The 54,669-nt window shown below is 72.9% G+C and carries 56 protein-coding genes (2 of these 56 running past the window's edge); 28 read left to right on the forward strand and 28 right to left on the reverse strand.

The features are described from left to right. A protein-coding gene (locus AC07C1_RS23935) for a cytochrome P450 (RefSeq protein WP_478941985.1) crosses the window boundary here: on the reverse strand, positions 1–357 show its 5' portion. The gene continues 1,173 nt to the left of window position 1, outside the view; the window shows 357 of its 1,530 coding nt (coding positions 1–357); the start codon lies at positions 355–357; its stop codon lies beyond the left edge, outside the window. Positions 358–477: 120 nt separating this feature from the next. Between AC07C1_RS23935 and AC07C1_RS23940 the strand changes: the two genes are divergently transcribed. After that, a complete protein-coding gene (locus AC07C1_RS23940) occupies positions 478–1,083 on the forward strand; it encodes a TetR/AcrR family transcriptional regulator (protein ID WP_478941986.1) in 606 nt (201 codons plus the stop codon). 99 nt (positions 1,084–1,182) lie between these two features. Beyond that, on the forward strand, positions 1,183–1,908 hold the full coding sequence (locus tag AC07C1_RS23945; protein ID WP_478941988.1) for a DUF2470 domain-containing protein: 726 nt from the start codon (positions 1,183–1,185) through the stop codon (positions 1,906–1,908). On the opposite strand, the gene AC07C1_RS23950 is transcribed toward AC07C1_RS23945, so the two are convergent. The 4 genes from AC07C1_RS23950 to AC07C1_RS23965 all read right to left on the reverse strand — a co-directional run bounded on the left by AC07C1_RS23950 (position 1,876) and on the right by AC07C1_RS23965 (position 6,277). Continuing rightward, positions 1,876–3,015 carry a lactonase family protein gene (locus AC07C1_RS23950; RefSeq protein WP_478942099.1) on the reverse strand — a complete coding sequence of 380 codons (1,140 nt, stop codon included), beginning with the start codon at positions 3,013–3,015 and terminating at the stop codon, positions 1,876–1,878. The genes AC07C1_RS23945 and AC07C1_RS23950 overlap by 33 nt on opposite strands. 211 nt (positions 3,016–3,226) lie before the next feature. Continuing rightward, on the reverse strand, positions 3,227–4,315 hold the full coding sequence (locus AC07C1_RS23955; RefSeq protein WP_478941990.1) for a hypothetical protein: 1,089 nt from the start codon (positions 4,313–4,315) through the stop codon (positions 3,227–3,229). Between the two features lie 45 nt (positions 4,316–4,360). After that, the gene (locus AC07C1_RS23960) at positions 4,361–5,614 is read right to left on the reverse strand and encodes an FUSC family protein (protein ID WP_478941991.1); all 1,254 of its coding nucleotides are present in this window, start codon (positions 5,612–5,614) and stop codon (positions 4,361–4,363) included. A gap of 168 nt (positions 5,615–5,782) precedes the next feature. After that, positions 5,783–6,277 (reverse strand): FBP domain-containing protein, encoded by a 495-nt coding sequence (locus tag AC07C1_RS23965; protein WP_478941993.1) that lies wholly within the window; start codon positions 6,275–6,277, stop codon positions 5,783–5,785. Positions 6,278–6,663: 386 nt separating this feature from the next. On the opposite strand from AC07C1_RS23965, the gene AC07C1_RS23970 reads away from it, so the two are divergent. Beyond that, positions 6,664–7,953, forward strand: a complete 1,290-nt coding sequence (locus AC07C1_RS23970) for an ROK family protein (protein ID WP_478941995.1) — start codon at positions 6,664–6,666, stop codon at positions 7,951–7,953. Positions 7,954–8,408: 455 nt separating this feature from the next. Here the strand turns inward: AC07C1_RS23970 and AC07C1_RS23975 are convergent, their stop codons facing one another. Next, a complete protein-coding gene (locus tag AC07C1_RS23975; RefSeq protein ID WP_478941996.1) occupies positions 8,409–8,663 on the reverse strand; it encodes a hypothetical protein in 255 nt (84 codons plus the stop codon). 39 nt (positions 8,664–8,702) lie between these two features. After that, entirely contained in the window at positions 8,703–9,734 is a 1,032-nt protein-coding gene (locus tag AC07C1_RS23980; protein ID WP_478941998.1) for an SDR family oxidoreductase, read from the reverse strand. Positions 9,735–9,925: 191 nt separating this feature from the next. Here AC07C1_RS23980 and AC07C1_RS23985 point away from each other — a divergent pair, with 191 nt between their 5' ends. Beyond that, positions 9,926–10,801: an alpha/beta fold hydrolase gene (locus AC07C1_RS23985; protein ID WP_478942000.1), complete on the forward strand. Its 876-nt coding sequence runs from the start codon at positions 9,926–9,928 to the stop codon at positions 10,799–10,801. 288 nt (positions 10,802–11,089) lie between these two features. Here the strand turns inward: AC07C1_RS23985 and AC07C1_RS23990 are convergent, their stop codons facing one another. Further along, on the reverse strand, positions 11,090–11,746 hold the full coding sequence (locus AC07C1_RS23990; RefSeq protein WP_478942001.1) for an HAD family hydrolase: 657 nt from the start codon (positions 11,744–11,746) through the stop codon (positions 11,090–11,092). A 16-nt stretch (positions 11,747–11,762) separates the two neighbouring features. Then, positions 11,763–12,830 (reverse strand): PHP domain-containing protein, encoded by a 1,068-nt coding sequence (locus AC07C1_RS23995; RefSeq protein ID WP_478942003.1) that lies wholly within the window; start codon positions 12,828–12,830, stop codon positions 11,763–11,765. Positions 12,831–13,005: 175 nt separating this feature from the next. Here AC07C1_RS23995 and AC07C1_RS24000 point away from each other — a divergent pair, with 175 nt between their 5' ends. The 3 genes from AC07C1_RS24000 to AC07C1_RS24010 are packed head-to-tail and all read left to right on the forward strand — an operon-like array spanning position 13,006 to position 15,120. After that, positions 13,006–13,809 (forward strand): SDR family oxidoreductase, encoded by an 804-nt coding sequence (locus AC07C1_RS24000; RefSeq protein ID WP_478942005.1) that lies wholly within the window; start codon positions 13,006–13,008, stop codon positions 13,807–13,809. A gap of 4 nt (positions 13,810–13,813) precedes the next feature. Continuing rightward, a complete protein-coding gene (locus AC07C1_RS24005) occupies positions 13,814–14,839 on the forward strand; it encodes a DNA topoisomerase IB (RefSeq protein WP_478942006.1) in 1,026 nt (341 codons plus the stop codon). Between the two features lie 35 nt (positions 14,840–14,874). Further along, positions 14,875–15,120, forward strand: a complete 246-nt coding sequence (locus tag AC07C1_RS24010) for a hypothetical protein (protein ID WP_478942008.1) — start codon at positions 14,875–14,877, stop codon at positions 15,118–15,120. 9 nt (positions 15,121–15,129) lie between these two features. Here AC07C1_RS24010 and AC07C1_RS24015 read toward each other — a convergent pair whose 3' ends face one another. Both AC07C1_RS24015 and AC07C1_RS24020 read right to left on the reverse strand, forming a co-directional pair. Continuing rightward, the gene (locus AC07C1_RS24015) at positions 15,130–16,362 is read right to left on the reverse strand and encodes an RICIN domain-containing protein (protein ID WP_478942010.1); all 1,233 of its coding nucleotides are present in this window, start codon (positions 16,360–16,362) and stop codon (positions 15,130–15,132) included. A 94-nt stretch (positions 16,363–16,456) separates the two neighbouring features. Then, the gene (locus AC07C1_RS24020) at positions 16,457–17,014 is read right to left on the reverse strand and encodes a VanZ family protein (RefSeq protein ID WP_478942012.1); all 558 of its coding nucleotides are present in this window, start codon (positions 17,012–17,014) and stop codon (positions 16,457–16,459) included. 243 nt (positions 17,015–17,257) lie between these two features. Between AC07C1_RS24020 and AC07C1_RS24025 the strand changes: the two genes are divergently transcribed. The 6 genes from AC07C1_RS24025 to AC07C1_RS24050 are packed head-to-tail and all read left to right on the forward strand — an operon-like array spanning position 17,258 to position 21,044. Beyond that, positions 17,258–17,452, forward strand: coding sequence for a hypothetical protein (locus AC07C1_RS24025; RefSeq protein WP_478942013.1), 195 nt, complete (start codon positions 17,258–17,260; stop codon positions 17,450–17,452). After that, positions 17,449–17,901, forward strand: a complete 453-nt coding sequence (locus AC07C1_RS24030; protein ID WP_478942015.1) for an MrpF/PhaF family protein — start codon at positions 17,449–17,451, stop codon at positions 17,899–17,901. The genes AC07C1_RS24025 and AC07C1_RS24030 overlap by 4 nt, the downstream gene beginning before the upstream one ends. Positions 17,902–17,934: 33 nt before the next feature. Then, positions 17,935–18,195, forward strand: a complete 261-nt coding sequence (locus AC07C1_RS24035; RefSeq protein WP_478942017.1) for a Na(+)/H(+) antiporter subunit B — start codon at positions 17,935–17,937, stop codon at positions 18,193–18,195. Then, positions 18,192–18,929, forward strand: a complete 738-nt coding sequence (locus AC07C1_RS24040) for an MnhB domain-containing protein (RefSeq protein ID WP_478942018.1) — start codon at positions 18,192–18,194, stop codon at positions 18,927–18,929. Before AC07C1_RS24035 ends, AC07C1_RS24040 begins: the two co-directional genes overlap by 4 nt. Positions 18,930–18,939: 10 nt before the next feature. Beyond that, the gene (locus tag AC07C1_RS24045; RefSeq protein WP_478942101.1) at positions 18,940–19,287 is read left to right on the forward strand and encodes a sodium:proton antiporter; all 348 of its coding nucleotides are present in this window, start codon (positions 18,940–18,942) and stop codon (positions 19,285–19,287) included. Further along, on the forward strand, positions 19,287–21,044 hold the full coding sequence (locus AC07C1_RS24050) for a complex I subunit 5 family protein (protein ID WP_478942020.1): 1,758 nt from the start codon (positions 19,287–19,289) through the stop codon (positions 21,042–21,044). The genes AC07C1_RS24045 and AC07C1_RS24050 overlap by 1 nt, the downstream gene beginning before the upstream one ends. Before the next feature lie 51 nt (positions 21,045–21,095). Here the strand turns inward: AC07C1_RS24050 and AC07C1_RS24055 are convergent, their stop codons facing one another. Then, positions 21,096–21,746, reverse strand: a complete 651-nt coding sequence (locus AC07C1_RS24055; protein WP_478942022.1) for a DUF4230 domain-containing protein — start codon at positions 21,744–21,746, stop codon at positions 21,096–21,098. A gap of 179 nt (positions 21,747–21,925) precedes the next feature. Here AC07C1_RS24055 and AC07C1_RS24060 point away from each other — a divergent pair, with 179 nt between their 5' ends. Next, positions 21,926–22,870, forward strand: coding sequence for a ribose-phosphate diphosphokinase (locus AC07C1_RS24060; protein WP_478942024.1), 945 nt, complete (start codon positions 21,926–21,928; stop codon positions 22,868–22,870). A gap of 44 nt (positions 22,871–22,914) precedes the next feature. Here AC07C1_RS24060 and AC07C1_RS24065 read toward each other — a convergent pair whose 3' ends face one another. Continuing rightward, positions 22,915–23,295, reverse strand: coding sequence for an anti-sigma factor antagonist (locus tag AC07C1_RS24065; protein WP_478942026.1), 381 nt, complete (start codon positions 23,293–23,295; stop codon positions 22,915–22,917). Between the two features lie 160 nt (positions 23,296–23,455). Continuing rightward, positions 23,456–24,406 carry an NADP-dependent oxidoreductase gene (locus tag AC07C1_RS24070; protein ID WP_478942028.1) on the reverse strand — a complete coding sequence of 317 codons (951 nt, stop codon included), beginning with the start codon at positions 24,404–24,406 and terminating at the stop codon, positions 23,456–23,458. A gap of 71 nt (positions 24,407–24,477) precedes the next feature. On the opposite strand from AC07C1_RS24070, the gene AC07C1_RS24075 reads away from it, so the two are divergent. Continuing rightward, entirely contained in the window at positions 24,478–25,446 is a 969-nt protein-coding gene (locus AC07C1_RS24075) for a GlxA family transcriptional regulator (RefSeq protein WP_478942030.1), read from the forward strand. A 48-nt stretch (positions 25,447–25,494) separates the two neighbouring features. On the opposite strand, the gene AC07C1_RS24080 is transcribed toward AC07C1_RS24075, so the two are convergent. After that, positions 25,495–27,120 carry an amidohydrolase gene (locus AC07C1_RS24080; protein WP_478942032.1) on the reverse strand — a complete coding sequence of 542 codons (1,626 nt, stop codon included), beginning with the start codon at positions 27,118–27,120 and terminating at the stop codon, positions 25,495–25,497. A 260-nt stretch (positions 27,121–27,380) separates the two neighbouring features. Here AC07C1_RS24080 and AC07C1_RS24085 point away from each other — a divergent pair, with 260 nt between their 5' ends. Together AC07C1_RS24085 and AC07C1_RS24090 are read left to right on the forward strand one after the other, a co-directional pair. Next, positions 27,381–27,845 carry a pyridoxamine 5'-phosphate oxidase family protein gene (locus AC07C1_RS24085; protein WP_478942034.1) on the forward strand — a complete coding sequence of 155 codons (465 nt, stop codon included), beginning with the start codon at positions 27,381–27,383 and terminating at the stop codon, positions 27,843–27,845. A 52-nt stretch (positions 27,846–27,897) separates the two neighbouring features. Continuing rightward, positions 27,898–28,290, forward strand: a complete 393-nt coding sequence (locus tag AC07C1_RS24090) for a VOC family protein (RefSeq protein WP_478942036.1) — start codon at positions 27,898–27,900, stop codon at positions 28,288–28,290. A gap of 92 nt (positions 28,291–28,382) precedes the next feature. Here the strand turns inward: AC07C1_RS24090 and AC07C1_RS24095 are convergent, their stop codons facing one another. Continuing rightward, positions 28,383–28,685, reverse strand: a complete 303-nt coding sequence (locus AC07C1_RS24095; protein WP_478942038.1) for a DUF4235 domain-containing protein — start codon at positions 28,683–28,685, stop codon at positions 28,383–28,385. 28 nt (positions 28,686–28,713) lie between these two features. After that, on the reverse strand, positions 28,714–29,730 hold the full coding sequence (locus AC07C1_RS24100; RefSeq protein WP_478942040.1) for a glutathione S-transferase family protein: 1,017 nt from the start codon (positions 29,728–29,730) through the stop codon (positions 28,714–28,716). 98 nt (positions 29,731–29,828) lie between these two features. Between AC07C1_RS24100 and AC07C1_RS24105 the strand changes: the two genes are divergently transcribed. After that, positions 29,829–30,926, forward strand: coding sequence for a cation diffusion facilitator family transporter (locus AC07C1_RS24105; RefSeq protein WP_478942042.1), 1,098 nt, complete (start codon positions 29,829–29,831; stop codon positions 30,924–30,926). An 81-nt stretch (positions 30,927–31,007) separates the two neighbouring features. Here the strand turns inward: AC07C1_RS24105 and AC07C1_RS24110 are convergent, their stop codons facing one another. Then, complete coding sequence (locus AC07C1_RS24110) at positions 31,008–31,457, reverse strand: nitroreductase family deazaflavin-dependent oxidoreductase (RefSeq protein WP_478942044.1); 450 nt, start codon at positions 31,455–31,457, stop codon at positions 31,008–31,010. 282 nt (positions 31,458–31,739) lie between these two features. Here AC07C1_RS24110 and AC07C1_RS24115 point away from each other — a divergent pair, with 282 nt between their 5' ends. Further along, on the forward strand, positions 31,740–32,969 hold the full coding sequence (locus AC07C1_RS24115) for a cytochrome P450 (protein ID WP_478942046.1): 1,230 nt from the start codon (positions 31,740–31,742) through the stop codon (positions 32,967–32,969). A 12-nt stretch (positions 32,970–32,981) separates the two neighbouring features. After that, positions 32,982–33,182 (forward strand): ferredoxin, encoded by a 201-nt coding sequence (locus tag AC07C1_RS24120; RefSeq protein WP_478942048.1) that lies wholly within the window; start codon positions 32,982–32,984, stop codon positions 33,180–33,182. Between the two features lie 107 nt (positions 33,183–33,289). On the opposite strand, the gene AC07C1_RS24125 is transcribed toward AC07C1_RS24120, so the two are convergent. Further along, complete coding sequence (locus tag AC07C1_RS24125) at positions 33,290–34,168, reverse strand: endo alpha-1,4 polygalactosaminidase (RefSeq protein WP_478942049.1); 879 nt, start codon at positions 34,166–34,168, stop codon at positions 33,290–33,292. 140 nt (positions 34,169–34,308) lie between these two features. Here AC07C1_RS24125 and AC07C1_RS24130 point away from each other — a divergent pair, with 140 nt between their 5' ends. Next, positions 34,309–35,277: an aldo/keto reductase gene (locus AC07C1_RS24130; RefSeq protein ID WP_478942051.1), complete on the forward strand. Its 969-nt coding sequence runs from the start codon at positions 34,309–34,311 to the stop codon at positions 35,275–35,277. 4 nt (positions 35,278–35,281) lie between these two features. Here the strand turns inward: AC07C1_RS24130 and AC07C1_RS24135 are convergent, their stop codons facing one another. After that, positions 35,282–36,103 carry a phytanoyl-CoA dioxygenase family protein gene (locus AC07C1_RS24135; protein WP_478942053.1) on the reverse strand — a complete coding sequence of 274 codons (822 nt, stop codon included), beginning with the start codon at positions 36,101–36,103 and terminating at the stop codon, positions 35,282–35,284. 70 nt (positions 36,104–36,173) lie between these two features. Between AC07C1_RS24135 and AC07C1_RS24140 the strand changes: the two genes are divergently transcribed. Beyond that, positions 36,174–37,067, forward strand: coding sequence for a helix-turn-helix domain-containing protein (locus AC07C1_RS24140; RefSeq protein ID WP_478942055.1), 894 nt, complete (start codon positions 36,174–36,176; stop codon positions 37,065–37,067). 278 nt (positions 37,068–37,345) lie between these two features. Next, positions 37,346–39,274: a ricin-type beta-trefoil lectin domain protein gene (locus AC07C1_RS24145; RefSeq protein ID WP_478942057.1), complete on the forward strand. Its 1,929-nt coding sequence runs from the start codon at positions 37,346–37,348 to the stop codon at positions 39,272–39,274. A 1-nt stretch (position 39,275) separates the two neighbouring features. On the opposite strand, the gene AC07C1_RS24150 is transcribed toward AC07C1_RS24145, so the two are convergent. The 5 genes from AC07C1_RS24150 to AC07C1_RS24170 all read right to left on the reverse strand — a co-directional run bounded on the left by AC07C1_RS24150 (position 39,276) and on the right by AC07C1_RS24170 (position 44,848). Next, positions 39,276–39,794 (reverse strand): universal stress protein, encoded by a 519-nt coding sequence (locus tag AC07C1_RS24150; RefSeq protein ID WP_478942059.1) that lies wholly within the window; start codon positions 39,792–39,794, stop codon positions 39,276–39,278. Between the two features lie 43 nt (positions 39,795–39,837). After that, positions 39,838–41,091, reverse strand: coding sequence for an arsenic transporter (locus AC07C1_RS24155; RefSeq protein WP_478942061.1), 1,254 nt, complete (start codon positions 41,089–41,091; stop codon positions 39,838–39,840). A gap of 64 nt (positions 41,092–41,155) precedes the next feature. Continuing rightward, entirely contained in the window at positions 41,156–42,397 is a 1,242-nt protein-coding gene (locus AC07C1_RS24160; RefSeq protein WP_478942063.1) for a polysaccharide deacetylase family protein, read from the reverse strand. 196 nt (positions 42,398–42,593) lie between these two features. Further along, on the reverse strand, positions 42,594–43,301 hold the full coding sequence (locus AC07C1_RS24165; RefSeq protein WP_478942065.1) for a DUF4232 domain-containing protein: 708 nt from the start codon (positions 43,299–43,301) through the stop codon (positions 42,594–42,596). Positions 43,302–43,453: 152 nt separating this feature from the next. After that, the gene (locus AC07C1_RS24170) at positions 43,454–44,848 is read right to left on the reverse strand and encodes a serine/threonine-protein kinase (RefSeq protein WP_478942067.1); all 1,395 of its coding nucleotides are present in this window, start codon (positions 44,846–44,848) and stop codon (positions 43,454–43,456) included. Between the two features lie 47 nt (positions 44,849–44,895). Between AC07C1_RS24170 and AC07C1_RS24175 the strand changes: the two genes are divergently transcribed. Beyond that, complete coding sequence (locus AC07C1_RS24175) at positions 44,896–45,444, forward strand: RNA polymerase sigma factor (RefSeq protein WP_478942069.1); 549 nt, start codon at positions 44,896–44,898, stop codon at positions 45,442–45,444. A 29-nt stretch (positions 45,445–45,473) separates the two neighbouring features. Here AC07C1_RS24175 and AC07C1_RS24180 read toward each other — a convergent pair whose 3' ends face one another. Continuing rightward, on the reverse strand, positions 45,474–47,852 hold the full coding sequence (locus AC07C1_RS24180) for a SpoIIE family protein phosphatase (protein WP_478942071.1): 2,379 nt from the start codon (positions 47,850–47,852) through the stop codon (positions 45,474–45,476). A gap of 263 nt (positions 47,853–48,115) precedes the next feature. Between AC07C1_RS24180 and AC07C1_RS24185 the strand changes: the two genes are divergently transcribed. Then, entirely contained in the window at positions 48,116–51,211 is a 3,096-nt protein-coding gene (locus AC07C1_RS24185) for a glycoside hydrolase family 2 TIM barrel-domain containing protein (protein ID WP_478942073.1), read from the forward strand. A gap of 50 nt (positions 51,212–51,261) precedes the next feature. On the opposite strand, the gene AC07C1_RS24190 is transcribed toward AC07C1_RS24185, so the two are convergent. Next, on the reverse strand, positions 51,262–51,984 hold the full coding sequence (locus AC07C1_RS24190; RefSeq protein ID WP_478942075.1) for a 2OG-Fe(II) oxygenase: 723 nt from the start codon (positions 51,982–51,984) through the stop codon (positions 51,262–51,264). Between the two features lie 20 nt (positions 51,985–52,004). Beyond that, complete coding sequence (locus tag AC07C1_RS24195; protein ID WP_478942077.1) at positions 52,005–52,514, reverse strand: methylated-DNA--[protein]-cysteine S-methyltransferase; 510 nt, start codon at positions 52,512–52,514, stop codon at positions 52,005–52,007. Between the two features lie 175 nt (positions 52,515–52,689). Here AC07C1_RS24195 and AC07C1_RS24200 point away from each other — a divergent pair, with 175 nt between their 5' ends. From AC07C1_RS24200 to AC07C1_RS24210, 3 genes are all read left to right on the forward strand, one after another. Next, a complete protein-coding gene (locus tag AC07C1_RS24200) occupies positions 52,690–52,929 on the forward strand; it encodes a hypothetical protein (protein WP_478942078.1) in 240 nt (79 codons plus the stop codon). A 3-nt stretch (positions 52,930–52,932) separates the two neighbouring features. Further along, entirely contained in the window at positions 52,933–53,310 is a 378-nt protein-coding gene (locus AC07C1_RS24205; RefSeq protein ID WP_161291407.1) for a toxin Doc, read from the forward strand. Between the two features lie 492 nt (positions 53,311–53,802). After that, positions 53,803–54,669, forward strand: partial view of an RICIN domain-containing protein gene (locus tag AC07C1_RS24210; RefSeq protein ID WP_478942080.1) — the 5' portion only. Its footprint extends 858 nt past the window's final position; only the first 867 of its 1,725 coding nucleotides appear in the window; it begins with the start codon at positions 53,803–53,805; the stop codon falls past the right edge of the window.

Consider the following 54,669-nt stretch of genomic DNA (forward strand, 5'->3'; position numbering starts at 1 on the left):
CTGCCAGTTCGGCTCGTGGTTGTAGGCGGTGAACAGGCCGTCCCCGGCCACCGGCCGCAGATTGGCGACGCCGAGGCCGACGTGCTTGGCGAACCGGGACTCGTCCGCGAGGTCGGCGACGAGCGGCGCCCCCCACACGAACACGAACTCCTTTCCGAAGGCCCGGCGGCGGAAGACCGGGCCCAGCTCGCGCGCGAAGCGCATCGAGTCCTGCAGCGGCCGGTGCCGGTCGGCCCCGAGCACATCGCCGAGCAGCGGCAACCGGTGCGGGGGATGCGGGATGCGGTGCAGCTCGGGCCAGCCCTGCTCGGCGCTCCGGAAACCCTTCGGCAGTCCGGTCTCCGTCGTCTCCGCCATGACGCGATCTCCCTTGATCCAGCGGACCGTTGAACCCGTGCGCGCGCGTGTTGTACGTGGGTTCAATAACGTGTTTCAGTCTGGTCCGCTTGTTGAACCGGCGTCAAGTAAAGTGACGCCATGCCCGCGAACCAGGGGGAGCGCGCCCGGCGCAGACTCAGCACCGGGGAGCGCCGTGAGCAGCTGCTGTCGGTCGGCGCGAAGCTGTTCTCGGAGAGCCCCTACGACGAGGTGTGGATCGAGCAGGTCGCCGAGATCGCCGGGGTCTCCCGCGGGTTGCTGTACCACTACTTCCCGACCAAGCGGGACTTCTTCGCCGCGGTCGTGGAGCGCGAGAGCGAGCGGATGCTGCGCATGACGGCGGCCGTGCCCGGGGTGCCGGTCCGTGAGCAGCTCACCGCCGGCCTCGACACCTACCTCGGCTATGTCCAGGCCCACGCCCACGGCTTCCGCGCCTTCCATCGTGCCGACGCGGCCGGCGACCAGGCCGTACGCCGCGTCTATCGGCGGGCCCTGGCCGCCCAGGAGCGGCAGATCCTGGCCGCCCTCGCGGCCGACCCCGAGTTCGGCCCGGGCTCCGAGAGCATCCCGCAGGTGCGCCTGGCCGTGCGCGGCTGGCTCGCCTTCACCACGGCCGTGTGCCTGGAGTGGCTGCGCGGGGGCGAGCTGACCCGGGACCAGGTGCGCGACCTGTGTGCCCGCGCGCTGCTGGGTGTCATCGCCTGACCTTCGCCGGTCGAGACCCTCCCTTCGGGTGGCGGGCCTGGTTGGCGCACGCCCCGAACTCCGATAGGTTAGGCAAGGCTTACCTAAGGAGGGTTCGGGATGGGTGACACGCAGGACTGGACGGCCGCACCCGGCGCGGCGGAACGGGCGCGGTCGGTGCTGGCCGCCGCATGGTCGTGCGCGGTGACCGCGGACGGCGTGCGCGAGGAGTACGTCGGCGCGCACACCGTCACCGACGACGGCGAGGTGCGGCTGACGGTGCCCGACGACAGCGCCCTGCTCGTGGCGGCCGTCTGCGCGCCGCGTCAGGAGCCCTCCGCCGCGCTGGAGTTCGCCGACGTGGCCCCCGTCCCGGTGCGAGGCCGCATCCGGGCCCGGCTGTATCTCGCCGGCTGGTTCGCCCCGGCCGGCGGCTCCCTGCTCTTCCGGCCCACCCGGGTCGTGCTGCGGCAGTCCGCCGGGGCCGTGGCCGTCGACCTCGGCGAGTTCACCGCCGCCCGGCCGGACCCCCTCGCGGGTGCCGAGCCCCGGCTGCTCACCCATCTCGCCGACGCCCACCCGGACGCCGTCGAGCGGCTCACCCGCCTGGTGCGGCCGGAGAGCCTGCACGCCGCGACCCGCGTGGCGCCCCTCGCCGTCGACCGGCACGGACTGACCCTGCGCATCGAACGCACCCGCGCCCACGGAGACGTACGGCTGCCCTTCCACGCGCCCGCCGACGACGTCGCCCAGCTCACCGAGCGCATGCACGTCCTGCTGGCACAGGCCGGTGCCGCCGCCTGCCCCCGCGCGCTACAGCGGCAGCGCGCAGACGGCGACGGGTGAGGGGAACGGCTCGCCCGCCGGGCGGAGATCTCCGCTGTCCGTGTCGACATGGAAGACGCCGACCGTTCCGGAGCGCTGGTTCGCCGTGAACAGCAGCCGGCCGTCCGGCGAGAAGGCGATCTGCCGGGGGAAGTCCCCGCCCACCGGCACCGTGCCGAGCAGCCGCAGCCGGGCCCCGTCGGCCTCGACGGCGTACCGCGCCAGGCTGTTGTGACCCCGGTTGGCCAGGAAGGCGTACGCGCCGTTCGCCGTCACCAGGATCTGCGCCGGATAGTTGGTGCCGCCGTCCGAACCCGTCGGCTGCGGTTCCCCGATCGTCAGCCGGCCGGTCCCGGGATCGTAGGCGCAGACGGCGACCGTGTCGTCCACCTCGTTGGCCAGGTAGGCGTACCGGCCGCCCGGATGGAAGGTCAGATGGCGCGGTCCCGCGCCGGGCCGGGCGTGTGCCCGCGCCACCTCCGTGAGCGTGCCCTCGGCCCGGTCGAGGCGGTAGGTGTAGACGGTGTCGGTGCCGAGATCGACGGCGAGGACATGACCGCCGTCCGGGCTGGTGAGGACCTGATGGGCGTGCGGGCCCTGCTGACCGGGGCCGGGCGCCGGGGAGGAGTGGGTGACCAGTCCGGTGCGCTCGCCCAGGGCGCCCGAGGCGTCGATCGGGTGCACGGCGACACTGCCCGATCCGTAGTTGGCGCTGAGCAGCCAGCGCCCGGTGGGATGCACCGACAGGTGGCAGGGCCCCGCGCCGCCCGTGCTCCGGGTGCCGAGGACCCGCCGGTCCGCGAGGCGTACGGCCGTCACGCCGCCGTCCTGCCGCTCGTCCACCGCGTACAGCGTCCGGCCGTCCGGGTGCACAGCGAGGTACGACGGGTCGGGGACCCCGGTGAGCGTGCCCGTACCGGTGATCCGGCCCGTCGCCGGATCGTACGCGGCCAGGCCGATGCCGGTGCCGCCGCCGTCGACGGAGGTGTACGTGCCCACATACAGCGGGCACGGCCGGGACGGCTTGCGCGGCGGTGCGGCGCCCTGCGGCACGCTTTTCGCGGGCGGGGCGTCGGCCGGCGGGGCCGCCGGAGACGGCACCACCACGATGGCCGCCGTGCCCGCCACGGCCCCGACGAACCGGCGCCTGGTCCAGCCTCCCCCCGGCTCTTCTCTCCGCTCGAGCAGGGGGGACCTCCAGCGTGCCGCCCGTGCCTCCGTGTTCATGCCGCACCTCAGGTCGTCGGTTGCCCCGGTCGTGACAGCCACCTTGGCCTGTGACCGCCACCAGGGGCAAGCCGGGCAACGGCCGTTGCGCAGCGTGCAACTCGGATGGGGCCTACCAGTCCCCGTCCTCCACCGGCTTGCCCGGCGCGTCCTTCAGCGGGGTCACCTGGCCGGCCGACGGCGCCTGCCACGGGTCCAGGTCGTCGCCGAGCCAGTCGCCGACCGGCTTGACCGTCTGAAGGGGGTCCGTGGGTGCGAGGTCCTCGGCGTCCGCGTCGTAGTAGTCGTACCAAGGCAGTCCCGCCCGCGTGTAGGCCGCCCGGTCCACCGGGGACGGCGGGGGCGCCTCGCCGGTGATGCGGCGCCACTCCGGGGGCGTGACCAGGTGGACGAAGACCCGCCCGGCGGGTTCCTCGGACCAGTCCCTGAGCGGCCGGTCGTCCTGGTAGACCTCCTGCCGCATCGAGCCGCCGACGCCCAGGCCCATGGCCGCGGCGGGCCGCCGGGGCGCCCCGCCCGGAGCCGGGGGCGGCGGGGCCGAGCCGGGGGCGGCGGCCGCCATCGGCATCGCCGCACCGGGCGCGGCCATCATCTGCGGGGCCGCGCCGTACCCGCCGGTCGCCTGGGTCCACGCCTGCCGGGCCCGCTCCAGCCGCTCCTGCTCCTGGCGCCGCCACTCGGCCAGCACGCCCTCCCTGAGCGGGAACGACTGCAGCTGGACGCCGCCCCACACCTCCTCACCGGTGACCTGCCCCTCCACGGTCGCGCCGAGTCCGAGCGGCACCGCGACGAACTGGCGGACCGTGCCCTTGCCGGAGTTGATGCCGTCCAGCCAGGGCTGGCGGGGCAGCACCACATAGTTCTGCGGGCGCCGCGAGAGCCGGCCGCTCCACGGCTTGCCGGACACCGCGCACACCTTGCCCACCCCCACCTGGAGCGCGGCCGGCTCCGTCGTACCGGTGAAACTCAGCCACATCGCCTCACGGAGATACACCGGCAGCATCACGCCACCGCGCGCCCGCCACTCCTCGGGGACCGTGTCGGCGTAGTCGGCGACCCGCCGGACCGGGAACTCGCCCAGCCCCGGCGGCAGCGGATGCGTGCCCGTCTCGGGCAGCCGCAGGGTGCGGACGAACCGCACCGCCACCCCACCCGGCAGCCGCAGGGTGTTCCCGTCGATCCGTACCGCCGCGCCGGCCATGCGACCGCCCCCTCACATCCCGTGCCGATCCGTTCCGGCACCTTCTCACCGAGAACGCTCGCCGAGCCCCGCGCGGTTCCGCCACAGCTCCTCCTGGACGCCGAGGCGCTCGCGCAACCGGGACATCCGCGGCAGTTTCGCCCGCTGTTCCCGCGAGACCCGGTCCAGCTCCTCCAGCAGGCGGCCGGTGCGGTGCTCGGTGTTCAGCTCGTCGATGATCCGGGTCGTCTCGGTCAGTACCGCGCCCATGAGCTGCCAGTTCGACCAGTCCTTGCGGATCTCCTCCTGCAGCAGCTCGGCCAGCCGGTCGCGGGTGCCGGCCGCCGTGTGCAGCTCGGCGGTGAGCCGGGCCTCGGCCGACTCGGCGTCCTCGCTCAGATGGGTGGTCACCAGGACGGCGAAGCTGACCACCGCGTCGCCGATCTCCGACAGCAGCTGCTCCATGGTCGCCCCGACCCGCGGCGGCAACAGCTCCTCGGACCCCCGGGCCTTCGCCAGGTCCGTGAACGAACGGGCCAGCACCCGCAGGACCACCGTGCAGATCTCCAGGGTGTCCAAGCCGGTGCGCAGCACCACCCGGTGCAGCAGGCCCTCCTTCACCCGCGGATTGAGCCGCAGGCTGTCCTCGGCCTGTCGCAGCGCGGCATCCACCCGGACGATGTCGTGGTCCAGCCGGCGTGCCTCGTGGAGCCGCTCGGCCGCCTGCTGCCAGGGGATCCGGCCCGCCGCCTCCTCGCCCATCCGCAGCATCAACTGGCGTACCCGGCGTGCCAGGTCCTCGATCGACCGGCCCGCCTCGTCCACCCACACCGGTGGCGGAAGCAGCAGGTTGCAGGCCGTCCCGACGACCGCGCCGATCAGGGTCTCCACGATCCGTGCCCACGCGGTGAACCCGACGGTGGTCACCCCGAGCACCAGCATGGCGCTGATCGCCACCTCGGCCACGTACTCGTCGACCCGTACCAGGTGCCCCACGGCCAGCGCGGCCACGATGAGCAGTGCGAGGCTCCACCAGGTCAGCCCCACCAGCACGCTGAAGGCGATGGCGACCAGCACGCCGGCCACCACCGAGTTCACCCGGCGGATGCCGTTGGTGAGCGTGGCGTAGAAGGTCACCTGGACGACCAGCAGAGCGGTCAGGGGTGCGGTCAGGGGGGCTGGTTCCGGACTGAGGCGCAGGGCGATCACATAGGCGACCGTCGCCGCCGCTGCCGACCGCAGCGTCTGGACGACCACCGGCTCCCGGTGTCGCTCCACCAGGCCCAGCAGTCCTGTAGTCCACTTTCGTACGTCATGCATCCCTTGGCCTGTTCCCGTTACCGGGCTGGGTCGAACGTGGCCGATCGAGGACTGTTTCTGTCCGCGAGTGAGCGGAGGCAGGGTGTGACGAGAACGGCCTCGGTGGCCGGAACTGTTCGCCGGACCCCGGCGTGTGCCTGGTGCAGGCCGTCGGGCCCCGGCGCCGCCTCAGACGTACAGCTTGTCGAGGAACGCGGACAGGTTGCCCGTCGTACGGGCGATCTGCTCCGCCGGCGTCAGGCTCTCCTCGAACCGGGCCCCGGACTCCGGCACCTTCCTGCCCCGCACGTACAAGGAACACGCGAGGTCGGTGCACATGTACAAGCCGACCGAGTTCCCCTCACGGCCCGCCGCTCCCGCCTTCCGCGCGGTCATCAGCGACACCCCGCCGCCGGGATGCGTGGTCAGGCACAGCGAGCACATGCTGCGGTGCAGAAACCCCCGCCGGGAAGGCGGGAAACGCAGGGCGATGCCTACGAGGCCGCCGTCCCGTTCGGTGACCAGATAGCTGCGGTCGGGCGCCCCGGGGTCTCGCCAGCCCAGGAAGTCCAGGTCGTCCCAGGGCCGTTCACCGAGGTCGCGCGGCACCGCCAGCCGCTTGGCCTCCCCTTTGGAGCAGTTGACAAAGGAGTCGCGGATGTCCTGCTCGCCAAGCGATCTCATGAGGGGGAGTCCTTCCGGATGCGGTGCCGTGAACTTGTCGAACGCCGTGAACCTAGAGACCCTAGGCTCACGGCTAGCGTAGGTAGCCAAGAGGGGAGTGGGCCAATGGATTTCCGGTGAACCATGTACACGCGGCCGGCTGAGCCGCGGGTGAGGGGGCGCAGTGGGGGACTCGGAGGAGCGGGTCCGGCGGGTCCTGGACCAGCGGTTCCTCACTGGATACCCGGACAGCGGGCCGAGGCGAGGGCCGGGTCGCCTTCGGTCGCTCGTTGCATCGAGGTCCCCCCGCTTAGCTCATAGCATGAACTAAGGGTTGGGAGAATATCGCGCCCGAGTTGTCCGAAGGGGTATGTTGCAGGTCGGGCAGGGTTCGTGAAGGGAGCCACATGGCGGGGCGCAACGGACGCACGGTACGCGACCTGAGACGGGGCAATCGCACGGCGGTGCTGCAGCGGCTCTACTTCGACGGCCCGCTCAGCCGTTTCGAGCTGGGCCCGACGACAGGACTCAGCTCCGGCTCGGTCAGCAACGTGGTCGCCGACCTGATCGCCGACGGCCTGGTCGAGGAGGCCGGCAGCGTCGACTCCGACGGCGGCCGGCCCCGCACCCTGCTGCGCGTCGCCCCGCACAGCGGCCAGATGATAGGCGTCGACGTCGGCGAGACCCGGGTCCGGGTGGAGCTGTTCGACCTTGCCCTCACCGAACTCGCCCGCACGGAACGCCGGTTGACCCCGCAGAGCTACGACGTGGACGTCATCGCCGGCCACATCCGCGACGGCATCGACGAGGTCCTCACCGCCGAGCACGCCGTCCCCGAGCGGCTGCTCGGCGTCGGCGTCGGCGTCCCCGGCATCGTCGAACACAGCTCCGAGCGAGGCGCCGTCGTGCACGGGCAGACCATCGGCTGGGACGCCGTCCCGCTGGAGCGACTGCTCCGCTCCACCTCCCAACTCCCGGACGAGGTGCCGTACTTCATCGACAACGGCGCCAAGACCCTGGGGCAGGCGGAGATGTGGTTCGGCGCGGGACGCGGCGCCCGCAACGCCGTCGTGGTGCTCTTCGGCTCCGGCGTCGGCGCCTGCCTCGTCACCCCCGAGGTGGAGCACGGCCGGGCGGTCGAGTGGGGCCATCTGACGGTCCGGGTCCGCGGGCGCCGCTGCCGCTGCGGTGCGCCCGGCTGCCTGGAGGCCTACGCGGGTGCCGAGTCGCTGCTCGCCCGCTGGCGCGAGGAGGGCGGACGACCGCCGGAGGACACCGACGAGGAGACCGCGCTCACGGCGATGCTCGCCGCCGCCTACCCGCCCGAGGGCACGGCGCCCGATCCGGTCGCGCTGGGCGTCCTGGAGGAGACCGCCGAATATCTGGGCGCCGGCCTGTCCGACCTGATCAACCTCTTCCAGCCGGAGCGGATCCTCATCGGCGGCTGGGCCGGGCTCCAGCTCGGCACCCGCTTCCTGCCCGCCGTACGCCGGCACGCGACGACGTACGCCCTGCGCCACCCCGCGGACAAGGTGACCATCGAACTCGGCCGGCTCGGCCCCGACGCCGTCACCGTCGGCGCCGCAATCCTGCCGCTGGCCGACTTCTTCGCCAGCGGCGGCCGACGGCCCGAACCGGCCGGCGAGGACCGCCTGCCGGCCTGGCGGGCAGCACTCGAGGAGCGGGCCCCACGCTGAGCGCGTCGAACCGTATTCCAGGCTGAGAGTGCCGCAGTGCGCCGAGTCGCGAACAGGCTGGGCGCCCCCGTGTGCCGAGTCGCGATCGTGGACTCAGCGTCACAGCGCGCCGAGTCGCGATCCACGCCGAGCGTCACAGCGCGTCGAGTCGGTCTCCGCGTCGTGCGTCATAGTGCGCCGAGTCGCGATCCAGGCTGGGCGCCCCCATGCGCCGAGTCGCGAGCCCGGCAGCGTCACAGTGCGTCGAGTCGGTGTCCGCGTCGAGCGTCACCGTGCGTCGAGTTGTTGTCCGCGTCGTGCGTCGTGGTGGTTCGAGTCGCGATCCACGCCGAGCGTCACAATGCGCTGAGCCGTTCTCCGGGCCGAGCGCCGCAGCGCATCGCGTCGTCGGCGACCGGCGTTGTGCGTCCAGTCGCTGTCCGCGTCGGCGGGGGTCCGTCTCGAGTGGAGCCGTCTCAGGCCGAGGGCTCCTCCGGTGCCGGATGCTCCGGGTGCACCGTGCCGGAGCGCGGCGCGCCCTGCGGGCCGCTGCCGGCCTCGTCGGTGTCCGGCACCCCGTCCTCGTCCGGCTCGGCGTCGATCGGATGCCCGGGCACCACGTCCCACGGGTCCTCGCCGGGCCCGGCCTGCTGATCGGGCAGGTCCCTCGGCACCGGCCGCTCGTCCTCACCGGTCTCCTGCCCCTGCCCCTGCTGCGGCTGTTCGGCCATGGCGTTCTCCCTCGCCTCCTCGGTTCGCGGTGTGTTGGCTCAGCCGACCTTCCGGCCCCGCATCGGTTCCGTGTCCATCCCGCCGCCCTTCTGCAGGCCGTCCAGGAACTCCCGTAGCACCTCGGTCGCCGACCGCTTCGGCTGCCAGCCCAGCTCGGAGTGCGCCCGGGCGCAGTCCATCAGGGGCAGGCGCAGCACCGCGTCGAACAGGTGCGGGGAGGCCGGGAGCAGATGCAGCCCCCAGGCAGCGGCGATCGCGGAGCGGGCGGCCGCGCGCGGCAGCCGCACCGGGCGGGCGCCGAGCAGTTCGGCGAGCACACCCGCGTCGAGCGGCGGATCCGCGGCCAGGTTGAAGGCGCCCCGGGCGGTGTCCGTGTGCACTGCGAGCCGGTACGCCTCGGCGGCGTCGTCCGTGTGCAGCGCCTGCACCCGCAGCCCCGGGACGTCCGGGAGGAACGGCAGCAGCTCGGGCCGGGCCAGCGGTCCGGGCAGGAAGCGCCCACCGAAGATCCGCCGCTGCTCGCTCGCCGACTCCCATTTGAACAGGAAGGCCGGTCGCATGCGGACCACCCGCACCTCGGGATGGTCGCGCTCGAACACGTCCAGCGTGCGCTCCAGATAGGCCTTCTCCCGGCAGTACGCGGCGTCCGGCCAGCCGTGCGTCGGCCAGGACTCGTCCACCGCCCGCTCCTTCGGCCCCGGCGAGTAGGCGCCCACGGATGAGGCGTGCACCAGCACCGGCACCCGGGCCGCGGCGACCGCCTCGAGCACCCGGATTCCGCCGAGTACGTTGGTGCGCCAGGTGGTGGCCGGATCATGGGTCGGCTGAAAGGCCCAGGCCAGGTGGATCACGGCGTCGGCGCCCTCGAACCGCTCCGCGAGGTTCGCCTGCTCCGAGGCCAGGTCGACCGCGGACCACTCGGTCTTCGGCGGTGACCACTCGGGTGTCCGCCGGGCCAGCCCACGCACCGACTTGATCCGGGGATCCTCCGAGAGCAGGCGCACCACGCTCGTCCCGACATTGCCGGTGGCTCCGGTCACGACCACCCTGCTGCCCGCTGAGCTGCTCACCTTCGGCTCCTTCCGTCCTCGAGGCGGAGGCTGCGACGACCGGCCGGGTACCCGGGGGCCATTCCCGCACACGCGGCATGACGTGAGAGGTAATCGACCGCGCGGGCCGGCGCACGGAAACATCAAGGGCGTCGAACACGGCGGACATCCTGTCCCGCCCGACCTGAGCCGGACCCACCGAGGAGGCCCCCATGCCGCACTTCGAGAGCCCCGTCGACGGCACCCGCCTGCACTACGTCGACCACGGCCCCGCCACCGGGCCGGTCGCCGTCTTCGTCGCCAGCGCCTACCTGGGCCACGAGATGTGGGAGTACCAGATGCTGCCCCTGGCGGAGGCCGGCTACCGCTGTGTCGCCCTGGACCGGCGGGGCCACGGGCGCTCCGACGACGCCTGGTCCGGCTACGATCTCGACGCCCTCGCCGACGACCTGAACGGTCTGCTGGACCACCTCGATCTGCGCGAGGTCACCCTCATCGGACACTCCGTCGGCACCGCCGAGGTGATCCGCTGCCTCACGCGGCACGGCAGCGCACGCGTGGACCGCGTCGCCCTCGTCGCCGGCGTCAGCCCCGGTCTCGTCCGCTCGCCGAACATCCCCGACGGCCTGGACCCGGCGGCCGTCGGTGTCGACGAGGAGTTCTTCCGGCGGGACCGGGCCGCCTGGTTCACCACCTTCGCGGACGACTTCTTCGCCGTGCAGCAGCCCGGCAACGACGTCTCCCCGGCCTATGTCCGCTACATGATCGACCGCTGTCTGGTCGCCACGCCCCGCGCCGCGACCGGCATCCGGGCCGTCGTCGCGGTCCTGGACCTCACCGCCGAGCTGCTGGCGCTGGATCTCCCGGTGCTCGTCGTGCACGGCACCCACGACACCTCCGCGCCCCTGGCCCTCACCGGTGAGCGCCTGGCACGGCTCCTGCCGGACAGCACTCTGAAGGTGTACGAGAACGGCGGCCACGGCCTGTTCGCCACGCACGCGGACCTGCTCACGGCGGACCTGCGGGAGTTTCTCGACGCGGGGCGGACGCGGAGCACCACGCCGGCCGGGGCGGCCGCGAGCCGGTAGGGCCGGTGAGCAGGGGAAGGGTCCATGAAGAGAAGGGGCGGCCGCGAGCCCCAGAAAAAGAGCCCCGGCCGTGACGGGGGAATCACGACCGGGGCGGCCAAGCGGTGGGCACGGATGGCGGTCGCCTCTCGGCGAAAGGCTCCACAGGGCTTCAGCCGAACGATCGTCCCTGTGGGCGGAGGGTGAGGCCCGGGGACACTGTCCCATCCGTACCCACCCCTTGTTCAACGGGCAACCAACCTCTGGTGTTCCGCCCGGGTACATGACCTGCCTCACCCGCGGTGACGCTCACCCCAGCGGGCTCCCGTCGAGCCGGGCGAGCAGGTCGGCGGGGTCGGCGTACACCGCCTCCGCCCCGGCCTGCTCCAGGTCGTCCCGGGGAATCCCGCCGCACAGCAGGCCCACACGGCGCACCCCGGCCTTGCTGCCGGCCTCCATGTCCCACACCGTGTCCCCGACGAAAACCGCCCGCGAGGCCGGGACACCGGCCAGCTCCAGGGCGTGTTCCACGGGCTCCGGGGCGGGCTTGCCCTCCTCGACGTCGTCGGCGCTCGCGGTGCCCGTGATGGCGTCGTCCGCGTCGATCGCCCGGCGCAGCGCGCCCAGCTCCGCACCGCTCGCCGAGGTGGCGAGGACGATCGTCCAGCCGTCCCGGTGCAGCCGCCGCAGCAGTTCCCCGGCCTTCGGCAGGGCCGGGAGCCGGTCGAAGTACTGACCGTAGAGGGCCTTGTGCGCCGCGCTCAGCCCGGCGTCCTGGTCCTTGTCGCGGTCGTCGCCGAGCAGATGCGCGACGAGATCGTCGGATCCCAGGCCGACGGCCCGGTGGACGGCGTGCATGGGAACCTCGTGACCGGCCTGCCGGAAGGCCTCCCACCAGGTCACGACATGCAGGTGGTTGGTGTCGACGAGGGTCCCGTCGACGTCGAAGACGGCGGCACGATCCATCCGGGGGTCCTTTCTCTCACTCGCGGGGCCGGGTACCACGCCCGGCGTCCGCCACGCGTGCCGGCGTACGGCCTTCGCGCGTCCAGTCCAGCAGTTCGTCCGCGGACCACGTCGTCACCACCCGTTCGGCGGGCACCCCGCACTCCTCCGCGCGGGCGCAGCCGAGGATCTGCCAGTCCAGCTGGCCGGGCGCGTGCGCGTCGGTGTCGATCGAGAAGAGCACGCCGGCCGCCACGGCCTCGCGCAGCAGCCGCCGGGGAGGGTCGAGCCGTTCCGGCCGGCTGTTGATCTCCACGGCCGTCCCGGACTCGGCGCACGCGGCGAACACCTCGTCCGCGTCGAACTCCGACTCCGGCCGCCCCCGGCCGGTCACCAGGCGTCCGGTGCAGTGCCCGAGGATGTCGGCGTGCGGATCGCGGACGGCGGCCACCATCCGCCGGGTCATGGACCGGGCGTCCATCCGCAGCTTGGAGTGCACGGACACCACGACCACATCCAGCCGCTCCAGCAGCTCCGGCTCCTGGTCCAGGGAGCCGTCCTCGAGGATGTCGCACTCGATGCCGGTGAGCAGCCGGAACGGGACCCACCGCGTGTTCAGTTCCGCCACCACCGCCAGCTGCTCGCGCAGCCGCTCGGGTGACAGACCGCGGGCCACGGTCAGCCGGGGGGAGTGGTCGGTGAGGACGGTCCACTCATGCCCGAGGCCGGCCGCGGCCCGCCCCATCTCCTCGATCGGGCTGCCCCCGTCGGACCAGTCCGAGTGGGTGTGGCAGTCCCCGCGGATCAGCGCCCGCAACCCGGCCCCGGCACTCTCCGCGCCGGCCGACGTGCCGGCCTCCTCCTCCAGCTTGCGCAGATAACCGGGCACCTCCCCGGCCAGCGCCTCCCGCACCACCTGGGCGGTCTTGGGCCCCACCCCTTTCAGCGACTCCAGCGTCCCCGCCGCCGCGCGCTCGGCGACCTCTCCCTCGGGCAGGCCGGCCAGGGCACGCGAGGCGGTGCGGAAGGCCCGTACCCGATAGGTCGGGGCCAACGCCCGCTCCAGCAGGAAGGCGATCCGGTCAAGGGCGGCGACGGGGTCCATGGGAACCAGGGTTGCATCAGGCGCCCCCGAGGGGCGCGGGGAACGCGCGACCGGCCCCGGACCACCCGCGGCAGTGCGGACGGCCGGTGACCGCGACGACCCGGCCCCCGTTTGCCCACCGCTACCCCGGGTACTGCGTGACTCGTCCATCTGACCCCCCGTGAGGAGGCTCGGCATGTCCACACCAGCCGCGCAGCGAACGGCGTTGATCACCGGCGCGGACAGCGGCATCGGCCGCGCCACCGCCGTACGTCTGGCCGAGGCGGGCCTGGACATCGGCATCACCTGGCACTCCGACGAGAAGGGCGCCGAGGAGACGGCGCGGGAGGTCCGTGACAAAGGCCGCCGCGCCGCCGTCGCCCAGCTCGACCTCACCCGGCTGCCCGAGGCCGCCGACACCGTCGACGAGCTGTGCGAGGCACTCGGCCGCATCGACGTCCTGGTCAACAACGCCGGCACGGGCACCATGACGCCCTACCTCGACCTGACCCTGGCGGACGTCCGCCGGGTCCTCGACGTCGACCTCGTCGGCCCGTTCCTGTGCGGGCAGCGGGCGGCCCGGCACATGATCCGGCAGGGCGACGGCGGCCGGATCGTCAATGTCACCTCCGTCCACGAGCACCAGCCCAGGGTCGGCGCGGCCCCCTACTGCGCGGCCAAGGGCGGGCTCGGCCTGCTCACCCAGGTGATGGCCCTGGAGCTGGCCGAGTACGGCATCACCGTGAACGCCGTCGCGCCGGGCGAGATCGCCACGCCGATGACCGGCCAGGAGGACACCGACGTACACACCGAGTCCCGCCCCGGCGTCCCGCTCGGGCGTCCCGGCGACGCCCGCGAGGTGGCCGCCGTGATCGCCTTCCTGGCGAGCCCGGACGCCTCCTACGTCACCGGCGCCTCCTGGAGCGTCGACGGCGGCATGCTCCGCATGGGCCCGCAGGCCGGCTCCCACCTGACCAGCGACGACTGGCGCCGTCCCTGAACCCATGAGGCTGCGTACCAGTTCCTGCGACGGCCCGGACTACACACGCGTCCGCTGCGGCCGGGGCTTCCGCTACGTCGATGTCACCGGCGAGCCCCTCACCGACCCCGAACAGCTCGCCCGGGTCCGCGCCCTGACCATCCCCCCCGCCTGGCGCGACGTCTGGATCTGCCCCTGGCCCAACGGCCATCTCCAGGCCGTCGGCACGGACGACGCCGGACGCCGTCAGTACCTGTACCACGAGCAGTTCCGGGCGAAGCGGGACAAGGCCAAGCACGAGCACGTACGGCAGGTCGCGCGGGCCCTGCCCGAGCTGCGCGCCAAGGTGGCCGCCGACCTGGCGGGGCGGGGGCTGAGCCGGCCCCGGGTCAGCGCCTGCGCGGTCCGCCTGCTCGACCTCGGCTTCTTCCGCATCGGAAGCGACCGGCACCCCCGCAACAGCGAGACCTACGGGCTGACGACCATGCTCCGCGAACACGTCACCTGCGGCCGCGACGAGATCACGTTCAGCTTTCCGGCCAAGGGCGGCGTCGACATGGTGCGCGCCCTCGTCGACGACCAGGTGCGGACGGTCGCCCGCGCCCTGCTGCGCCGTCCACGCGGTGGCGACCGCTTCCTCGCCTTCCACCAGCACGGCTCCTGGCACGACCTGCACAGCGACGACCTCAACGAGGCGCTGCGCCGGCTGTCCGGCACCGATGTCACCGCCAAGGACTTCCGTACCTGGCATGCCACCGTTCTCGCCGCCGTGGCGGTCGCCGTGGCCGCCGACACAGCCCGCGCCACCGAGGCGGCCCGGCGCCAGCAGATCACCCGTGCCGTCCGGGAGGTCAGCCACTACCTGGGCAACACCCCGGCGGTGTGCCGGGCGTCGTACATCGATCCCACCGTCTTCGAGCTGTTCGAGCAGGACGTGACGATCGCCCCCGCGCTCACCCGGCTGGGCGAACACGGGGACTTCGGGCGTCCGGCCACGCAGGGAGCGGTCGAGGCCGCCGTCCTGGATCTGCTGGACGGCTCCCGCGGATGAGTCGTCCGGCCGGGTTGCGTTCTACGCTGAATTGCATGACCGAACAAGCAGTCCCCCACATGTCCCATCCGCGGGTCCTGGTGCTCGGCGTGTGCCAGGGCCGCCATGGCGAGCCGCCCTTCCGGATCATGGAGATCGACGGTCAGGTGGTGGGGGAGGCCAGGACCGTCACCGACGTGCTGCAGGCGGCCGCCTCCTACGGCATCACCATCCATGATCTGGACGACCCGGACGTGGTCCGCTTCGTGGGCGGCGACAAGTACACGTGGAGGCCGCGCTGAGCCGATGGCTCAGCCGGCCGTCCATTTCTGGTTGGCGCCGCCCGTGCAGGTCCAGAGCTGCAGCCGCGTCCCGTTGGCCGAGTTGTTCCCGGTGACGTCGAGGCACTTGTCGGCCTGCGGATTGACGATGTCGTGCGCCCCGGTGACGGTCCACTTCTGGTTGGGGCCGCCGGTGCAGTCCCACAGATGGACGGCCGAGCCGTCCGCGGTGCCGTTTTCCCTGACGTCCAGGCACTTGCCGAGCGCCCGGAGCGTGCCGTCCGAGCCGACCGTCCAGGCCTGCGCGGCGGAGCCGTTGCAGTCGTAGAGCTGGACCGGGGTGCCGTTCGCGGGATTCGCGCCGGCCACGTCCACGCATTTGCCGGCGAGGCCCCGGACGGGGACCCCGGCCGCGCTGCCGCCGGTCGTCACGGACACCGAGTCGACCACCAACTGCTGCGGGAACCGGGTGGAGCCGTCCGGGTCGCCGGGCCAGTAGCCGCCGACCGCGAGGTTCAGGATGAGGAAGAACGGCTTGTTGAACACCCACGTCTTCCCGCCCAGGTCGGCGGGCGTGCGCCGCTGGTAGACGTTCCCGTCCACCGACCAGGTGATCGAGTCGGGCGCCCAGTCGACGGCGAAGGTGTGGAAGGCGTCGGCGAAGGCCTGGCCGTTCGGCAGCGAGTAGCCGGCGCCTATGCCGCCCGAGCCGGAGTAGCCAGGACCGTGGATGGTGCCGTGCACGGCGGAGGGTTCGAAACCCACGTTCTCCATCACGTCGATCTCGCCCGAGTCCGGCCAGTTGACCGGCGTGCCGAGCATCCAGAACGCCGGCCACATGCCCTGCCCCCGCGGGATCTTCATCCGGGCCTCGACATGGCCGTACTGCGCGGTGAACTTCCCGGCGGTGTTCAGCCGGGCGGAGGTGTACTGGCAGCTGCCGTACCAGCACTGGTAGCCGGCCGGGTTCTCCTTCCGGGCCGTGATCACCAGGTGGCCCTGGCCGTCCAGGGCCGCGTTCTTCGTCCCCGAGGTGTAGTACTGCCGCTCGTGGTTGTTGACGTTGTCACCGGTCTCCAGCGTCCATTTCGAACCGTCGACCGCGGCGCCCGCGGGCCCGTCGAAGCTGTCGGAGAAGGTGGTGACGGCGGCGGCCGCCGGGGCGGTGGTCTGGGCCCGTGCCGGGCCGACGGCGGCGGAGCCGATCAGCGCGGCGGACAGGGCGGCGAGGAGACATCTGCGGAGCAGACGTGGGGAGGCCATGGCTCTCCGTTCGGCGTGGGGGGTGAGATGCCTCTTGATTTAAGAAGTGAGATAAGGGGGCGTCAATACCCTGGTCCGTACCTATTCCTGACGATCAATCAGTCGACGGCCGGCGCACGCGCCGATGCACCCCGCGCCCGAGCCGCCGCCCCAGGAGCAGCCAACCCAGCAGCGCCCCCGTGGTGTTGAGGATGACATCGTCGATGTCGAAGGCCCGCCCGGTGACCAGCGCACCCTGCGCCAGCTCCACCATCAGCATCACGAGCGCCGTGAGCGCCAGCACCCGCAGCACCCCCCGGGCGCGCGGGGCGAGGACCGGCACCAGTACCCCGAACGGCACACCGAGGAGTACGTTCCCGCCGATCTGCTTGACCGTGTCCCGGAACTGCCCCTGCTCGACATAGGCCCACAGGGAACGGCCAGGGTGCAGATTGCTGTGCGTCAGCCGCACCGAGGCGGGGGACGGTTGCAGCGTGATCCGGGCCAGGATCACGGCGAACGCCACCATGAAGGCGAAGGCGACCGTCATCGCCAGCAGCCGGACGGGCAGGGGCAGCGCGTGCCGGGCGGCCGGCGGACTCGTCTCCTCGGCCCGCTCCCGCTTCCTGGGAGCGCGCAAGACGGCGGGCAGGTGCGGGACGGTGCGGGCCATTCGATCCTCCAGTCATGAACTTCCGGGAGTCTCAAGGCGATTACCCGCCCCTCGCCCCGGGATGCCGCCGACCCGGGCGGCCCCGGGCGCGCACCGCCGGTTTCCGTTCACGCTCCCGGGGCACTCCGGATGCGGACCAGCGTGCCGCCGCCCCGCCACGGGCCCGGCGGTGCTTGGATGCCTCGAGCGGCGCAGGGGACGAAGACCCGCACAGGTGTGCAAAGTGGACCGAGGAGGTGGCGGATGACCCGGCGGACGGCCCCGCGCACGGTCCTCCTCGCCGTCGGTGAACTCCTGGCCTGGTGGGCCGGACTGGCGCTGCTCTGGCTGGTGCTCATCACGACGGTCGACACCCTGGAGCGGATCGTCGGCGCGAGCTGTGCCGCCGTGGGCGCGACTCTGGCCCGGGCCGGCCGGCGGGCGGTGACCTGGCGGTGAACGGCTGGATCCTCGCCGCGACCATCGAGCTGGGCGGGGGAGGGGCGGCCACCCTGTGGGGCGTGACCACCGGTCCTGCCGCCCGCCGGGTGATCGCCCAGAACCTGACCACCTCCGTCGTGTGTCCCGCCCTGCTGCTCCTGTCCCAGGGCTACGGCCGCCCGTCCTACGTCGACCTGGCTCTGCTGCTCGCCCTGCTCGGCCCGGTCGGCACCCTCGTCTTCGCCCGGCTCCTGTCCGGCGAGCCGGAGCGTGACCGGCCGAGCGCCTGGGCGCTGACCTGGGCCGCCGCCGGGCTGGGCGCGGTCGTCGTGGTCGCGCTGTGCGTGGCCACCGGGCCGGGCCGGGCGATGCTGAAGCTCCTGGTGATCGGCGCCCTGCTGATCGGCGGCAACGTGATCGCCGCACGGGCGCTGTCGGGCGGCTTCCAGGGGGTGCGCGGTGGCTGACGCGGTACCGGCCGGCTTCGACGGGGGTGCGGCATGGCCGATGCCCTGATCGTCGTCGTCCTGCTGCTGGTGGCCGCCTCCGCCACCGCCGCCGTGGCCCAGCGCGACCCCGCCCGCCAGGCACTCGTGCTGTCCGTGCTCGGGATCGTCCTGGCCGTGCTGTTCACCGTCCTCCAGGCCCCGGACGTCGCCCTGTCCCAGCTGGCCGTCGGCTCCGCGCTGACCCCGCTGCTGATCATGCTGTCGGTCCGCAAGATCAGACGCCGTGGCCGCTCGAAGGAGGGCGAGAAGTGAACCGGCTGCGGCTGTGGCTGCTGGCCGTCGGCGGCGCGGGCCTGGCCGCCCTGCTCGTCGCCGCCTGCCTCGACCTGCCCGACTTCGGCGGCGGGTCGCACCCGTACGGCGAACGGGCCGTCCACGCCTCCCTCGACCGGCACACCGCCAACACGATCGCCTCCGTCAACTTCGACCAGCGCGCCTACGACACCCTCGGCGAGATGAGCATCCTGTTCGCCGCCGTCCTCGGCTGCGTGGTGCTGCTGCGCCAGGCCCGCGACGAGCACCGGTCCCCGCCCGAACCCGCCGACGTGGCCCGGCCGGTGCGCCGCTACGCGCTGATCGTGCTGCCCGTCGCCCTGGTCACCGGCCTGTACGTCATCGCCCACGGCCAGCTCAGCCCCGGTGGCGGATTCCAGGGCGGAGTCGTCGCCGCGACCGCCCTGCACCTGCTCTACCTCGGCGCCGACTACCGGGCGCTGGAACGCGTCCGCCCGCTCGCCGTCTACGTGACCTCCGACGCGCTCGCCGTCTCCTCCTACCTCGTGCTGGGCTTCGCCGGAATCCTCGCCGGCACCGCGTTCCTGTCCAGCACACTGCTGCCGCACGGCACCTTCAACACCCTGGCCTCCGGCGGCGCCGTCCCCCTGCTGAACGCGGCCGTCGGCGTGGAAGTGGCGAGCGCGGTCGTCGTCCTGCTCGCCAACTTCCTCGACCAGGCCGTCGAGATCGAGGAGGAGCAAGGGAGTTGAGAACACCGTGATGCACATCCTTCCCTACCTGATCGCGGCCTACGTCTTCCTGACGGGCTGCTACGGCCTCGCCACCAGCCGCAACCTCATCCACGCCGTCGGCTGCCTCGCGGTCTGCCAGTCCGCCACCTACGTCCTGCTGCTGGCGGTCGGCTACCGCGACGGCGCGACCGCGCCCGTCTTCTCCGACCTCGAGCCCGGCTCCCGGCCGGTGGTCGACCCGGTGGTGCAGGCCCTCACCCTCACCGACATCGTCGTCGGCGCCACCGTCACCGCGCTACTGCTCGCCCTGGTCCTGCAGATCGCCAAGCGGCACGGCACGGTCGACCCCGACCAACTCCGGGAGCTGCGCGGCTGATGCACCATCTGCTCCCGCTGCTTGTCGCGATCCCGCTGCTCGGAGCCGCCCTGCTGGTGGCCACCGGCCGCCGGCTGCCCCGGATCGCCGTCGAGATCACCGGCTTCGTGGTCTCCGGCGGTACGGCCGCCCTCGCGCTCGTGCTGCTGCTGGGCTCCTCACCGCCGATGGTCGAATGGGTCGGCGGCTGGCTGCCCGTCGGCGGCGAGAGCGTCGGCATCGTCGTGGTCGGGGACGGCGCCTCGCTCGGCATGGCCGCGCTGGTCTCGCTGCTGACCCTCGCCGCCCTCGCCTACTCCTGGCGCTACTTCGACGAACCCCCGCAGGGCGGCTCCGGCACGTTCACCGCGCTGATGCTGGTCTTCCAGGGCGCCATGTGCGGATTCGCCATCGCCGGTGACCTGTTCAACGCGTTCGTGTTCTTCGAGCTGATGAGCGTGGTGGCCTACGCCCTGACCGGCTACCGCATCGACGAGGCCAAGGCCGTCCAGGGCGCGCTGACCTTCGGCGTCGTCAACTCCCTCGGCGCGTACGCCATGCTGATGGGCATCGGCCTGCTGTACGCCCGTACCGGCGAACTGGCCATGTCGAAGATCGGGCGCGGACTCGACGCGCACGGCGGACCGGACGCCCTCGTCCTCGCCTCCTTCGTGCTCGTCCTGACCGGCCTGCTGGTGAAGGCGGCCGCGGTGCCCTTCCACTTCTGGCTCCCGGACGCGCACGCCGTCGCCCCCACCCCGGTGTGCATGCTGCTCTCCGGCGTCATGGTCGAACTCGGCGCCTACGGCGCCTGGCGCGTGTACGGCACCGTCTTCGCCGGCCCCGGCGGCATCCCCGCCGCCGACCTGACCCGGGCCCTGGTGACGCTCGGCACCCTCACGGCCGCGATCGGCGCCGTCATGTGCTGGTACCAGCGCCACATCAAACGGCTGCTCGCCTACTCCACCGTCGCCCACACCGGGCTCTTCCTCATCGGCCTCGGCGTCCTCACCCCCGAGGGAGACGACGGAATCGCCCTCTACCTCCTCGGGCACGCCGGCGTGAAGGCCGCGCTGTTCGCCTGCGCCGGCGTGCTGCTCGACCGGTACGGCAGTGTCGACGAGCACGCGCTGCACGGCCGGGCCCGCCCGCTCCACGCCACCGGGGTGATGTTCGCCGTCGGCGCCCTCGGGCTCGCGGGCCTGCCGCCGTTCGGCACCGCGCTCGGCAAGTCGGTCACCGAGGAGGCGGTCGGCGGCCCGCTCACCGCGGTGTACGTGACCGCCTCCGCGATCACCGCGGGCGCCGTCCTGCGGGTCACCGCACGCGTGTTCCTCGGGCTCGGCCCGCGCCCGCAGGACGCCGAGTTCGAGACCAGCGGCTCCGACGAGAAACCCGAGACCGGCGGTCTGCTGCGCCGGATCCCGGACACCATGACGACGGTGCCCGCGGTGCTGCTCGCCGGCGCCCTCGCCGTCGGAGTGGCCCCCGGATTCGGCGATCTGGTGGCCCGCTCGGTCAACGAGGCGGGCTCGGGCGGCGCCCACGCCTCCGTCCACTGGACGCCGCACGGCGTTCTGCTGGGGGTCGCCTCCACCGTGCTGGCCGCGACCCTCGCCGGTCTCGCCGTGACCCGCCCGCGCTGGGTGGCCGCCCCCGACTGGGCCGCGCCCCTGCGCCGCCTGCAGTCCGGCCACGTCGGCGACTACGTGGCCTGGCTGCTGGCCGGCGCCACGGTGCTGGGGGCGCTGGTGCTGCCGGGGGTGCTGGGCGGCTGATCGGGGCCCGGGCCCGCTCAGGGGCGGGTTGATCGGGGCCCCGGTGCCTGCTCAGGGGCCGTAGTCGATGTGCACCTCCTTGAAGCCGAGGGAGCGCAGCAGGCCCTGCAGCATTCCGGTGGTGTTCGTCTCGGCGCGGGCGGTCAGCCCGCTGCTCCTGGCCGCGTCGCCGATGTGCCGGACGGCGAGCTTCTGCACGGCCTGCTCGCTGTTGGGGTTGTCCGAGAACAGATCGCCGAGCCGGTCCAGCAGCCCGCGCTGCTTGGACACGGCGTAGGAGTGGTCGGGGTCGAGGGCCGGCTTGCCGAGCCGCGCGTGCGGCAGCCGGAGCGTGGCGGACGTACGGTCGCCGTTGACCCGCACGTCCCGCTCGCCGAGCCGGCCCAGGTCGACATAGGCGTCCACGGTGCCCGCGCCGACGTACAGGGTACGGGTCCCCCGGATGGCGTCGGGCAGGAACTTCGCGTCCTTGTCCAGGTCCACGACGACCTGGAAGTTGCCCGAAGCCGCGTTGTAACGGCTCATGTCCTGGATGGACTTGAGGAGCGCGGGTCCGGAACGGTCGTGTGTCTCGGTGCCGAACAGGTCCTTGATGCCCGGCAGCACGGCCAGCCGGATCCCGGCGAACAGCACGGCGAGCACCAGGACGAGCGCGGCCACGGCCTTGGCCCAGCCGGGCAGGTGCCTGACGGAAGTCGTCATCGTGACGGTCCTCCTTCCTGCTGTCCGAATGCCCGCCCACCGCCGTGGCAGACCGGTGCGTCGGCCGAATGGGCGTCCATGACGTACATGACCTGATCGCCGCCGGCCCTGGGCCCGGTGGCGGTCTGCCGCCAGTAGCATGACGATCCAGCCGGTGCCGATCATGCGAGGAGCGGATCGTGCGAGACATCGCCGTCTTCAGCGGTAGCGCCCACCCCGACCTGGCCCGCGAGGTCTGCGCGCACCTCGGGGTGCCGCTCAGCCCGACCCGCGTGAGCAGGTTCGCCAACGACTGCCTCGAGGCGCAGCTTCAGGCCAACTGCCGGCAGCGGGACGTCTTCCTGATCCAGCCGCTGGTCAGACCCGTGCAGGAGCACCTGGTGGAGCTGCTGCTGATGTGCGACGCGGCCCGGGGCGCCTCGGCGGCCCGGATCACCGTCGTCATGCCGCACTACTCCTACGCCCGCTCCGACAAGAAGGACGCTCCGCGCATCTCCCTCGGCGGACGGCTGGTCGCCGACCTACTGGTGGCGGCGGGCGCGAGCCGGGTCCTCACCATGACGCTGCACTCCCCGCAGGTGCACGGCTTCTTCTCGGTGCCGGTGGACCACCTGCACGCCCTGCGCGAACTGGCCGCGCACTTCCGGCAGTACGACCTCTCGCACACGACGGTCGTCTCCCCGGACCTCGGCAACGCCAAGGAGGCCGCCGCCTTCGCCCGGCGGATCGGTGCCCGGGTGGCGGCCGGCGCCAAGCAGCGGTACGCGGACGACCGGGTGACCATCAGCAACGTCATCGGCGACGTCACCGGACGGGACGTCATCGTGCTGGACGACGAGATCGCCAAGGGCAGCACCGTCCTTGAACTCCTGGACCGGTTGCGGGAGTCGGAGTCGCGGTCGATCCGGGTGGCCTGCACGCACGGGCTCTTCGCGGCCGGCGCCCTCAAGCGGCTGAGCGAGCAGCCGGACGTCCTGGAGATCGTGTGCACCAACACCGTGCCGATCCCCGCGGACGACCACACCGACAAGCTCCGCGTCCTGTCCATCGCCCCGGCGCTCGCCGAGGCCGTACGGCGGATCCACAACGGTGAGTCCGTCAGCGCCCTGTTCGAGGAGTCGTAGCGCGACGGGCCGGCCAGGTCACCCGGATCGTCACGGGCCCGGTGTCACAGCGTGCCGGACGCGGCCTCGGCCTCGGCCAGGGCCGCGTCCGGTGTCGGGTGCGGCGGCAGCAGCCGGGCGAGGCCGGTCACCCGGAGGACGCGCAGGGTCAGCGGGTGGGTGCACACCAGATGCAGCCGGCCACCGCGCTCCAGGATCCGGGCGCGGGCCCGGTGGAGCAGCCGCAGCCCCGAGCAGTCGAAGAACTCCACCGGCCGCAGATCGATCACGACCCGGGCGCCGGGGCGCTGGGTGATCCGGTCCAGGACGGGGCCGATCTCCGCCGCCGCGGCGATGTCGATCTCGCCCCGGAACTCCAGCACCGTGTAGCCGTGGTGCTCGTGCACCCGTAAATGCCGGGTGCGCGGAACGGGCTCGTCTCGCACGACGGCTTCACCTCCCACCCGCGCCCTGACATCGGTTCCCCGATCGTCAAGTTACCCTCGATGGAAGGAATTTGAGCATGTTCGGTTGACATATGTCTTCGAGGTTGCGGCGTGTCGTGGCACGGGCCGGGTGAACGGCCCGTGCACCGTCCGGATCCGGTCAGTCGACCAGCAGCACCAGCTTGCCCGTCGTGCGCCCGGTGTCGCCCAGCTCGTGCGCCTTCGCGGCGTCGGCCAGCGCGAACGTCCCGGCGATCGTCGCCGTCAGCTTCCCGGACTCCGCCAGCTCGGCCACCGCCCGCATCCCGGCGCGGTCGGCGTCGACCAGCATGCGCACCGCCCGGACGCCGAGCCGCTCGGCCTCCTCGTGGAACTCCTGGGAGCCGACCGGCAGGATCGACACCACGACACCGCCCGGCCGCAGCACCCGCAGGGACCGCACGGAGGTCTCCCCGCCGAGCGTGTCCAGGACGACGTCCACGTCCCGCACCGCCTCGGTGACGTCGGTGGAGCGGTAGTCGATGGGCTCGTCCACGCCGATCTCCCGCAGGAAGTCGTGCTTGCCCGCGCTCGCCGTGCCGATCACGTACGCGCCACGCGCCTTGGCGATCTGCACGGCCACGTGCCCGACCCCACCGGCCGCCGCGTGGATCAGCACCCGCTGTCCGGGCCGCACGTCCGCGTGCTCGGTCAGCGCCTGCCAGGCGGTCAGGGAGACCAGCGGCAGCGCGGCCGCCTGGGTGTGGTCGATCGAGTCCGGCTTGTGCGTGAGGGCACGGACCGGGGCGATCACGTACTCGGCGTGCGAGCCGTGGCCGAAGGGGTAGGGCAGCATGCCGAAGACCTCGTCGCCGGGCTGGAAGGCGGCCACGCCGATCCCGGTCTCGGCGACCTCGCCCGAGACGTCCCAGCCGAGGACGAACGGCGGTTCGCCCAGGAACCCGCCGGTGGCCCGGTGCTTCCAGTCGGTGGGGTTCACCCCGGCGGCCCGCACCCGGACCAGCACCTCGTTCGGGCCCGGCGCCGGCCGCCGCACCTGTACTTCCTTCAGGACCTCGGGACCGCCGAGGACGTCCTGGCTGATGGCTCGCATCGTGTTCACATCGCTCATGGTCACCCAGCCTGCCGGGCTCCGCGCGCCCGGGAAATGGCATGATTGCCAACCTTCGATAGAATCGTGCCATGCCTGATATGCAGCTGCTCACCCGTCGCCCGGAGCGGGTGGTCGTCCTCGCCCTCGACGGCGTCTACCCCTTCGAGCTGGGCATCCCCAGCCGCATCCTCGGCGCGGCCGACGGTCACTACGAGGTGCTGACCTGCACCGTCGACGGCCGGCCGGTGCGCACCAACGCCGACTTCACCGTCGGCGTCGCGCACGGCCCCGACATCCTGGAGACCGCCGACACGGTCGTCGTCGCCTCCGTGGCAACCGCCTTCATCCCCACCGAGCTGCCCGACGACGTGGCCGCCGCGCTCGCCCGTATCCGCCCGGACGCCCGGATCGTCTCCATCTGCACGGCCGCCTTCGTCCTGGCCGCGGCCGGCCTGCTGGACGGCCGCAGGGCGACCACGCACTGGCAGGTCGCCGATCTGTTCCGCCGCCGGTTCCCGCTGGTCGACCTCGACCCGGACGTCCTCTTCGTCGACGACGGCCGCGTCCTCACCTCGGCCGGCGCCGCCTCCGGTGTCGACATCTGCCTGCACATCGTGCGCACCGACCACGGCAGTGAGCTGGCCAACGCCGTCGCCCGCCGCTGTGTTGTCCCCCCGTTCCGGGACGGCGGCCAGGCCCAGTACATCGAGCAGCCGATCCCGGTCAGCGGCGCCGCGAGTACGGCGGAGACCCGAGCCTGGGCCCTGGAGCGGCTGGACGAGCCGCTCACCCTGGCCGACCTCGCCGGACACGCCCGGATGAGCCTGCGCACCTTCGCCCGTCGCTTCAACGACGAGGTCGGCCTCAGCCCCGGCCGCTGGCTGATCCAGCAGCGCGTGGCCCGTGCCCGGCACCTGCTCGAGTCCAGCGACCTGCCCGTGGACCGGATCGCCGGAGAGGTCGGCTTCGCCACCGGCGCCTCGCTGCGCCAGCACCTGCACGCGGCGATCGGCGTCTCCCCGCAGACGTACCGGAGAACGTTCCAGCGGGCCCGCTGAACACCCCGTGGAGGCCGGGCCCTCGCGCACCCGCCAGGACGGCTGCCGTCACCGCGCGGCGTACACCCGCTCGCCCCCGACGTAGGTGAGCGCCACGGTCGTCTCCGCGATGGCCTCCGGCGGCCCGGTGAACGGGTCGCGGTCCAGGACCACCAGGTCGGCGAGCGCCCCGACGGCCACCCGGCCGCCGTCGTCGAGGTGGTTCACATACGCCGACCCGGCCGTGTACGCCGTCAGCGCCTCCGCGAGACCGAGCCGCTCGGCGGGCAGGAACACCGGCCCGGCGCCGCCCGGTTCGATCCGGTTGACCGCGACATGGATGCCCTGGAGCGGATCGGGGCTGCTCACCGGCCAGTCGCTGCCCGCCGCGAGTCGCGCCCCGGAGCGCAGCAGCGCCCCGAACGGGTACTGCCGGGCGGCCCGTTCGGGTCCGAGGAACGGAATCGTCAGCTCGTCCATCTGCGGCTCGTGCGCGGCCCACAGCGGCTGGATGTTCGCCGTGGCGCCGAGCCCGGCGAACCGGGGCACGTCGTCCGGGTGGACGACCTGGAGGTGTGCGAGGTGCGGCCGGGTGTCGCTCGGCCCGTTGGCCGCGCGGGCCGCCTCGATCGCGTCCAGCGCGTCACGCACGGCCCGGTCGCCCAGCGCGTGGAAGTGGCACTGGAAGCCGCGTGCGTCCAACTCGGTGACGAATCGCGGCAGTTGCGCCGGATCGAGGAAGCTCTTGCCGTCGTTGGCCGTGGCGCAGCCGCACCGGTCGAGATACGGCTCGAGCAGGGCGGCCGTGTGGTTCTCGGCGACGCCGTCCAGCATCAGCTTCACCGTGCCCGCCCGGAACCGGCCGCGGCTGGACGCGGCCCGCTTCTCCACCAGTTCGGGGATCTGCTCCGCCCCACGCTCCCGGTCCCACCACAGCGCCCCCACCACCCGGGCGGTGAGCGAGCCGTCCTCGGCGGCGGTGAGGTACGCCTGCGCCGGATCGTCCATGCCGAGGAAGTCCCCGACCAGCGCGTCCTGCCAGGCGGTGATGCCGAGCGCGTGCAGGTGCCGCTGGGCGTGCAGCAGCGCGGCCAGCCGGTCGGCCGCCGTGGCGGGCGGGGCCAGCCGGCCGACCAGCTGCATCGCGCCCTCCTGCAAGGTGCCGGCGGGCGCGCCGGAGGCCTCCCGCTCGATGCGCCCGTCGGCCGGGTCGGGCGTGTCCCGGTCGATGCCGGCCAGCTCCAGCGCCCGGCTGTTGACCCAGGCGCCGTGGTGGTCCCGGTTCGGCAGGTACACCGGCCGGTCCGGCACCACCGCGTCCAGCAGTTCCTTCGTCGGGGTACCGCCCGCGAACGCCTCCATCGACCAACCGCCACCGAGGATCCACTCCCGCTCGGGATGGGCGTCGGCATACGCGCGTACGGCGGCCACGGTCTCCGCGGCCGATGTCGTGCCGGTCAGATCGCACCTGGACATTTCGAGCCCGGCCGGCACCGGATGGACGTGGGCGTCCTGAAAGCCCGGCAGCAGCAGCCGGCCGGCGAGGTCGACCGTCTCGGTGCGGGGCCCGGCGAGTTCACGCACCTCGGCGTGGCCGACGGCCGTGATCCGGTCGCCGGTGACGGCCACGGAGGTCGCGGTGCGGCCCTCGGGAGTGAGGACGGGGCCGCCGGTGAAGAGGAGGTCGGCGTGCATGGTGCCTTTCGTGGGTGGTCGGTCGGAGGCGGGCGGAGCTGCCGGCGGTCGCCGTCGGCCCTCGCCGCCGCGACAGTACGGTGACATGCGCGCGCGTACGACGGCGAGCCGCCCCTGGATCACCGGCCTGAGCGTACGGTCCCGGCTCACCCCGCGGACACGCCTCGGCGAGATCCGGGCCGGTACCGATCACTGCCCGTCACACTGGACGGCGTCCCCGTGTCATACCCGTGGTACCGACGACCAGGAGGCCGTACGACATGACCACAGCGCCCGCCCGCACCGCCGAACAGCGCAAGAAGGACACCCTCCACCGGCTGGAGCACGACGTCGACGCCTGGGTCGCCACCGCCGGCCCCGACGGCGGTGCCCCCTATCTCGTCCCGCTGTCCTTCGTGTGGGACGGTTCCACCCTGCTGATCGCCACCCCCGCCGAGAGCCCCACCGGCCGCAACCTCGTGGCCACCGGCACCGCCCGCCTCGGCATCGGCCCCACCCGGGACGTCGTCATCGTCGAAGGCACCGTCCGGGCCGTGACCCCGGAGGACCTGCCCGAGGAGGACGCCGAGGTGTTCGCCGGGAAGACCGGCTTCGACCCGCGCCGACTCGCCACCCGCTACCTGTACTTCAGCATCACTCCGCAACGCGTCCAGGCCTGGCGCGAGGCGAACGAGCTGCGGGGACGGGAGCTGATGCGCGACGGGGAGTGGCTGCCCGCCGACTGAATCCGGTGGCCCGGGATATCCGCAGGGGAGAGGAGAACCCCCGGGAGGAAGCATGGCACTGGTGAAAGCGGGCGTCGTGGTGCTGGACTGCGCCGAGCCCGAGAAACTCGCCGCGTTCTACAAGGAGTTGCTGGAAGGCGAACTGACGGAGGCCTCCGCCAACCTGGTGGAGATCCGGGGCGCCGACGGCATCCGGCTGGGCTTCCGCCGGGACGTCAACGCGACCCCGCCCAGCTGGCCGCGCCCGGAGAACTCCCTCCAGGCGCATCTCGACTTCCTGGTCGAGGACTTGGACGAGGCCGAGCGCCGGGTGGTGGGGCTCGGCGGCCGGCCGATCGAGACGAGGGACGCGGCGGGGCCGTACGAGGAACGCGGATACGCCGACCCCGCCGGTCACTCCTTCACCCTGCGCCTGACCCCCACGAGGGCTCCCAAGCAGGGCTAGCCAGGGCTTGCCTTCCGGATCAGGCCGGCGGGAGCGACGGCGTCCCGCCTGCCCGACCCGGAGGACACCCCCTGGGGCTCACTTCCCGGGGCTCAGTCCCGGCCGCCCTTGTCGGAGGCGGGCCATACACCCGTCGACCGGGCGATGGCCTTGGCGCCGGTGCGGTCCACGGCGCTGCGCACCACCGCGAAGATCGCGCCCTGGACCGCCGCGGCGAGCAGGACCTCACCCCAGCCGCGGTCCGGGTCCAGGGCGTCGGGCGCGTCCTCCTCGTGCCGGATCGCCATCCACGCCTTGCGGAAGGCCATGCCTGCCAGCGCGCCGCCCGCCCAGCTGAGCACGAATCCGACCGGCTGGTAGACGAGTGGGAGCTTCTTCTTCTTGTTCTTGGCCATGTGTGACTCCTTCCTCGTCACGCGTCGCTCATGCCGGGCGTCCCTGCGGGGCCACTCGTTCGCCGGGAGGCACCGGTCCCGGCGGTGTACCGTCGCCGAAGGGCCGGCCGCCCAGCTCCGCGCGGTGGTGCGGGCTCAGCCAGCCGCCGAGATCCGGGCCGAGGGGCACGATGCCGGTGGGGTTGATGCCGGTGTGCACCTGGTAGTAGTGCCGCTTGATGTGGTCGAAGTCGACGGTGTCGCCGAACCCGGGTGTCTGGAACAGGTCCCTGGCGTACGCCCACAGCACCGGGTTCTCGGCCAGCTTCCAGCGGTTGCACTTGAAGTGACCGTGGTAGACGGCGTCGAACCGGACCAGCGTGGTGAAGAGCCGCACGTCCGCCTCGGTGATGCCGTCGCCGACCAGATACCGCTGTCCGGCCAGCCGCTCGGCGAGCAGTTCCAGCCGCCGGAACACCGCCTCGCACGCCTCCTCGTACTCCTTCTGCCGCGTGGCGAACCCGGCCCGGTACACGCCGTTGTTCACGTCCTCGTAGACCTCGGCCATCACCCGGTCGATCTCCTCGCGCCTTTCGGCCGGGTAGAGGTCGGGCGCGCCGGCGCGGTGCAGGGCCGCCCACTCGGTGGCCAGGTCCAGGGTGAGCTGCTGGTAGTCGTTGGTGACCAGCCGCCCACTGGGGACGTCCACGACCGCGGGCACGCTCACCCCGCCCGGGTAGTCCGTCTCCCGGCGGTCGTACGCCTCGCTCAGGAACCGGATGCCGAGCACCGGGTCCCGGCCGTCCGGGTCCAGGGTGAACCGCCAGCTGCGGTCGTCCTGGATCGGGTCGGCGACCGCCATCGGCAAGGCCTCCTCCAGACCCAGCAGCCGGCGCGAGATCACGGCCCGGCTCGCCCAGGGACAGGCACGGGAGACCACCAGCCGGTATCGGCCCGCCGCCACCGGCCAGCCGTCCCGGCCGTCGGCGGTGACGCGGTCCTGGAAGTGGCTCCTGGACCGGTTGAACCTCTTGTGGCCGTAGGCCCTGTTGCCGTCGCCGCTCATTTCTCCTCCTCGCCGGCCGAAGGGCTCCGGGCAACGCGTTCCCCGTTTTCCGCCGCCCGCACGGTGTGAGACGCACGGTCGGGGGCAGTCGCCGATGAATGAGCGGGACATCCTCAGGACGGGAGACGGCCGCACAGACGGCCGAGAGCAGCGGCGCGCCACACACGCGCGACCCCGGGGCGGACGACGGGACGCCGACGGCGCCGGCCGACGGCCCGGCGGCCGCGGAGACGAGCCGGCCGGACCACTCGACGGCCGACCAGCACACCAAGGTCACCGTCCTCGTGGCGCTGGCCGCCAATCTGGTGATCGCCGCCGCCAAGGGCGTCGGCGGCGTCCTCGCCGGCTCGCCCGCGCTCATGTCGGAGGCCGCGCACTCCGTCGCCGACAGCCTCAACGAGGTGTTCCTGCTGGCCGCACTGCGCCGCAGCCGCCGCCCCGCCGACGCACGGCACCCCTTCGGCTACGGCAAGGAGCGCTTCTTCTGGTCCCTCCTCGCCGCCGTCGGCATCTTCGTCATGGGCGGCTGCTTCTCCTTCTTCCAGGGCTTCGAGGCACTCCGCGAGCAGACCGAGGAGACGTTCAGCGGTTATGTGGCGGGTCTGATCGTGCTCGGCGTGGCACTGGTGGCCGAGGGCGTCTCGCTGCTGCGTGCCCTGCACCAGGTGCGCCGGCAGGGCGGGCTCGGTGGCCTGCGCGACCCGGCGCTGCGCACCGTGGTCGCCGAGGACGGCACGGCGGTGCTGGGTGTCACCCTCGCCCTGGTCGGTATGGCCCTGCACATGGTCACCGGGCAGGTGGTGTGGGAGGCGTCCGCCTCGCTGGCGATCGGCGGGCTGCTGGTGTACGTCGCCTACCGGCTCGGCCGCGAGGCCCGGGACCAGCTCATCGGCGAGGCCGCCGACCCGGAGCTGAGCGGCAGGATCCGGTCGCTGCTCGAGGCACAGCCGGAGATCGACAGCGTGGAGGCGCTGCTCACGATGAAGATGGGCCTCGACTCCACCCTGGTGGCCGCGCGTATCGACCTGATGCCCGGCCTGGACAGCGAACGGATCGAGGAAGTCGCCGTACGCATCAAGCGCTCCCTGGCCCGGACGTTCCCCGACGCGGACCAGATCTTCCTCGACGTGACCGACCGGCCGGCGGGCGAGGCACAGGAGAGCCCCGCCGCGACGGGGGAGCGCGGCGGGGCCTGACGCTCGGGTGCCCCCCCGGGGCCGGCTTCACACACCACCGGAAGGGATTTCTTCCGGAAGGATCCGGTCCCGGGCCGGAATTCAGCTCTCGTCGAGGGGCTCCAGCACGAACACGGGAATCTCCCGCTCGGTCTTCTCCTGGTAGTCGGCGTACGGCGGATACGCCGCCACGGCCCGCTCCCACCACTCGGCCTTCTCCGCGCCGGTGACCTCACGGGCCCGCATGTCCCGTTTGACCGGGCCGTCCTGCAGCTCGACCCGCGGATCGCCCTTGACGTTGAAGTACCAGACCGGATGCCTGGGTGCCCCGCCCTGCGAGGCGACCACCGCGTACGCCCCCTCGTGCTCCACCCGCATCAGCGGCGTCTTGCGGATCTTCCCGCTCTTCGCGCCCCGCGTGGTGAGGACGATCACCGGCAGACCGGTGTCGAGCAGCGTCGTCCCCTTCGTCCCGCCCGAGCTCTCGTACAGCTCGACCTGCTCGCGCACCCACTGTGTCGGGCTGGGCTCGTACTCGCCCTCAAGAGGCATGGGCTCCGTCTCCTTCGTCGGTACAGCGGCTGTCTGTCACCGGGCTCAACGCCGGTGGCCGCACGAATCATCCGAACCGCGGATCGCTTCGGCCGATCGGCTGATCACCTCCCGGTCACACCGCCCGGACCGCCGTTCCTCACCGTCCGGGACGGTCTGGCCGGTTTCCCTTCCCGTGACCTTCTTTCTTCGGCCACATCGCGTCGATCACCGAAGCGACCGTACGCCGGGGCATCTAATGAAGATCGGCACGACGTACCTCTTCGGCTGCGAGGACTTTCCATGACGGAACTGACGGACACTTCCGGCCCGGTGCCCCCGGCCGGCACCGTCGCCTTCCCCCAGGACCGCACCTGTCCCTACGACCCGCCCGCCGGATACGACCCGCTGCGCGACGGACGGGCCCTGTCCCGCGTCACTCTCTACGACGGCCAGGAGGCGTGGGTGGTCACCGCGCACGCCACCGCCCGCACGTTGCTGGCCGACCCCCGCCTGTCCACCGACCGCGGCCGTCCCGGTTTCCCCGGTCTCACGCCCGCCTTCGCCGCCATGCGCCGCCGGCGGGTGGCCCTGCTCGGGGTGGACGACCCGGAGCACCACCGGCAGCGGCGGATGATGGTCCCGTCGTTCACCCTCAAGCGCGCGGCCGAGCTGCGGCCCTTGATCCAGCGGACCGTGGACGGGCGGCTGGACGCGATGATCGCGCAGGGGCCGCCCGCCGAGCTGGTCTCCGCCTTCGCGCTGCCCGTACCGTCGATGGTGATCTGCGGTCTGCTCGGAGTGCCGTACGCCGACCACGAGTTCTTCGAGGAGCAGTCCCGCAGACTGCTGCGCGGCCCGTCGCCCGCGGACAACCAGGAAGCCCGTAACCGGCTGGCGGAGTACCTCGGCGGGCTAATCGACCAGAAGGCGAAGGACGCCGAGCCGGGCGAGGGCATCCTCGACGACCTCGTCCGTCATCAGTTCCGCGACGGCACGGTGGACCGCGAGGAACTCGTGGCGCTCGCCATCATCCTGCTGGTCGCCGGCCACGAGACGACCGCCAACATGATCTCCCTCGGCACCTACACGCTGCTGCGGCACCCCGAGCGGCTGGCCGAGTTGCGCGCCGACCCGGCGCTGCTGCCCGCCGCCGTCGAGGAACTGCTGCGGATGCTGTCCATCGCGGAGGGACTGCAGCGCGTCGCCCTGGAGGACATCGAGGTCGCCGGCACCACGATCCGGGCCGGCGAGGGAGTGCTCTTCGCGACCTCGGTGATCAACCGCGACGCTTCCCTCTACGAGGACCCCGACACCCTGGACTTCCACCGCTCCGCCCGCCACCACCTGGCGTTCGGCTTCGGCATCCACCAGTGCCTGGGCCAGAACCTGGCCCGAGCGGAACTCGAGATCGCCCTCGGGAGCCTGCTCGCGCGCCTGCCCGGGCTGCGGCTGGCCGCCCCGGCCGAGGAGATTCCCTGCAAACCCGGCGACACGGTCCAGGGAATGCTGGAACTCCCCGTGACCTGGTAAGAGGCTCTGCTCATGCATATCGACATCGACAAGGACGTCTGTATCGGCGCCGGCCAGTGCGCGCTGGCCGCGCCGGACGTCTTCACCCAGGACGACGACGGCTACAGCACCCTGCTCCCGGGCCGCGAGGACGGTGCCGGTGACCCGATGGTCCGTGTGGCGGCGCAGGCCTGCCCGGTGAGCGCCATCAGCCTGCGCGAGTCCGGCGGCTGACGGCACCGGAGGCGTCGGCCCGGGCGGCCGAGACCGGTCGTAGGCCGGTCGTCTGCGCCGAGGACGAGCCGACTGTACGACCGTCCGTCGGCTCCCAAGGCGGACGGTCACCTGGGGGCAGCAACCCGTACGTCCTGGTGCGCCTCACGGACGTAGCCCGCGCTGCCCGGAGTGGAGACGTCCCGGTCGCGGCGGACGATGCTCAGCCTGCCGCCCCAGTGGGCGAGGGCCGAACGGAACCCGCCGCCGGTGTACTCGATGTCCACGACCCGGTCGTCGAACGCCTTCGCGTACACCCCGCACTCGTCGTACTGCCCGCACTCCTCCGCCACCGCGAAGTCCAGCCCCGTCCGCCCCCGCCGCCCGGCGAGTTCGGAGGTGTTCTTCTGCCCGATGGCCAGGTGCCGGGCGTGCGCGTGCCGGGAGAGCAGGGTCATGAACGCGGTCGCGTCCTCGGCGGTGAGCAGGTGGCGGGAGCGGGTGTAGCTGTCGTAGTTGTCCGGCTCGACGGCGTCGAAGCCCTTCCTCGCGCAGCCGTCGATCCACCGGTTCACCCGTCGCGCCACCCGCTCCCGCTTGGCCGGGGTGCGCAGGTCGAGCAGCGGCTCGTTCCAGTCCTCGTCGATGACGACCTCGCCGTGCGCGTCGCGCAGCAGCAGCTCGGGCGGCCAGGAGGAGCGCTCGGCGGGCTGGGCCTGGAAGGCGTTGACGTAGCAGATGTTGTAGAGGCCCGGGGCGGGGGAGTCGGACCGGTCGCGGCTGACGATCCGCACACCCCTCGGCGGGGGATACGCGCCGCCGATCTGGTAGTCGAACCCGGCGTTCCGCGGCGGCAGCCGTACCGTGGCGGGCTTCGGCGAACCGTCCGTCCCCCCGCTGCCGGAGCCGCAGCCGGCCAGTGCCGACACGGCCACGATCAGGGCCGCTGACAAGGCGCCCGGGGCCGTCCGGCGACCCGCGGCGCGGAAGACACCCTTCGGGGGCAAGTCCGCTCCATCCTGCCCACGCCGGGCGGCGCGGCACGTGTCAGGATCAAATCGCCCGCACGCTCACATCGTCAAGTCGGCTCCGGGGCACGTCGTAGGCTCGGCGGTGACCATCGTCGGCGAAGGCAGGAGCAGCAACGATGCAGTACGCGAAGCTCGGTTCGACGGGCCTGGACGTCTCGCGGATCTGTCTGGGCTGCATGACCTACGGGCTGCCGGACCGCGGCACGCACGAATGGACCCTCGACGAGGACGCCTCCCGCCCGCTCATCCGGCAGGCGCTGGAGACGGGCATCAACTTCTTCGACACCGCCAACGTCTACTCGGACGGCACCAGCGAGGAGATCGTCGGCAAGGCCCTGCGCGACTTCGCGAACCGCGACGAGATCGTGCTGGCCACCAAGGTGCACGGCCGGATGCGGCCGGGCCCCAACGGCGGCGGCCTGTCCCGCAAGGCCATCATGAGCGAGATCGACCACAGTCTGCGCCGGCTCGGCACCGACCACGTCGACCTCTACCAGATCCACCGCTACGACCACGCCACTCCGGTCGAGGAGACGATGGAGGCGCTGCACGACCTGGTCAAGGCGGGCAAGGTGCGCTACATCGGGGCGAGTTCGATGTACGCGTGGGAGTTCTCCAAGGCGCAGTACACCGCCGAGCGGCACGGCTGGACGAAGTTCGTGTCCATGCAGAACCACTACAACCTGCTCTACCGCGAGGAGGAGCGGGAGATGCTGCCGCTCTGCGCGGACCAGGGCGTCGGCGTGCTGCCGTGGAGCCCGCTCGCCCGCGGCCGGCTGACCCGCGACTGGGGCACCGTCACCGGGCGCAGCGCCACCGACAACTTCGGCAGCCGCCTGTACCTGGAGAGCGACCGCGCGATCGTCGAGGCCGTCACCCGGATCGCGAACGACCGCGGTGTGCCGCGCGCCCAGGTGGCCCTCGCCTGGCTGCTGCACCAGGACACGGTGGCCGCGCCGATCGTCGGCGCGGCCAGGCCGCAGCACATCGAGGACGCGGTGGCCGCCGTCGAACTGGAGCTGAGCGACAAAGAGATCGAGGAGCTGGAGCGGCCCTACACCCCGCGGGCCGTCAGCGGCCACTGACCGGTCAGTGGGGTCCGTGCGGTGCGAACTCCGTGCCGCACGGACCCGCGCCCGCGCTCTTTGGCAGCTCCACCCGCTCCCCGGACATCGCCAGTGTCCGGTAGTACGCCCCGATGCGTGCGGCCGAGCGGCCCACGTAGTGCCCGATGAACGAGCGCCGGAAGCGGTCGGCGCTGCGGTTGGGTGCCGAGCCGTGTACCAGGCTGCCGTTGAAGAACAGCACGTCGCCCGGTGCCAGGTCCACGGGCACCGGCGTCAGGCCGGGCGGGGGCGGAACGTACTCGCGGGCGAACGACAGCCCGGCGTCGGCGACCTCGGGACAGAACAGGTCCATCCGGTGCGTGCCCGGTACCACTTGGAGCCCGCCGTTGTCCCGGTCGATCGGCTCACCGGCCACCCACGCGGCCACACAGGTGCCCGGCTCGACCCGCAGATAGAAGTTGTCCTGGTGCAGCGCCTGTCCGCGTGCCCCCGGCGGCTTGAAGTAGAACATGCTCTGCGCGGCCAGCACCTCCTCGCCGAACAACACCTCCAGCACGGCCCGCAGCCGGGCGTCCAGCAGGAACTCCCGTGCCACGGCGCTGATCTCGTGAGGCTGCATCACCCGCGGATACCGGCGCAGCGGATCGGGATCGGCCGGGTCGGGCGCGAAGTGTCCCGGCACGGGCCCGGCGGCGTGCAGCGCCGCGAACTCACCGCACAGCCGCTCGATCTCGCCGGCACCGAACAGTGCGCGCACGACGGTGAATCCGTCCTCCTCGAAGGGCCCCCGCAGCTCCTCGGGCCGGATGGGGGCGCCGGTGGCGCCGATGTCCGCAGCCGTCATGGATCCGCTCCTCGCGTCCGCTGTCCCAGGCCCGTCACGCTAGGCCGACGCGCCCGACGGGAGGATGTCCATGCGTGCTGAGGAGCTGCCCGTGCCTGCTGCGGCCGGTGACCCTTCCCCGCCGCCCGGTCTCGTGGTGACCGGCCGCTACGACCAGGGGCCGGGCTACGGCGTCAACCGCCCCCGCGGCTCGCAGAGTTGGCTGTTCACCTTCACCACCGGCGGACGCGGCCTGATCCACCAGGGCACCGCCCGCGTCCGGGCCGGCGCCGGGGACCTGGTGGTGCTCGCCCCCGGTACCGGTCACCGCTACACGGTCGCGCCCGGCGCCGAGCACTGGCGGTTCTGGTGGGCGCACTGCCCGGCCCGGCCGTCCTGGACGCCCTGGCTCGCCCCGTACGCCCTCGCCGACGGCCTGTACGTCGCCCCCGGACTGACCGGTGCCGCCCACCGCCGGATCGAGGCGGCGTTCGGCCGGATGCTCGCCGACTCCCCCGGGCCGGCCGGGGGAACATCGCGCGGACGGGACCTGGTGGCCGTGGCGGAGGGCAGCCTGGCGCGGGAACTGGTCCTGTGCGCACTGGAGGAGGTCGTGCTGCTCGCCGCCTCCGGCGGACGGGCGGCCCCCGCCGAACCGGGTGCCGACGCCCGGGTGCGCCGCGCCGAGGAACTGATCGCCGCCGACCCCGGAGCCCCGCACACCGTGCGCTCGCTCGCCGAGAGCGTCGCGCTCTCGCCGTCCCGGTTCGCGCACCTGTTCAGCCTGCGGACCGGCCGGCCCCCGATGCGGGCCCTGCGCGAGGCGCGGTTGCGGCACGCGGCCCGGCTGCTGGAGGTCACCGATCTGACGGTGGAACGGGTGGCGGCGGCCTCCGGATTCCCGAGCCCATTCCACTTCAGCCGGGTCTTCCGGACGCGCTACGGCGTGCCACCCGGCGCCTACCGGGCGGGCGAACGGCCGTAATTGGAAGGGGATTCCTTTGACGTTCTGTCAATAGAGAATCCGCTTCCGAATACTGCCGATAATCGAGAGATCTCTTGTTCTCACGTGCGGGTCTGTGTAAAAGTGTGCGCTGTCGCCGTACAGTCACAAAAAATTTCCCCCTGTGCGCGCCAGGCCGCTCCCCGTACACCCCCCACGCTTCAAAAGAGCCGCCTCAGGTGGACGTTCGAGCTGCCCACGATCTCGTCCATACCCGTTGGTATGGACCAATTCCGTATCACGTCTGGAGGAATGCAGCCGTGAATGAGGCAGGCCTGTCGGACGAGCAGCTGAGTGCCGAACTGAAGAAGTGGACCGGGACGACACCCGCGCTCCACCCCGTCGGCGAACTCCTCGACCGGCACTGGGAGGCGGCCTTCGCCTACGCCCGCTTGTGCGCCGACGGCCCACGTGCCGCCGGCATGCTCACCACCGCCGCCTTCACCCGGCTCTTCGGTGAATCGCTCCGGCAGAGCGGTCCGACCGCCGCCTGGCGTCCCCACATTCTGGTCGCCGTCCGCCGGATCGCGGCCGAGTGGGACACCGACGGCCGTCAGGAACTCCTGCACCCTGCGCTGCGGCCGGGCGGCGGCACCGGCGAACGCGCCGCCGCCCGGCTGCTGCCGCACCCCGGCCGGAGGCTGCTGTCGCGCGCGTTCCAGCGGGTGCCCCAGATCTCCCGCGCGGTCCTGTGGCACGCCGAGGTCGAGGCGGAACCGCCGGCGGTGCCCGCCGCTCTCCTGGGCCTGGACGAGGAGGACGTCCGCGTCGAACTCCGCCGGGCCCGTGAACGGCTGCGGGAGGAATGCCTCCAGGCGCACCGCGAACTCGCCCCCGACGCCGAGTGCCGGAGCTATCTGCGCATGCTCGACGTGACCTTCCGGCGCGGCGGCGCCGACATCGATCCGGACCTGCGCCGGCACCTGGCCGGCTGCCCGCACTGCAGCCGGACCGCCGACCAACTCGCCCCGTTCAACACGGGCCTGGGGCTCGCGCTCGCCGAGGCGGTGCTCGGCTGGGGTGCCCGCGCCTATGCGGAGTCCCGGGCGAGCCGCGCCGAGACGCCGGCCGAGCCCGAGCCGGCCCCGGCCCCCGCTGCCGACGCACCCCCGGCAGGCGAGGCGTTCGCTCCCACGCCATCCGACGCCCCCACGCGATCCGACGGCCCCACGCGATCCGACGGCCCCACGCGATCCGACGGCCCCGGCGGTTTCGCCGACTCCACCGGCCCGGACCGGTCCGCCGGCGCCCGCCGTTCGGCGCGCCGCGCCCAGGCCGCCGCTCCCGGCCGTTCCGCGGACCGCGCGGAGCCCGCCGGCTCCCGCCGTTCCGCGCACCGTGCCGCCCGCCGCGCCCGGCGGCGCAACCTAGCGCTGGCCGTCGTCACGGTCAGCGGCCTGGTCGTGCTGCCCCTGGTGCTGTGGTCGGTGCTCGGCTCCGGCGACACGCCGGCCCCCGACCCCGGCGGCACCTCCTCCCGAGCGCCGGGCAAGGACTCCGCCTCCCCGGGCGCGTCCTGGGCCGGTACGAGCGGTGCCGCCCAGGGCGCCCTGCACGGCCGGCTGCGCAACCTGGCCTCCGGCCTGTGCGTCGGTGTGGTCGGCAAGAAGGCCGTCGAGGGCGCCGAGACGGAACTCGCCGGATGCTCCACGACACCGGACCAGCAGTGGACGTACGAGACCGACGGACTGCTGCGCGACAACGCGGCCCCCGGCCTGTGCCTGGACTCCCACCTCGGCTACTCGGTCCGCCTCGCCCCCTGCACGGCCACCGGTGAGGCCGCCCGGAACATCCGCTACGACTTCACCCTCCAGGGCGCCCTCGTACCCCGCTGGAACCAGGAGCTGGCCCTCACCCCGGCCGCCACCGACGGCTCCGGCGCGCTGGTCCTCAAGACCCGTGCCCCCGGCGCCCTCCAGCGCTGGTCCGTCGACACCGCCAAACCCGACCTGGAGATGCAGAACGTCAACTGGGGCAGCGACAGACCTGCACCGACATCCACCACACGGCCCACATCCCCCGAGGCGACGGCCCCACCCAGAGCCTCCAGGACGAGCCCGTCGCCGACCCCCACCCCCACATCGGCCGGGTCGAGCCCGCCACCCACACCGTCCGCCGCGGCCGATCCCTGCTCCGGGTACCCGTACTACTGCGGCGGGGGCTACGGCGGCGGGCGCCGTCACCGCTGACTCAGCGGTGGTGCGGCGGCGGGGGAGGGAGCGTCCCCAGTCCGGGAGCCGGTTCCGGCCACACCACCAGCACCGGGCAGGGCGCGTGGTCGACGGCGAACCGGACGGCCGGGCCGAGGCTGTGCGGTCCGAGCCGGGACCGGTCCCCGTCCCGGGCCAGCACCAGCAGATCGGCCCCTTCGGCGGCGGCCACCACCTCCCGCTCGACCCGGCCCGACCGCTCCTCGCGCACACAGGGCCGGCCGAGCCGCTCCGCCGCCGCGCCGAGCAGTTCGGCCGCCGAACTCCCGCCGAGCGTCTCCAGCAGATCACCCGGGTCGCTTCCCCAGCCTTCGGCCGGACGGTGCCCCCACGGACGCCCGCGACCGAGCAGCCCCGCGAACGCGCCGTGCGCGAGACCGGGCACCTCGGGTCCGCTGACGTGCAACAGCACCACCTCGGCGGTCTCCGGCGCGTGGGCACGGGCGGCGTCCACGCACGCGGGCCAGGTGCCCTCGACCAGCCAGGCGATCACACGCATACCGGCGGCCTCCCTCGGCCTGTGGAGGGCCCTCGGCGAGCCCTCAGAGAACCTGCAGCGACCCCCACAGTGCCACGACCGCGACGGCCAGGGACGAGGGCACGGCGATCAGCCCCAGCCGGGTGAACTCCCCGAGATCCACGCCGTGCTCGTGCTGGTGCACGATCCGCCGCCACAGCAGCGTGGCCAGCGACCCGGCGTAGGTCAGGTTCGGGCCGATGTTCACGCCGAGCAGCACCGCGAGGACCGCGCCCGGCCCGACGGGCGCGGCCAGCGGCAGCAGCACCAGCACCGCGGGCAGGTTGTTGATGAGGTTCGCGAGGACGGCGGCCGACGCGCCGATCCCGAGCAGCGCGGGCAGCCCCGTTCCGCCCGGCAGGAGGTGGGAGAGCGCGCCGGCGAGCCCGTTGTCGACGACAGCCCGTACCACGATGCCGAGCGCCAGGACGAATGCGAGGAAGGCCGGGGCCGCCGCCCGGACGACGGTCAGCGGGGTCGCCTTCCGCCGCAGCAGCGCCCGCCCGGCCAGCGCCAGCGCGCCCGCCGCGGCCACCCAGGCGGGCTCCACGCCGAACGCCGACGCCACCACGAACCCGGCCAGCGTGCAGGCGACGGTCACCAGCGCGAACAGCGGCGGTCGCGGCGCCTCGCCGGTGTCCTCGCCGGCCGGGGCCGCCGCCGCCAGGTCCCGGGCGAAGAACCGCCGGAACACCACGTACTCGGCGCCGATCGCCACCAGCCACGGCAGCGCCATCAGCGCCGCGAACCGGGTGAAGCTCAGCCCGCTCGCCGCGAACGCGAGCAGGTTGGTCAGGTTGGACACCGGCAGCAGCAGCGACGCGGTGTTCGACAGATGGGTGCACGCGTACACGTGCGGCTTGGGCCGTACGCCCGTCCTCGCGGCCGTGGCGAACACCACCGGGGTGAGCAGCACGATCGTGGCGTCCAGGCTGAGCACGGCGGTGATGGCCGAAGCCAGTGCGAACACCGCCGTCAGCAGCCGCACCGGACGCCCCGCCGCCCAGCGGGCCATCCACGCCCCGCAGGCCTGGAACAGCCCCTCCACGGCACAGAAGTGGGCGAGCACCAGTACGGCCGCAAGGAACCCGACGACCGGCCCGAGCCGCTCCGCCTCGGCGCGGGCGTGGCCGAGCGAGATCGCGCCCGTCGCGACCGCGATCCCGGCGGCGGGAACGGCCATGACCGCCTCCGGCCGGCCGAAGGGCCGTACGACGGCCCAGGCGAGCACGGCACCGAGCAGCACGACGGACAGGCCCTCGGCGAGCGGGGTGTTCAAGGCGGGTCCTTCCGGGATCGGTCACGATGGCGCCCGCCCATGAAAACAGAGGATGTCGGCGCCGCTACGACGACCGGGTCCCCGCCGCGCCCAGGAACTCGGCCCAGCCGCCCACCGGGGACTGCCCGGGCGGGAGCGTGCGCAGCCTGCGCAGCACCGCCGGCTCCTGCGCCTCCAGCCAGGCCACGAGCTGCTTGAAGGACACGAACCGGACGTCGTCATGCGCGGCCATCTTCCCGATCGCCTCCTCGACGGCGTCCATGTAGATGCCGCCGTTCCAGCGCTCGAAGTGGTTGCCGATGAAGAGGGGGGCGCGGTTGCTCTCATAGGCGCGCCGGAACCCGGCCAGGTAGGTGTCCCGGGCCTGCGCGCGCCAGGCGTCGTACCGCCCACGGTCGCCGAGTGGGTTCCCGCCCGACTGGTTGAACATCATGTTGTAGTCCATCGACAGCACCTGGAAGGAGTGGCCGGAGAACGGTATGGACTGCAGCGGGAAGTCCCAGATCCGGCCGCCCCGCACGGTGCCCGGCCAGATCTGCAGCCCGCCGGGTGAGCTGGCGTCGTACTTCCAGCCCAGCGCGGCGGCCGTGGGCAGCAGGTTGGCCTGCCCCTCCAGGCAGGGGGTGCGGCCGCCGGTCAGTTCCTTGCGGTAGTCGAAGGGGAGCGGTTCGAGGTCGGTGAAGCCGGTGTTGGTCTTCCACTCGGTGACGAAGCCGACGGCCTGCTCGATCTCGCTGCGCCACTCGGCCGGGGACCAGTTGCGCACGCCGGTCGCGCCGCAGAAGTGCCCGTTGAAGTGGGTGCCGATCTCATGGCCCTCCAGCCAGGCCGCGCGCACCTGCTGGAGCGTGGCGTGGATGTGCCGGTCGGCGAGGTAGCCGATCGCGGACGCGCCGGCCGGGTGCTGCGGCGGGCGGTACAGGTGCTTCTTGGACTCGGGCAGGGTGTAGATGCCGCTGAGGAAGAAGGTCATCTTGGCGCCGTGGTCGGCGGCCACCTTGCGGAACCGGGAGAACAGCCCGTTGCTCAGCTCGCCGGCGCCGTCCCAGGAGAACACCACGAACTGCGGGGGCTTCTGCCCCGGCTTCAGCCGGGTCGGCCTCGGCTGGTGCGGCTGGGCGCCGGTGTCGGCGGTGGAGCCGTCACCGATCGGCTTCGCCGGCCGGGCCTGCGCGGTGCCCCTGCCGTCCGCCGGGTCCGGCCCGCCGGCCCTGAGGCCGGTGCCGGAGGAGCAGGCGGCCAGCGCGCCCAGGGCGCCCGTCGCCGCGCCCGCCGTCAGCATCCGCCTGCGTGAGATCCCGCTCATCGTCTCCCCGATTTCCTCGTCACGGCCCCGGTGCGGGCCTGCTCGCTGTGCGGTCGACGGGTTCGATGACGGGGGGCGGGGGAAAGATCGCGACTGCCGGCGCCTGTTGCCGTCCTGTGACAGTTGTGGCGCGGTCATGACGAACCCCGCTGCCGCGGGAGCGCGACAGCGGGGTTCTCGTGGGGCCCCGGGTGGGTCAGGGGCCGGTGCCGGGGCTGAGCACCGTCAGGAAGACGGACGAGGAGTTCCCGGACACCGGTACCGGTCCACCCGACCAGGTCACCTTCAGGTGGTCCCGCTCGTCCGGCGGGGTGAGCAGCAACGCGGCCGGAGTGGCCGTCTTCGCGCCGCTGACCCCCGGGTTGGAGAAGGTCAGCCCGGCCCAGGCGCTCTGCCCGGGCTTGAGCGTGACGGTCACCGGCGAGCCCGCCTCACGCTTGGGGTCGGGGCCCAGCTGGGTGCCGGAGCCGTTCACGAAGGCAGCACCCGGATAGCCGCGCAGGGAGCAGGTCCGGGCGGACTTGTTGGTGAAGACGACGGGGAAGTTCTCCTGACCGGCCCCCGGATCGTTGCGGCCCACGGAGGCGCGCAGTTCGGAGGTGTGGCACCGGGTACTCGCGGCGGCCGGGGTCGCTGCGCGGCCCGGGGACACCGTCGCCTTGGGGGCGGCGGACCAGGCGGCGCCGGTGACGGTGGAGGCGGTGGGTGCGGTGGAGGCCTCGGCGGACGTGGTGGATGCCGGGCTCTTCGAGGTGTCCGCCGCGGGCGCGGCCGTACCGGACACCGTCAACGGGGGGTTGCTGTGGACGTCCTGGCCGTCGCCGCAGGCGGTCAGGAGGCCCAGCACGGCGACCATGCCGACGAGCAGGGCACCATGCCGCGCGGACCGGGGGGTGTACACCATGTCGCTCAACACTCCTGGATCTTCGGGGCACGCGACGCACCGCGTGCCTGCGGCGCCGAGTGCGCCGTCATGACAGTCCGATGCGCCGGACGCCGGAAAAGTTCGGGACACACAGGGTTCTTTTCCCCGCCTTGACCCACGGCCCGCACCGTTCAGGACACCCGCAGCGAACGGAGTACGCCGTCGGTGGCGTCCCCGGTACCCCGCTGGCGCACCTGCACGTACACCTGTGGCCGCGCGGCGCCGCCCGCCGGGGCCAGCGCGGTCTCCGTGACCGAGCCGCCGTCCGGGCAGCCGCTCCAGGCCCGGACCAGCCCGTGCCAGTCGGCGCCGGTGAAGGTGCGGCTGCCGGAGTAGCGGCAGCCGGAGTGCGCGAGGGCCTTGACCCGCGCGGTGACGTCGCCGTGCTCGCCGACTCCGACGAACACGCCGTCCACGGCTGCCTTCAGGTCGGGCCAGCGCGCCAGGTCGTCGGCCACCACCAGGCCCGGCTCGTGCCCCGCCTTCAGCCCGAGCGCACCCGGGTCCCAGCCGGAGCCGCGCAGCTCACGGCCCCAGCCGGCGGGCACCTGGAGGGTCACCCGGCCGGTGGCGTCGGTCACCCGCACCTGGTCCGGCGTACCGCCGTCCCGGTGGATCACGACGGTCACCGTCACCGCGGCGGCCGCGGCCGCGAGGACCGCGGCGCACGCCAGCGTCACGGTGCTGAGCCGGCCGCGCACACAGTCCAGCCGCCGCGTGGGCCGCCGCGCCGGCGGCCCCGCCGCCAGCCGGTCCAGCTCGTCCGCGAACGCCTGCGCGCCGGGCCAGCGCCGCGCCCGGTCCGGCTCCAACGCGCGCACCAGCGCTCGCCGCACGTCCTCGCCGAGGTCCGGCCGCAGCCGCCCGGGCGGTACGACCCGCCCCGGCGGACCCGGCACGCTCCCGGTGACCAGTTCGTAGCCGACCGCGCCCAGGCTGTAGACGTCGGCCCGCTCGTCGATGCCCTCCCCGGGGTCGGCCTGCTCCGGCGGCTGGTAGCCCGCCGAACCCGCCGCCAGGGTCAGCACGGAGGCCTGCGCGAGGCTCTTCGCCAGACCCAGGTCGGCCAGCAGCACCCGCCGGGTGCCGTCCGGAGCGGTGTGCAGCAGCACGTTGGTCGGCTTGATGTCACGGTGTACGATGCCCGCCTCGTGCAGCGCGGCGGCGCCGCGCGCCGCCTCGGCCGTCAGCGCCAGCCCGTCGCGCACCGGCAGCGGCCCGGCGGCCAGCAGGTCGGCGAGGGTGCCGCCGTCGGCGTACTCCATCACGAAGTACGGTCTGCCGTCGGGCAGTTCCCCGATGTCGTAGACCTGCACCAGCCGGCTGGAACCGGCCCGGCGCAGCAGCCGCGCCTCGGACAGGAAGCGCTCCCTGATGTCGAGCCGGTGCGCCCAGTTCTCGGCGAGGACCTTCACCGCCACCGACGCCTGAAGCTCCGGGTCGTGAGCCAGCCACACCGTGGCGAAGGCGCCGGTGCCCAGCGGCCGTTCGAGGCGGTAGCGGCCGATCCGCTCCAGGGAGTGCATACGACTATCATGCCTGCCCTGAGATCGACTCGGAGGGGGAGCCTCACGTGCAGGACCAGGCGCCGACGGAAGACCTCGCCCGGCGTGCCGCCGCCGGCGACAGCGCGGCCCTGGACCGGCTGCTGACCGAGATCCGGCCCGAGGTGGTGCGCCGCTGCGCCCGCTTCCTGCCCTGCCGGGAGGACGCCGAGGAGGCCGCCCAGGACGTGCTGCTCCAGGTGGCCCGGCACATCCGCGCCTTCGAGGGGCGCAGCCGCTTCGGCACCTGGCTGTACACGGTGGTCGCCAACTGCTGCCGGCAGAAGTACCGCGAGCTGAAACGGCGGGCCGTCGAACAGCCCGCCGCCATCGAGCCCTCCTACGCCGTCGACCCGCGCACCACCAGTGTCATCGCCGGCTCCCGGGTGGACCTCCTGGAGGCGCTGGACCGGCTGGAGCGGGAGCATCCGCACCTGGTCGCGCCGCTGGTCTACCGGGACATCTGCCAGCTGGACTACGCCGAGGCCGCCGAGCGCGTCGGTGTCCCGCTCGGCACCCTCAAGTCCCGGCTGCACGAGGCCCGCAAGCAGGTACGGCCCTGGCTGACGGCCTCCTGAGGCTGCACGGCCCCTCTCGCCTCGCAGGCCTACCGGTCCTCCTCGTACAGGGGCAGTTCCGCCCAGATCGTCTTGCCCTCGGGGGTGTGCCGGCTGCCCCACCGCTGGGTGAGCTGGGCGACCAGCAGCAGACCCCGGCCGCCCTCGTCGAAGATCTTGGCCCGGCGCAGGTGCGGGGCGGTGTGGCTGGTGTCGGAGACCTCGCAGATCAGCGTGGTGGCGTCATGGATCAGCCGCAGCCGGATCGGTTGGGAGCCGTACCGGATGGCGTTGGTGACCAGCTCGCTGACCACCAGCTCCGTCGCGAACGCGGCCTCGCTGAGCCCCCAGGTGCCCAGCTGCTCCACGACCTGCTTGCGGATCGGCGCGACCAGCGCCGGGTCGGCGGGGATGTCCCAGGTCGCCACCTGCGAGGCGGGCAGGCCCTGGGTACGGGCGAGCAGCAGCGCCACGTCGTCGGCGGCGCCGCCCTGGGGCAGCAGGGCGTGCAGGACGCGGTCGCAGGTCTCGTCCAGGGAGCCCCCGTGCGTCCCGAGCGCCTGGTAGAGCAGGTCCCGTCCGGCATCCGCGTCCCGGTCCCGGGACAGCACCAGGCCGTCCGTGTACATGGCGACGACGGTGCCCTCGGGCAGGTCCACCTCGGCGGACTCGAACGGCAGCCCGCCGAGGCCCAGCGGGGGGCCGGCGGGCAGGTCCAGCAGATGCGGACGGCCGCCGGGCCGCATCAGCACCGGCGGTGGATGCCCGGCGCGGGCCAGCGTGCAGCGCCGCGACACCGGGTCGTAGACGGCGTACAGGCAGGTCGCGCCGACCTCACCGGGGCTGCCGTCGCCGCCGGACTCGTCCGACAGCCGCAGCACCAGGTCGTCCAGGTGGGTGAGCAGCTCGTCCGGGGCCAGGTCGATGTCGGCGAGGGTGCGTACGGCGGTGCGCAGCCGCCCCATGGTGGCCGAGGCCTGGACGCCGTGCCCGACGACGTCCCCGACGACCATCGCGACCCGCATCCCGGACAGCCGGATCACGTCGAACCAGTCCCCGCCCACCCCGGCCCGCGCGGCCGGCAGATACCGGGAGGACGCCTCCAGCGCGGCCGTGCGCGGCAGGTTGCGGGGCAGCAGGCTGCGCTGCAGGGCGAGGGCGGTCTCGCGCTCGCGCGAGTAGCGGCGGGCGTTGTCGACGCTGACGGCGGCGCGCGTGGTGATCTCCTCCGCCAGCAGTCTGTCGTCCGCGGTGAACCCGTCCGGGCGCCGGTGCCGGGTGAAGACCGCCACGCCCAGGGTGAGGCCGCGGGCCCGGATGGGCACCGACATCGAGGAGTGGATGCCGAAGGTGCGCACCCGTTCGCCGCGCGCGGGGTCCCAGGTCAGCCACTGGGCCATGTCGCCCACCGCCATCGAGGTGATGATCGTGTGGCCCGCGGTGAGCGAGTCGGCCTGCGGAGAGCCGGCCGGGTACTGCTGGGTCTGCCCGGTCTTCATCGCCGCCTCCGGTACGCCGTCGAGGACCGAGCAGTGGGCGGCCCGGCGCAGGGTGACCGGCGCCGTGATGCGTGCCGGGGGTTCACCGCCGTAGTCCTCGGGGTCCAGCAGATCGACGGTGACGAAGTCGGCGAGCGCGGGCACGCACATGTCCGCCAGCTCCTGCGCCGTACGGGTGATGTCGAGCGTGGTGCCGATGCGCACGCTCGCCTCGTTCACCAGCTGCAGCCGCCGGCGGGCCCGGTAGTTGTCGGTGATGTCGTGCGTGGTCAGGCACACGCCCCGCACCAGGCCCTCCGGGTCCCTGACCGGTGCCATCCGGGCGAGCCAGGCGTGTACTTGGTCGCCGCCGGTGTGCGCGAAGCTCTGCACGTCCAGGGGCCGGCCCGAGGCCAGCACCCCGAGCATGCCCTGTTCCAGCTCCTCGCCCTGCGGCCGGCCGCCGATCTCCGAGGGCCGCAGTCCCCGGACCCGCTCCTCCGGCAGACCGATGACGCCGGCCATCACGTCGTTCATCCGGCGCAGCCGCAGCTGCTCGTCGTACACGGCGACCGCGCACGGCGACTGGAGAAGACCCGCCTCGGCGAGCGGATCGTCCGCTGCGGACGGCTCGGCGCCGGTCAGCGGGGTGACCACCAGCCAGTCGCCCCGGTGCTTGTCGCGCGGCGGCAGACGGTGGGCGAGCAGCCACACCGAGACGGTACGGCCGTCCCGGTGGCGCAATCCGACCGTCCCCTCCCAGCGCGCACCCGTGGGCGCGGCGAGGGCACGGTCACCGGCCAGCAACGCGGCGGCGGGGCGGCCCACCACGGCGTCGGCGGGGTGGCCGAGCAGGCGCCGTGCGCCCTCGTTCCACTCCACCAGTGTTCCGTCGTCATCGATGACAGCCCGGGCCGTCGCCGCCTCGTCGAACGGATAGACCCGGCTCATCGTCGCCGCTCCCAAGCGCACACTCACAGTGAACAGGTGGCACCACTTCTGTTCCAGCGTAGTGCTTCCCGCACTTCCGTGAACCGCGACCCCGGCTACTTGGCCGGTAGGTCGAACAGGGGCAAGGGAGAAATCCGGCCTATGTGCCGGCCCCGGCAGTCGCAGGGTTCCCGACCCTTGACGACCGTGTGTGGCAGGCCGTCAGAATCTGTTTGCTCACGATCAGTTGTGAGTACTTGTGGGCCCTATGAGGGAGAGCCGTCATGACGGTCACGCGCAGATCGGTTCTGGCCGCAGCCACGGCGACGCCCGCGACCGGAGCGCTTCTGGGCATTGCGGCGGCTCCGGCCGCCCTCGCCGCCGAGTCCTCCGGTACCGGGGGACGCCACATCGTGCCCCTGCGCGACGGCTGGAGGTTCGCGCTGGTCAACCCCGGCGGTATCACCGACCCGACCGGCGGCTACGCCGAAGCCGCCGACCCCGGGTACGACGACTCGGCCTGGCGTGAGGTCGCGGTCCCGCACGACTGGAGCATCGAGCAGACCCCGACGACCGACCACGGCACCACCAGCGGCACCGGCTTCTTCCCGGGCGGTCTCGGCTGGTACCGGCTCGCCTTCACCCTCCCACCGGAGTACGCCGGCAAGCGGATCTCGGTGGAGTTCGACGGCGTGTACATGGACTCGTTCGTCTACTGCAACGGCACGGAGGTGGGCCGCCACCCCTACGGCTACACCGGCTTCGCACTCGACCTGACCGGCCTGGTGCACACCGACGGCACCACCCCCGACGTGCTCGCGGTCGAGGTCCGGAACCAGCTGCCGAGCAGCCGCTGGTACTCCGGCAGCGGCATCTACCGCGAGGCCCGTCTGGTGATCACCGAGCCGGTGCACGTGGCGCGCTGGGGCACCGGTGTCACCACCCCGGAGGTCTCCGCCGACCGCGCCCTCGTCCGGGTGCGGACCGTGCTGCGGAACGAGTCGGGCACCGGCACCGACGTCCAGGTGGTGTCCCGGATCGCCGGCCCCGACGGACGCACGGCCGCCCGCACGTCCACCACGCTCGCCGTCTCCGGCGAGGCCGCCGAGACCCACGAACTGACCGTCGCGGAGCCGCGCCTGTGGGACTTCACGACTCCCGGGCACCGCTACACCCTGCACACCGAGCTGCGCGTCGCGGGCCGCACCACCGACACCTACCGCACGACGTTCGGCATCCGCACCTACCGCTTCGACCCCGACGAGGGCTTCTCCCTCAACGGCACCCCCGCCAAGATCAAGGGCGTCGACCTCCACCACGACCAGGGCGCCCTCGGCGCGGCGATCAGCATCGACGCCGTCCGCCGGCAGATGCGGATCATGAAGTCGATGGGGGTCAACGCCTTCCGCACCTCGCACAACCCGCCCTCGCCGCAGATGATCCAGGTCTGCGAGGAACTGGGCATCGTGATGATGGTGGAGGCCTTCGACTGCTGGAGGACCGGCAAGACCCGGTACGACTACGGCCGGTTCTTCGACGAGTGGTGCGAGAAGGACGCCACCGAGATGGTGCTGGCCGCCCGCAACTCGCCCGCGGTGCTCCTGTGGTCCATCGGGAACGAGATCCCCGACTCCACGTCCACGGCCGGGCTCGCCATGGCCGACCGGATCATCGGCGCGATCAAGGCCGCCGACGACACCCGGCCGGTCGTCATCGGCTCGAACAAGTACCACGGCGTGCCCGCGACGGGTTCCGCGGCCGACCGCATGCTCGCCGGACTCGACGGCCTCGGCCTGAACTACAACACCGCCCAATCGGTCGACGCCCTGCACGCCAGGTACCCGCACCTGTTCCTCTTCGAGTCCGAGTCCTCCTCGGAGACCTCGACCCGGGGCACGTACCAGGAGCCGGAGCACCTGAACACGGGGGAGAACCACACGCCGGGCAGGCGGGAGGTCTCCTCCTACGACAACAACCTCGCCTCCTGGACGATGAGCGGCGAGTACGGGCACAAGAAGGACCGGGACCGGAAGTGGTTCGCGGGACAGTTCCTGTGGTCCGGTATCGACTACATCGGCGAGCCCACTCCGTTCGACGTCTTCCCGGTCAAGGCGTCCTTCTTCGGCGCGGTCGACACGGCCGGCTTCCCGAAGGACATGTACCACCTCTTCAAGAGCCAGTGGACGAGCGAGCCCATGGTCCATCTGCTGCCGATGACCTGGAACCACGAGGAGGGCGACACGGTCGAGGTCTGGGCGTACGCCAACGTGCCCTCCGTCGAGCTGTTCCTCAACGGAAAGTCCCTGGGCGTCAGGGAGTTCGACGTCAAGAAGACCACCGACGGGCGTGCCTATCTGGAGACCACCGAGGCCACCGGCGACGACAAAACCTTCACCGACGGCCCCTACCCGGGCAGCTACACCAGCCCCAACGGCAGCGCCGGCAAGCTGCACCTGACGTGGAAAGTGCCCTACCGGCCGGGTGAGTTGAAGGCGGTGGCCCGGCGGGACGGCAAGGTGGTCGCCACCGACGTCCTGCGGACGGCAGGCGCCCCGCACGCGGTGCGCCTCGGCACCGACCGCACGTCCCTTGCCGCCGACGGCCGTTCCCTGGTCTTCGTGACCGCGGAGATCATCGACGCGCACGGCGTGGTCGTGCCCGACGCCGGGGATCTCATCGCCTTCGAGGTGACCGGCGGCCGCCTGGCCGGCGTCGACAACGGCCGCGAGGAGAGCGCCGAGCGCTACCAGGCGAGCACCCGGACCGCCTTCCACGGCAAGGCCCTGGCGATCGTACGGTCCGGGACCGAGCCGGGCGAGCTGAGGGTCACGGGCACGGTGGACGGCCTGCGTTCCGGTGCCGTGCGGGTGCGCACCACACCGGCCCGCTCGGCCGCCGCCACCCCCGTCGCCGGCTTCGCGCCCGGCCCCCCGGTTCCGCCGGACCGCCCGTACGCGGACGCCGGTTACTCCGGGCGCCCGGACACCCTGCCCGCCGCCATGCTCGACGACGACCCGGCGACCGGCTGGTCGAACGCCTTCGCCAAGCCGGCCACGGCACTGCTGCCGGCCTTCGACGGGGCCCGCCCGAAGGACTGGGTCTCGGTCGACTTCGGGCGGACCCGGACCCTTGACCGGGTGGCGGTCTCCTTCACCGTCGACGCCAGGCACTCCCTGCCCGCGCAGGCCGAGGTCGCCGTGTGGGACGGGCGGTCGTACGTCCCGGTCACCGGCGCGGAGGCGGAGTGGGCCACCGCGTCGGACAGCCCCACCGTCATCACCTTCGACGCGGTACGCGGCTCGCGGGTGCGGCTGACGCTGACGAGCGCCTACCCCGGCGAGCCGAGGGGAGCGGTGCGCATCAGCCGGCTGGACGTCTGAGGTGGCGGGGACGGCAAGCCGTTTCGCCCGCCGCCGGCCGCTGGGCCCGGTCAGGCGGCGTCGTGGAACACCAGTCCCAGGGTCCGCCGCCGCCCGGACCGTACGGTGCTCACCCCGTGCCGCATCACCCCGGCCGACCAGCCGCGGCGGGTGCGCACGGGGTGGTCCCGGGTCGTGAAGACCAAGCCGTGGCCCTGCCGCAGGGCGCTCGCCGTGCCCCGGGACTGGGCGCGCGGCCGCTGCTCCACCATCAGGAACTCGCCGCCGGTGTAGTGGGTGCCGTACTCGTCCAGGGCGATCACCACCTGGAGCGGGAAGACCAGCTCGCCGAACACGTCCCGGTGCAGGGCGTTCCAGTCGCCAGGACCGTAGCTCAACAGGATCTGGGCCGACCGGTCCTGGCCGGCGGCATGGCACCGCTCCAGCCACGCGTCGAGGGAGTCGGGCCAGGGGGCCTCCCGGTCCAGCCGGGCCGCCCAGTCCCGGGCGACCGGCAGCAGTCGGGGGTAGAGCGCGGCACGCAACGCGGCCACCGGGGCGGGCAGGTCGTGGGTGAAGTAGCGGTACTGGCCGGAGCCGAACCGGTGCCGGGCCAGATCGACCGTCGTCCGGAACAGCTCCGGCCTGTCGTACAGGGCGGCCAGGTCGGCGCACTCGACGGGCGTGAGCAGCGGGCCGGTGGGCGCGCTGCCGTGCTCGTCCAGCTCGGCCGCGAGGGCGGCCCAGTCGGTGCGGGCGGCCCGGCGGCCCGCCTCGGCCGGTGTGAGGGTCATGGTCACTCCTTGTGCGGGATTCAGATCAGGGCCGGCTGCAGCGCGCCCTCGTGCGTGAGCAGCCACCTCTTGCGCTCGACGCCGCCCGCGTACCCGCGCATCGAGCCGTCCGCGCCGATCACCCGATGGCAGGGGCGCACCAGGAGGAGCGGGTTGGCGCCGAGGGCCCGGCCCACCGCTCGGATCTCGGAACGGGACACCCCGAGCCGGGCCGCCAGCTCGCCGTACGTGGACGTCGTGCCGTACGGGATGCTGTCCAGGGCCTGCCACACCGCCTGCTGGAACGCACTGCCCGGCGCGGCGAGCGGCAGGTCGAAGCGGGTCAGACGGCCCGCGAAGTAGGCGTCCAGCTGACGGTGGACCTCGGTGAACGGCCGGTCGTCGCGGTCCTCCGGGCGGACGGCGGGCGCGCCGCGTTGCCCCGGCGGGGACAGCACCGTGAGGGTGAGGCCGGCGGGTGAGTGGGACCCGGCCAGCAGCAGATCGCCCAGCGGGCTCGGGTGGACGGTGTGGATGGTGCGCGTGTTCATCGGTGCTCCCTTTGCCACGTCCGTGCTGTTTCTCGGTGCTGTCGAGTCTGCTGCGCCGCACGCCAGGGGACCGGCGGAAACCGGACATGACTCTCGGACGTGCGAGGTACCGTGGGGGGTGCGGCCTGACCTGCGGGTATTTACGCTCGAGTACCCCCGCGGTACCGTGAGGGGCATGCCAGCTCTCAACGTGGAGTTCAGCGACCGGGAACTCGAGGACCTGCGGCAGATCGCCAAGGAGCGCGGTACGTCGATGAAGGCCCTCGTGCGTGAGGCGGCTGCCGCCGACATCGCGCGGCACCGGGCCCTGCAGGAGGGCGCGGAGGCCTTCCGTCGCTTCTTCGCCGCCCATGCCGAGGAGTTCGCGGAGGCCTTTCCCGACGACGAGCCCCCCGCCAGGGGCGAGGCTGCCTGAGTGATGCCCTCCGTCATTCATATCGACGTCCCGTGGCTGCTCCAGCGGCACGAGGAGGTGCTGCCCGACCAGCCCGCCGTGGACGACTTCTCCGCGCTGGTCGCCGCCGTCGCCCGGCACCGGGTGGACCCGCCCCGGCTCGGCGTGGACTCCGACCCCGCCTGGCGCGCCGCCGCCCTGCTGCACACGCTCGCCGTGCTCAAGCCGCTGCCCGCGGCCAACGCCCGCTTCGCCTGCGCGACGGCGGTGGCCTACATGTTCGTCAGCGGCGCCGGCATCGACCCGCCCTACGGCGCCCTGGTCGACCTCGCCCGCGACCTGATCTCCGGCAAGACCGACGTGTACGGCGCGGCCGACCGGCTCCGCTCCTGGCAGATCTGAACCCGGCCGACCGGTCCCGGTCCCGGCGGACGCGCCCCCGGCCGGCGGGGGAAGCCGCCGGGGGGCCGCCGGCCGAGGGCGGGAGGAACGGGGCCGGCGGCCGGTCGCACGCAGGGGAGCCGCCGTCCTGCGCGGGGCCTTCCGAGAGGGCCGGAACCCAGTCCACCACCGGGTTCCCACGTCGCGGGAGCGCGCGCGGCCCGCGGGTGCGTGCGCCCGCTTCACACGGGGTGCCCGGAATACCGAAAGCCACGGCAGCCGACCAGGCACGCGGGCCCATTTCTGACTTTCTTTCAAACCTGCCGATGTTGTACGGGCGCCTTGTTGCTCGTGTGGAAGTTGTGCAAGGGTTGTAACGCCCGTGCAGGGGGGTAAAGTCCGGGCTTCTTCCGGCAGTTGTGGAACAGGACCGGCCGAGTGCCGGTGAATTCCCGCTCCCCGCGCGCGTCAGGGATACGCATCTACGCATCACGCACCAAAGGAATCCTTTCAGTGCCCACCCCCCACCCCCCTCGTCCCCCCTATCCGCCGCCCGGCGGAGACCTGGGGGAATCCGACGAATCGCTCGCCGGCCCGCTGCGCGCCGGCTCCGACGCGGAGGCCTCCCGGTCCGCCGCCCTCCTGATGGCCCGGCACTGGCGGCCGGCGCAGGAGTACGCGGTCATCTGCCTGGCCACGCCGGGGCCGCTCGCCCACATGGTCACCGCCACCGCCTTCCATCAGGTCCTCGACCGGCTCGCCCTCGGCGAACCCGCGGAGGCGTTCCGGCCCCGCCTGCTCGTGGCCGTCCGGGACACGGTCGTCAACTGGTCCGGCACGGACCGGATCACCGCCGTACTGCCCGGACTGGGAAAACCCGCCGGGGGCCGCGGTATGCGCGCCGCGAAGACCCTGATACCGGAAAACCGTGCCCTCTCCGACCGCTCCTTCCACGGCCTTCCCCGACTGGAGCAGGCGCTGCTGTGGCATACCGAGGTCGAGGCGGAACCGATAAACGTCCCTGCCGGACTGCTCGGCATCGACACCGAGAGCGCTACGGCCGCACTCGAACAGGCTCGCGAGAAATTCCGGGAAGGCCTGGTGTGCGCCCACCGGGAACTCGCGCCCGGCAAGGACTGCCGCTACTACAACCGCCTGCTCGACGTGCCGATCCGCCGCGGCGGCACCCTGCTGCCCGATGTCCAGGAGCACTTGGCCGCCTGCGCCCACTGCCGGCACGCGGCCGAGCAACTCGGTCATGCCGAGGCCGCCTTGGGTGTGCTGCTCGCCGAAGCCGTCCTCGGCTGGGGCGCCCGCCGCTATCTCGACTCACGCCCCGGCCGCCGACCGGCCCCCGGCCGTGGCCGCGGCGGCTCCCGG

It is taken from the genome of Streptomyces sp. NPDC045022, assembly GCF_056432605.1.

Excerpts from the sequence above, each read along its gene's own strand:
- AC07C1_RS23940 (WP_478941986.1), top strand. The coding sequence starts at position 478 with ATGCCCGCGAACCAGGGGGAGCGCGCCCGGCGCAGACTCAGCACCGGG.
- AC07C1_RS23945 (WP_478941988.1), top strand. The coding sequence starts at position 1,183 with ATGGGTGACACGCAGGACTGGACGGCCGCACCCGGCGCGGCGGAACGG.
- AC07C1_RS23955 (WP_478941990.1), bottom strand. The coding sequence starts at position 4,315 with ATGGCCGGCGCGGCGGTACGGATCGACGGGAACACCCTGCGGCTGCCG.
- AC07C1_RS23960 (WP_478941991.1), bottom strand. The coding sequence starts at position 5,614 with ATGCATGACGTACGAAAGTGGACTACAGGACTGCTGGGCCTGGTGGAG.
- AC07C1_RS23965 (WP_478941993.1), bottom strand. The coding sequence starts at position 6,277 with ATGAGATCGCTTGGCGAGCAGGACATCCGCGACTCCTTTGTCAACTGC.
- AC07C1_RS23970 (WP_478941995.1), top strand. The coding sequence starts at position 6,664 with ATGGCGGGGCGCAACGGACGCACGGTACGCGACCTGAGACGGGGCAAT.
- AC07C1_RS23975 (WP_478941996.1), bottom strand. The coding sequence starts at position 8,663 with ATGGCCGAACAGCCGCAGCAGGGGCAGGGGCAGGAGACCGGTGAGGAC.
- AC07C1_RS23985 (WP_478942000.1), top strand. The coding sequence starts at position 9,926 with ATGCCGCACTTCGAGAGCCCCGTCGACGGCACCCGCCTGCACTACGTC.
- AC07C1_RS23990 (WP_478942001.1), bottom strand. The coding sequence starts at position 11,746 with ATGGATCGTGCCGCCGTCTTCGACGTCGACGGGACCCTCGTCGACACC.
- AC07C1_RS23995 (WP_478942003.1), bottom strand. The coding sequence starts at position 12,830 with ATGGACCCCGTCGCCGCCCTTGACCGGATCGCCTTCCTGCTGGAGCGG.
- AC07C1_RS24000 (WP_478942005.1), top strand. The coding sequence starts at position 13,006 with ATGTCCACACCAGCCGCGCAGCGAACGGCGTTGATCACCGGCGCGGAC.
- AC07C1_RS24005 (WP_478942006.1), top strand. The coding sequence starts at position 13,814 with ATGAGGCTGCGTACCAGTTCCTGCGACGGCCCGGACTACACACGCGTC.
- AC07C1_RS24010 (WP_478942008.1), top strand. The coding sequence starts at position 14,875 with ATGACCGAACAAGCAGTCCCCCACATGTCCCATCCGCGGGTCCTGGTG.
- AC07C1_RS24015 (WP_478942010.1), bottom strand. The coding sequence starts at position 16,362 with ATGGCCTCCCCACGTCTGCTCCGCAGATGTCTCCTCGCCGCCCTGTCC.
- AC07C1_RS24020 (WP_478942012.1), bottom strand. The coding sequence starts at position 17,014 with ATGGCCCGCACCGTCCCGCACCTGCCCGCCGTCTTGCGCGCTCCCAGG.
- AC07C1_RS24025 (WP_478942013.1), top strand. The coding sequence starts at position 17,258 with ATGACCCGGCGGACGGCCCCGCGCACGGTCCTCCTCGCCGTCGGTGAA.
- AC07C1_RS24035 (WP_478942017.1), top strand. The coding sequence starts at position 17,935 with ATGGCCGATGCCCTGATCGTCGTCGTCCTGCTGCTGGTGGCCGCCTCC.
- AC07C1_RS24045 (WP_478942101.1), top strand. The coding sequence starts at position 18,940 with ATGCACATCCTTCCCTACCTGATCGCGGCCTACGTCTTCCTGACGGGC.
- AC07C1_RS24050 (WP_478942020.1), top strand. The coding sequence starts at position 19,287 with ATGCACCATCTGCTCCCGCTGCTTGTCGCGATCCCGCTGCTCGGAGCC.
- AC07C1_RS24055 (WP_478942022.1), bottom strand. The coding sequence starts at position 21,746 with ATGACGACTTCCGTCAGGCACCTGCCCGGCTGGGCCAAGGCCGTGGCC.
- AC07C1_RS24070 (WP_478942028.1), bottom strand. The coding sequence starts at position 24,406 with ATGAGCGATGTGAACACGATGCGAGCCATCAGCCAGGACGTCCTCGGC.
- AC07C1_RS24075 (WP_478942030.1), top strand. The coding sequence starts at position 24,478 with ATGCCTGATATGCAGCTGCTCACCCGTCGCCCGGAGCGGGTGGTCGTC.
- AC07C1_RS24080 (WP_478942032.1), bottom strand. The coding sequence starts at position 27,120 with ATGCACGCCGACCTCCTCTTCACCGGCGGCCCCGTCCTCACTCCCGAG.
- AC07C1_RS24085 (WP_478942034.1), top strand. The coding sequence starts at position 27,381 with ATGACCACAGCGCCCGCCCGCACCGCCGAACAGCGCAAGAAGGACACC.
- AC07C1_RS24090 (WP_478942036.1), top strand. The coding sequence starts at position 27,898 with ATGGCACTGGTGAAAGCGGGCGTCGTGGTGCTGGACTGCGCCGAGCCC.
- AC07C1_RS24095 (WP_478942038.1), bottom strand. The coding sequence starts at position 28,685 with ATGGCCAAGAACAAGAAGAAGAAGCTCCCACTCGTCTACCAGCCGGTC.
- AC07C1_RS24100 (WP_478942040.1), bottom strand. The coding sequence starts at position 29,730 with ATGAGCGGCGACGGCAACAGGGCCTACGGCCACAAGAGGTTCAACCGG.
- AC07C1_RS24105 (WP_478942042.1), top strand. The coding sequence starts at position 29,829 with ATGAGCGGGACATCCTCAGGACGGGAGACGGCCGCACAGACGGCCGAG.
- AC07C1_RS24110 (WP_478942044.1), bottom strand. The coding sequence starts at position 31,457 with ATGCCTCTTGAGGGCGAGTACGAGCCCAGCCCGACACAGTGGGTGCGC.
- AC07C1_RS24115 (WP_478942046.1), top strand. The coding sequence starts at position 31,740 with ATGACGGAACTGACGGACACTTCCGGCCCGGTGCCCCCGGCCGGCACC.
- AC07C1_RS24120 (WP_478942048.1), top strand. The coding sequence starts at position 32,982 with ATGCATATCGACATCGACAAGGACGTCTGTATCGGCGCCGGCCAGTGC.
- AC07C1_RS24130 (WP_478942051.1), top strand. The coding sequence starts at position 34,309 with ATGCAGTACGCGAAGCTCGGTTCGACGGGCCTGGACGTCTCGCGGATC.
- AC07C1_RS24135 (WP_478942053.1), bottom strand. The coding sequence starts at position 36,103 with ATGACGGCTGCGGACATCGGCGCCACCGGCGCCCCCATCCGGCCCGAG.
- AC07C1_RS24140 (WP_478942055.1), top strand. The coding sequence starts at position 36,174 with ATGCGTGCTGAGGAGCTGCCCGTGCCTGCTGCGGCCGGTGACCCTTCC.
- AC07C1_RS24150 (WP_478942059.1), bottom strand. The coding sequence starts at position 39,794 with ATGCGTGTGATCGCCTGGCTGGTCGAGGGCACCTGGCCCGCGTGCGTG.
- AC07C1_RS24160 (WP_478942063.1), bottom strand. The coding sequence starts at position 42,397 with ATGAGCGGGATCTCACGCAGGCGGATGCTGACGGCGGGCGCGGCGACG.
- AC07C1_RS24165 (WP_478942065.1), bottom strand. The coding sequence starts at position 43,301 with ATGGTGTACACCCCCCGGTCCGCGCGGCATGGTGCCCTGCTCGTCGGC.
- AC07C1_RS24170 (WP_478942067.1), bottom strand. The coding sequence starts at position 44,848 with ATGCACTCCCTGGAGCGGATCGGCCGCTACCGCCTCGAACGGCCGCTG.
- AC07C1_RS24180 (WP_478942071.1), bottom strand. The coding sequence starts at position 47,852 with ATGAGCCGGGTCTATCCGTTCGACGAGGCGGCGACGGCCCGGGCTGTC.
- AC07C1_RS24185 (WP_478942073.1), top strand. The coding sequence starts at position 48,116 with ATGACGGTCACGCGCAGATCGGTTCTGGCCGCAGCCACGGCGACGCCC.
- AC07C1_RS24190 (WP_478942075.1), bottom strand. The coding sequence starts at position 51,984 with ATGACCCTCACACCGGCCGAGGCGGGCCGCCGGGCCGCCCGCACCGAC.
- AC07C1_RS24195 (WP_478942077.1), bottom strand. The coding sequence starts at position 52,514 with ATGAACACGCGCACCATCCACACCGTCCACCCGAGCCCGCTGGGCGAT.
- AC07C1_RS24200 (WP_478942078.1), top strand. The coding sequence starts at position 52,690 with ATGCCAGCTCTCAACGTGGAGTTCAGCGACCGGGAACTCGAGGACCTG.
- AC07C1_RS24205 (WP_161291407.1), top strand. The coding sequence starts at position 52,933 with ATGCCCTCCGTCATTCATATCGACGTCCCGTGGCTGCTCCAGCGGCAC.